This window comes from Ruegeria sp. SAZD013 (genome assembly GCF_059612525.1).
Map to the genome: position 1 here is coordinate 1 of NZ_JBXWQT010000026.1, position 55,881 is coordinate 55,881.

The following is a 55,881-nucleotide window of genomic DNA, read 5'->3' on the forward strand; positions in this document are numbered from 1 at the left end:
GCGGTTTCCTTCTCCCCAAGAACCCGCTCCGCAAAGTCCATAAACGCCCGTATGATCTTGACGTCACGACGCTGGGACGATGTGCTCTCAGTAGTCAATCTTTCTTTTGCAATGAAACAGGTGGAGCATCGGAGGGTTCCTTCACACCGGCTTGCCCGAAATATCACGTGACCTGATCTGCCCTGATGAGACAGAGCGCCTAGTCCGACCCTGCGATAACTACTTCGATATCATTTTTATCGAGCATGTCCTGGATATTGGCAGGAGGACGGCGGTCGGTAAAAAACACATCAATTCCGGCCATGTTGTGAAGAGATATCGGAGCCCGCTTGTTGAATTTTCCGCTGTCGGCAACGACGATGCGCACTTGCGCATTTTCAGCCGCAGCACGTGCGATATTGGCTTCTTCGAGATCATGCAGCATAAAGCCCAAATCTCCATTCACGGCTCCAACCGAAAACACTGCCAACTGTACGTTGAAACGCTTCACAAGATCCAATGCCTCTGCACCGAAAGCACCCCCATCATGGGCGCGCAATTCTCCACCGGCCAGAAACACCCGGTTGTTGTTGTGCTTTGACAACGTGTAAGCGACGAAAACCGAATTGGTAACCACAAACAGGTCTTTATGTTTCCGCAACGCAAGCGCGACGTAGGCGGTTGTCGAACCGATATCCAGAAATAAGGAGTCCCCGTCGCTAATTGTATTTGCGACTGCCCGGGCTATTGCTTCTTTCGCATGCGCTTGCGTTCCCAAGCGGTTTTCAAAAGGTGGTTCTATTGCGTCTTCGCTAAGATGTACGCCGCCATGAACCTTCCGCACGATCTTGCGCTCTTCCAGTGCCTTGACGTTACGCCGGATCGTTTCATTGGAAACATTCAGTTTTTGAGCCAAGAGTCTGACCCTGCACGACCCGCCCGCATGTTGCAGCTCTCGAAGGATTTCTTCTTCGCGCTGATTTGTGGTTTTTCGTGGCTTTAACATGCGACCTCCTGAAAGGGGGATACGGCAGTCATCCCAATAAAACAATATTGCGCCCAATACGGTGCCATTCGGGGCTTTGTGTGCGAATTATAACGAATTATCGTGGAGAAATGTGGTTTTTATTGACGTAGTTGTCAGATTGGCGCAGCATGGAAGTGTAATAAACGAAAAACACTCAAAAAGCCACATTCAGGGAGCACAACATGATCAGGAAATTCAATACACTACACGCAATAGCATTAGTCGCTGGCGTAACTGCTTCGGCTTCTTGGGCCGTCGAATCGACGGACCCTATCAAACTGACGCTGCATGATTGGTCAGGACAGCTGATCAACACCAAGATAATGGGAGCAATCCTTCAAGAGGCAGGGTACAACGTTGAATATGTTCAGGCGGACTATATCGCTCAGTTTGCGGGCCTGAAGACAGGTGATCTACATCTGGCAATGGAAATCTGGGAAACCACCGGGCGTGAAGCGCTGGACGAAGCCACCGCCTCTGGCAACGTGGTGAACGTTGGTGAAACCGGTCTGATGGCGATCGAAGAATGGTGGTACCCAGCTTACATGAAAGACCGCTGCCCAGGCCTGCCAAACTGGGAAGCTTTGAAAGACTGCGCAGGGGAATTTGCCACCGCTGAAACCTCGCCAAATGGGCGCTATGTCGGTGGACCTGTGACCTGGGGCGGTTTCGACGACGAGCGCGTCGAAGCATTAGAGCTAGAGTTTGAAGTTGTCCACGCAGGCACGGATGCAGCGCTTTTTGCAGAACTGGAATCTGCATATCAGCGTGAAGATCCGATCATGCTTTGGGTCTATGTTCCACACTGGGCCCCGGCCAAATATGACGGCGAATTCGTGGAGTTTCCGCCATATTCGCCCGAGTGCTACAGCGACCCGTCAGTTGGTGTGAACCCGGATTTGGCCTATGACTGCGGAAAACCGCGTGGTCCGATCTGGAAGGCTGCTTGGGCTGGCCTGCAAGAGAAGTGGCCGGGCGCGTATGACATCATCGAAGCCTATAACATCAATAACGACGAGATGAGCGCCATGGTCGGCAAAGCCGATCTGGACGGTGTGGATATTGATGCAGTTGTCGCGGATTGGATGGAGACGAACAAAGACCGTTGGTCTGGCTGGATCTCTAAATAATCTGCTTGGCCGAAGCGGTTACCCCGCTCTCCTCTACCGCTTCGGTCTTCTTCCGTCTTAGTACCGGACACCACAGATGACCCCCACAACAAAACTGTCCTGCCGAAACGTTTGGAAGCTTTATGGTTCAAACGCCGAGACCCTTCTCGCGCAAAATCCGAACCCATCTGCAGATGACATTCGAAATGCGGGTGTTATCGGAGCGGTACGCAATGCCAATATTGAAATCGTTGAAGGTGAAATTTTCATCATCATGGGCCTGTCCGGTTCAGGCAAATCAACCCTGGTTCGTTGTCTGTCCAGGTTGATCGAACCCACGAGCGGAGAGGTTCTGTTCGACGACGCCGACCTGCTGCGCGCCAGCGAAAAAGAAATGATTGAAATTCGCCGGCACAAGATGGGCATGGTGTTTCAGCATTTTGCCCTGCTGCCGCACCTGACCGTGTTGCAGAATGTGATGTTCCCCCTGACCATTCAGGCTACGCCCAAACACGAGGCCGAAGCAAAGGCGAGAGACGTGGTGGAACTGGTCGGACTGAAGGGGCGTGAAGACTACTATCCACGAGAGCTCTCGGGTGGTCAGCAACAGCGTGTGGGCATTGCCCGATCATTGGTGACAGAGCCCGATCTGTGGTTTCTGGACGAACCTTTTTCGGCCCTCGATCCGCTGATCCGTCGCGAAATGCAGGACGAATTTCTGCGACTACAGGAACGGTTGCATAAGACTATTGTCTTTATCACGCACGACTTTGAAGAAGCCGTTCGCTTGGCAGACCGCATCGCCATTATGAAGGACGGTGAAGTCATCCAGATTGCCACCCCAGAGGAACTGGTGATGAATCCAGCGACAGATTATGTGGCTGAATTCACGCGGCATATTCCGCGCTCCAAGGTTTTGACGGTTGGTGGTGTAATGACCGTCGGCGCTGCGGGTAAGGGTGAGCCCATTGTGCAATCAACCCGCGTCTCGGCCGTGGCGGAACGGATCATCACCGCAGATGCACCAATTCCCGTGACAGACAGCAATGGTCTGGTTATTGGCGCCATTGATCGCAAGGCTGTGGCCCATGTGCTATTCGGTGAAGGGGACGCGGTATGAGCCGCCTGTCCCGCAGCCAGCTTGTCATTCTACTGCTTGTCGGACTGACAATCCTGCTGGGGTATTTCGGCAGTAACCTGGGAAAAGCGCTGGATGCGCGCTGGATCACCAAATTCCCGTCGGCTTGGGTCGTCCCGTTCAAAACTTATATTTCATCTGCGATGTCCTGGTTGATCGAGGATGCAGCAATCGGCCCAGTTTCGTTCACCGACGTTACCCGCGCTGCCGCTTGGTTGATCGAACAGCCCTATGACCTTGTCTTGTCCCTGCTGGCCGAAGGTTTTGTCACCGGGCAAGGCAATGATGCGCAAGTCATTCTACCTGCGATCAGCTGGATTGTAGTGATCACCGCCGTAGTAGCTTTGGGACAGTATTGCCGGGACTGGGGGCTCGCGGCATTGGTCGGCGGCTGCTTTACCTATCTGGCCGTCTTTGGCCAGTGGGACAGCGCGATGGTTACGCTTGCCTCGGTCCTGATTGCGGTGCCCATTGGCGCGGGCGGTGGGCTGTTGTTGGGGATATTGGCCTATCGCCACCTGACTTTCGACCGCATCATCTCGCCCATTCTGGACTTGATGCAGACAATCCCGATCTTCGCCTATCTGGTACCAATTCTGTTCATGTTCGGCTTTGGACCGATTTCGGCGCTGGTCGCCACGATCATCTATGCGACACCGCCTATGGTGCGAATCACCACGCTTGCCTTGAGAGCCGTCGACCCCGAGATTTTGGACTTCGGGCGCATGGCAGGCACGACGCAAAAGCAGTTGATGTGGCGCGTTTTGGTTCCTTCCGCCAGCCACAGTCTGATGGTGGGTGTCAATCAGGTGATCATGCTGACGCTGAACATGGTCATCATTGCCTCGATGATCGGGGCCGGAGGATTGGGGTTTGACGTCCTTGCCGCGCTGCGCCGCCTCGATATCGGCGCTGGGTTCGAGGCCGGTATTGCCATTGTGGTTCTGGCCATTGCGGTCGATCGCCTAAGTCAGGCTTTCGCCGAGCGTATGGGGCAGGTACATCACGAGCTCCCCGGCTCGTGGATCACCCGCCATCGCCGGACAGTTCTGGTAATGATCCTGCTGATTTTGACCTGGGTTCTAGGGCAGTTCTCACCCCTGCTGCTGGAATATCCTGAAAGCCAGACGATCACCACTGGCGGGTTCTGGGATGACACGGTCAAATACCTGAACATCAATTATTTTGACACGTTCGAGGCGATCAAGATCTTCTTCCTGACGTGGTTCATGATCCCGATAAAAACGGTTTTGCTGGGAATCCCATGGCCTTGGGCGATTGCCATGCTGACCTTGCTGGGTTGGCACGCGGGGGGCTGGCGGCTGGCACTGCTGTGCGGAGGACTGGCGTCGCTGATCCTCGTATCAGGACTGTGGGCCAAGGCAATGGTGACAGTTTATCTCTGCGGAGCCTCTGTGTTTCTTGCTACTCTGATCGGAGTTCCGCTGGGTGTTGTGGCCGCACTGAACAAACGCGCCGGGACAGTGATCAACCTGTTGATTGATACGTTGCAGACTTTGCCCAGCTTTGTCTATCTGATCCCGGTAGTGATGCTGTTCCGGGTCGGCGATTTCACTGCCCTGATTGCCATAGTCCTTTACGCACTGGCCCCGGCCGTGCGTTATGCGGCCCACGGCGTGCGATCGGTCAGTGAGGAATTGATCGGGGCCGGATTGGTTTCTGGCTGCACACGCACGCAACTCCTGCGCCATATTCGCTTGCCCATGGCCCTGCCCGAAATCCTTCTGGGCATTAACCAGACCATCATGCTGGCGCTGTCCATGCTGGTTATCACGGCCCTCGTTGGCACCCGCGATCTGGGGCAGGAGGTCTACATTGCCCTGACAAAGGCTGACACTGGCCGGGGTCTGGTCGCAGGGCTGTCCATCGCATTCATTGCCATCATCGCTGATAGGCTGATCAACGCTAGCGCTCGTCAGGCACGCATCCGCTTTGGAATGGAGAGTTGATATGTCCAAATCCGACCTGATGACCCGCATTCGAAAGCTACCGATCTGGCAGGGCGAGATCAAAGCCACCCCGTTGACGGGTGGGATTACAAATGTGAACTACAAGGTCACTGACAGCAGTGGATGCTATGTGGTGCGTGTCGGTGACGACATCCCTTTGCACCAGGTGATGCGCTTCAACGAACTGGCTGCCAGTAAGGCCGCACATGCAGCGGGTCTGTCACCCGCTGTAGTGTTTTCGTCCAACGAATTGACAGTGCTGGAATTCGTCGAAAGCCGCACTTTGACCGAAGAGGACATACGCGACCCCAGTATGCTGCCGCGGGTGCTGGAGCTCGTGAAAGCCTGCCACCTTGAAGTGCCCAAGCACCTGCGCGGACCGTCGCTGGTGTTCTGGGTCTTTCACGTCATCCGCGACTATGCTGCCACTCTCACCGAGCGTGGAAGTTCGCATAAGGGCCTGATCCCGGAACTTGTGCAAATTGGAAATGACCTGGAAGCCGAAGCCGGGCCGTACGACATCGTGTTTGGCCATAACGACCTGCTTTGCGGCAACTTTCTGGACGATGGCACCCGCCTGTGGCTGATCGATTTCGACTACGCGGGATTCAACTCGCCACTATTTGATCTGGGGGGGCTGGCCTCGAACAACTCCCTTTCCAATGAACAAGAAGACTGGGTTCTGGAAACCTATTTCCAGGCACCCGTCACCAACCAATTACGTCATCGCTATTCGGCGATGAAATGCGCCTCGCTGCTTCGTGAAACCATGTGGAGCATGGTGTCCGAGATCACCTCGGAAATCGACTTCGATTACGCAGCCTACACGAGCGAATATCTCGCACGGTTTCGCACGGCCCTGACCGATTACAAAAACACCTGAGGACAAATATGACCGACCTTCCAAATACAGCCAAAGCCGTCATCATCGGCGGCGGCATCATCGGCTGCTCGACCGCCTATCACCTTGCCAAGCTTGGTTGGACCGACACGGTGCTGCTGGAACGCAAAAAGCTGACTTCGGGCACCACATTCCATGCGGCGGGCCTGGTGGGGCAGCTGCGTTCGAACGCCAATATAACTCAGCTGTTGGGATATTCAGTCGATCTGTACAACAAGATTGAAGAAGAAACCGGTCTGGGAACGGGCTGGAAAATGAATGGTGGTTTGCGTCTCGCCTGCAACGAGGAACGCTGGACCGAGGTCAAACGGCAGGCCACCACAGCCCATTCCTTTGGTCTGGACATGCAGCTGCTGACCCCGAAGGAAGCGCAGGATCTTTGGCCGCTGATGGATATCGGTGACGTCATAGGCGCGGCGTTCCTGCCCACCGATGGGCAAGCAAACCCCTCGGACATTACCCAGGCGCTGGCCAAGGGCGCGCGCATGGCAGGCGCGAAGATATTCGAAGATACAAAGGTCACCGATCTTGAAATCGAGAACGGCAAGATCCTCGCCGTAATCACTGAACATGGCCGTATCGAATGCGAAAAAGTGATCGTGTGTGCAGGTCAATGGACGCGCGACTTTGCCGCCAAGTTCGGCGTGAATGTGCCGCTGGTACCAATGGAACACCAGTACATGGTCACAGAACCATTTGGTGTGCCCGGCGATCTGCCTACCCTGCGGGACCCTGATCGGCTGACCTATTACAAGGAAGAGGTCGGTGGGCTCGTCATGGGCGGCTATGAGCCGAACCCGATCCCGTGGGCGGTGAATGGCATACCGAAAGGTTTCCACTACACCTTGCTCGACAGTAATTTCGACCATTTCGAACAGATCATGGAGCTGTCGCTGGGCCGGGTGCCAGCGTTGGAAACTGCGGGGATCAAGACACTGACGAACGGCCCCGAAAGCTTTACTCCGGATGGAAACTTCATCGTGGGTGAAGCACCAGAGCTGAAGAATTTCTTTGTTGGCGCTGGTTTCAACGCCTTTGGCATCGCCTCGGGCGGTGGCGCCGGAATGGTGCTGGCAGAATGGGCCGCCAAGGGCGAGCCGCCTTTTGACCTGTGGTCCGCCGACATTCGCCGTTTTGGCCGCCCGCATTTCGACACCGATTGGGTCCGCACCCGCACAGTCGAAGCATATGGCAAACACTACACCATGGCATGGCCACACGAAGAACACGAATCCGGCCGCCCCTGCCGCAAGTCACCGCTTTACGATTCGCTTAAGGATCAGGGTGCGTGCTTTGGCGAAAAACTGGGTTGGGAGCGCCCGAACTGGTTTGCCGACGCATCGCTGGGCGAGGCGCCAAGGGACGAATACAGCTTTGGCCGCCAGAACTGGTTTGCCGCCGTTGGTCGCGAACACAAAGCGGCCCGGGAGGCGGCCGTGCTGTTCGATCAAACATCGTTCGCCAAATTCGCGCTGAAAGGCCCCGACGCCCTGGCTGCGATGAACTGGATATGTGCCAATGATGTGGACAAACCGGTGGGCGCTCTGGTCTATACCCAGATGCTGAATGACAAGGGAGGAATTGAATGCGACCTGACCGTGGGCCGTGTTGCGCATGATGAGTTCTACATTGTCACCGGCACAGGCTTTGCCACCCACGATTTCGACTGGATCAGCCGCAGTATTCCGGACGGGCTAAACTGCCAGCTGTTCGATATCACCTCCTCAAACGCAGTATTGTCGCTGATGGGGCCGAAATCACGAGACATTCTGGCGGCGGTTACCCGCGACGATGTGTCGAATGACGGGTTCAAGTTTGGTACGATCCGGACAATCGGTATCGCCGGTTGCCCTGTCAGGGCACTGCGGGTGACATATGTGGGCGAGCTTGGCTGGGAACTGCACTTGCCTGTTGAATATGCACAAACAGTCTACACAGCGCTGATGGAAGCAGGGCAGCCGCAAGGGCTGGTTAATGCAGGCTACCGCGCAATTGAATCTCTTCGGTTAGAAAAGGGTTACCGCGCCTGGGGATCTGACATCGGGCCCGATCACACGCCGTTTGAAAGCGGGTTGGGCTGGGCTGTGAAACTGCGCAAAAACATAAACTTCAAGGGTCGCGCGACAAGCGAAAAGCAAAAGGCCGAGGGCGTCAAAAAGATGCTGGCCTGCTTTACCGTCGACCCTGATGTGGTGCTGTTGGGCCGCGAAACGATATACCGGGATGGAGAACGTGTGGGTTGGCTAACGTCGGGTGGCTATGGTTACACGACCGGCAAATCCATCGGTTACGGCTATGTCCGAAACCAGGGTGGTGTCGATGCGGAATTTGTTACGTCCGGCACATATGAGTTGGAGGTTGCGACCCAACGTGTCCCCTGCGACGTTACACTTCAACCGCTTTACGATCCCAAAATGGACCGTATCAAATCGTAACACAAACCCCTGTAGCTTGGATGAGGTTGGGGCAAATGTGTCCCAACCTCATTACCTCGGGAAAGGTGTTCATTTTCCAGTTAAACCAAGAGGTGTCCCGGCAGGATTTACTGTCCAGATCACCAGGTTGCCGGCAGATTTGGAATGCACAAGCACTTTGTTTCCTGTTCTCGCCGCGCAACGTCAAATACCCCGCCGCACTACCTGCGCTGGTGGGGCACAAGTCAGATGTTCAACTGCATGGATGACTTTGTTCGGTCCATTGCAACGAATGTCCTGAACTTTCGGATGTTCTTGTTCGAGAAGAATAACCGTTGGGTAAGCTTTTCATATTCCGACATATCTCGAACGATAACGATCAGAACAAAATCCACTTCACCAGTAACATAGTAACATTGCTGAACCTCAGGGGCATCATAGAAGCTGTTCTTGATTTCATCAATTTTTCCGCCTGTCTCGGTTTTTAGTTCGACTTCGACGAAAATGGTCAGCGGCAATCCCACGGCTGCCGGATCAATATGCGCTGATTGCGCGGCAATGATCCCTTCCGCCTCCATGCGTTTGATCCTTCGCTGTACGCTGGGCGCAGACAGATTCACGCTTTCACCGATTTGACGGTGCGGCACCGTATTGTCCTGCTGCAACACCCTAAGAATCGCGAGATCGAAGCTATCCAGACTTCCTGATGAAAATTTTTGCTTCACGGCAACCTTATGCAAGTTGGTTTCAATTTTACCTGCAACTTAGAGCAAAAACATCACCGCCATTGATTTATTTTTGCACCAACAATGGAAGGATCACAAAATGCTCGCAAACTTTGAGACTGTCGGAATTGAAAGCCATGCAGCCAAGCCACGCTTTGGCCATGCCGCCGCAACCACTTTACCCCGCGAGGGTTTTGACCTCGCGCAGCGGGAAATTCAAAGCTGGAATGGATATGAAAGAGCCCCAATGCTATCCCTTCAAGGTCTAGCCGATGCGCTGAATCTGGGCACAGTCTGTTACAAGCATGAAGGGTTAAGATTTGGCTTGGGCAGTTTCAAAGCACTTGGCGGCGCTTATGCGGTTCTGCGGGTATTACAGCGTGAATTGACCGAAAAGGCAGGCCGGGAAGTCACCGCCGATGAGATTCGAAACGGCACCCATGCTGCCGGAATTGCAGACATAACCGTCATCTCCGCAACAGATGGCAATCACGGGCGTTCAGTGGCTTGGGGTGCCCAGCGCTTCGGCGCGCCTTGCCGAATTTACATTCACAAAGAAGTAAGCGAATTTCGCGCCGACGCAATGCGCCAGCTGGGGGCCGAAGTGATCCGAGTTGATGGAGATTACGACGCTTCCGTAGCACAGACCCGCATTGATGCAGCAGAACACGGCTGGTTGATCGTTTCGGATACTTCCTGGCCCGGTTACACTCAGGCACCGCTTGATGTCATGGCTGGCTATGGGGTCATGGCGCGTGAGATCGTGCAGGACTTAGCTTTGCCACCCACCCATGTCTTCCTGCAAGGCGGCGTTGGAGGCTTGGCGGCTGCCGTCACCGCGGTATTCCTCCAGGATTGGGGGCAGAATGCTCCGCGCGTCATCGTGGTCGAGCCTGAATTGGCCCCCTGCCTTTTTGCAAGCGCCCAGGCAAATCGGCCTACAGCCGTCGAAGTAGGCGAAGAAACCATAATGGCTGGGTTATCCTGCGGCGCGCCGTCCGAATTGGCATGGAACGTTTTGGGAGAGGCCGCCAGCGGTTTCATGACGATCCCTGATCAGCTTGTGGCACCGGCCGTCCGCCTATTGGCAAACGGCGCTTTCGGAGATGAGCCAATCGAGGCTGGCGAAAGCGCCGTAGCCGGTCTGATTGGCTTGATCTGCGCGTCATTGCGCACCGACCTGCGACAACAATTTCAAATTACACCAAAATCCCGAGTGATGTTAATCGGGTCAGAGGGCGTCACAGATCCGCATGTTTTCAACCGGATCATGAATGATAGCAACTGACATGCGGAAATGACCCGCTTGGTATTCCCCCTTGGTGGAAGCCGCGCCCGGCTTCCACCTTCCGGCCAGGCCGCCGGAGTTTACCTCTGTCCCACCTGCAAGATACGCCTTTGTCCTTAGCCAATCATGCAGGTTCACTTCCTTTCGACAGAGAACCGCGTTCCCCAAGGGTCCGTCAGCTCTTGCGGTTGCAATACAGTCCCATCCGTCAACAGCACGATCTCGTCCAAGCCGCTGCTGTCAGTTGGACGAGCTTTTGCACCATTGCTGTTCCAGATATTGCCTGCAAAGTGATGGTGGTACCCGCCCGAACTGTAGAACCCTGCTGAACCTTCGTGCAGCATGCAGTCCTGCGCTAGATGTCGCGTCATAAATTCGTCGACCGAATTGATATCCCCGACCTGAAGGTGGACATGTCCGACCACCATATTTTCCGGAGCCCCGGACCAGTCTGTCCGGGCTGCACCTGCAATGGCCCCCAGATCCAGATGATGCGAGCCCATGCGGGTATACTTTCCATCCATCTGCCATGTATCAACAGGCCGGTCGGCGTAGATTTCGATCCCATTGTCTTCTGGATCGTTGAGATACAACGCCTCGCTGACGTCGTGATCCGCCGCCCCGGTCAACGGGATGCGGTTTTGTGCAGCATAGATCAGCCAGCGTCCCAGGTAATCGCGGTCCGGCATTAGAAAAGCTGTATGGAAAAGGCCCGCCGCATGCGGATAGCGACGCGCGGTACGGTCTTGGCGCAACTCGAGCAGAACGTTGTTTCCAGCGCCCAGTTTCAGGGTTTCGCCATCCCGCGCCAATTCCTCAAGGCCGAGCACTTGTTGGTAAAAGGTCCCAACAGCGTCCAGATCGTTCACAATCAGTGCCACACGGCCGATTGACACGGGGGCTTCACTGCTTTTCATGCCAAAGACTCCTTTTCTGAGATTCGAAACCCCCTTCCCATCAACCGCGCTGGCGTATGCCCGCGTTCCCAGCATATTCGCGATCATCGTTGTACTGGCGGCGGCAGTCAAACCTCCAGCCATCCTGTTTAGAAATCCTCGCCTGTGCACATTGCCGGGATTGCAGCATAGAGACCCTCGGCAAGCACGCGGTACAGATCGACCTGCACATCACGATCGGCGGCCAGTTCACCGGCAACAGCCTCGATCAACTCAACCGGCCCCTCGCCACACGCGGTGGCGTGCTGAACATAGGTATCGCCAATATACCACGCGAAGTTGTTGAGGTTCCGGTAAACCAAAACATCCCGACAAAACCCTTCGGACAGTTTGATCGAGGCCTGGGTTTGTGCGTCTTTGCTTAGCTTATCGGCAGCGAGCGGGGTACCTGCCCAAGTCGCCCGCCCATCATACCGACGTCACCCAGTGGACCCCTCGGACGACGTATTCGGCATGCTCCCCAATCTTGCACGCGTATCTTCTTTTACATCGCCCATGGCCATGCGCGCGAAGGCTTGCCGCCAGCCTGGGGCGAGGTCTGTCAGATTTGCGAGGGCTTCGGCATCTTCACGGGAAACTCGTCGTGTTAGACGGGCGCGGGTCACGTACAACACGCTCCAGTCCGGATTGCGCCTTTCAATCAACGTTATTCGATCTCCTGCTTCGACCTCACCGGTTTCCAGAACACGGTAGTACCACCCTGTGCGACCCGTTTTCTGAAACAGGTAGGGCATCCTTTCATTTCCAGTGTGCAGTCCAAGTTTCCAGCAGGGCTGACGGCCCTGGCTGATTTGAACGATTGCCGTGCCCAGCCTCAGGATGTCGCCAATGCACAGATTTTCCTCGGTCAAACCGGTTGTTGAGATGTTTTCACCAAAAGCAGCGGGCACTGCGCCGGGGGGCAGCTGCCCTTCTCTCTGCCAATCCGCATAGTGATCCTGCGCATAATGGTGAATGGCTTTCTCTGCACCGCCATGCACGGTCAGGTCCGCCTGTGCATCATCTGAAAATCCAGTAAGTGAAATGACCTGACGGCCAGACACCCGGTCCTTTTGAATGGCAGAGGGCGGCCTTGCTTCCCAGCGGTTCGTGACACGACCCAGGAAAATGCCACCGATTTCTGAGGATAGTTCAGGAAGGAACATTCAGGCTTCTTTGTGTTCGATGCATATCTTTTCTTCTTCGCCGCGCTCGAGGCTAAGGTTCAGCAAAGTGCAAAAGTCATTTCCCATACCTGTCTCATGATAGGCGCAGGTCATGCATTTCCCGAACGAGTGGCCACCGTTCGCTGCCAATGCCAACCTCAAGCTCTGAAGAAGGCCCTCCTTGAGGGACACCTGAACGCTGGCGGGCAGATTGCCAATGGCGTCTGCAATCGGATTGGCCTCTGCCAAAACGGCGCGGCCAGCCTCGGTCAACTCATACGAGATCGACCGCTGGTCAGATTTTTGCCGGTGTTCGGCGGCGTATCCCTTGCGCACAAGCGCCTTCAGGGTCTGGGACATCGTTCCGCGTGTTGTCCCAAGGTATTCTGCGACATGTGACGGTGAACGGGAAAACTGATTTGCCTCGGACAGGTACTCCAGCGCGGCTCTTTGCGTCGGATTCAGGTCGCCCGCCCAGCCCGCAGCGGAATCTATCCTGGCAAGGCGGTTGATAAGGATACGAATATTGTGATCGTTTCTCATGCTACAACAAGTAGCGAGTCGAAATTAAAGTTGCAATGTGTTTTTTCTTATTGTAGCGAGTCGCTATTACTTGACCGGAGATGAGAAATGACACTTACTTGGAAATCACTTGCTGCCATTGTGATCGGAGCTTCACCTTGCATCGTAGACGGCACTCACGCCCTTCATCAGGAGGGGGCTGTTATCTCTCCCGCTGATGCCAGCATGACGGCTGACTTCGACATCCTTGCAGCGCATGCGCATCGCAACGGCAATATTGTTACGTTTCACATGACCACCAACGGCACTGCCGGGGCTTCGGTTCCAGCGGCAACCGGGGCAGTGGGCGGGTCAGACGTCTGGTCCTATGTGTGGCCTACATCTCTGGATCCGTCCGCAGTGGGTTTCGAAGGCGGCACCGGCATACTGGCAATGGCTGCAACCAGCCACCCGGATTTTGACGACACGCCTCTTTTTGATGAAAACGGCGATGGCAATCCAGCCAATGATGGCATCGAGTGGCACAGCCACTGGGTTGTACTCACCCCGACAGAAGCTTGCGGCCCGGGCGCCCTTGCAGTGCGCGATATTCCCGAAGGGTCGACGCCAAAGCTTCCTGCAACCTGGCCCGGGTTCCCAATCTTTCTGGACAGCCCTGGGTTCACACCGCTGTTCGATGGCCCGGAAATTCAGGCTAATGCTGGGTTTTCCAGCGACGTTCAGCTTGAGGGCATCGCTTATGATGGCGTGACCTCTGCCCTGCGGGTAAACGCCAACATTCACGCTCCGCTGTTGTGCGTCACGGATGTTTTCGACATTGCGTCGGGCGACCTGAGCCTGCCGGGCAAGCTTCAGTAACGGTATCAGCCGGTCGCTTCACGCAGGCGTCCGGCCCCTGAACAAGAGAGACCAATATGCAAGCACCTGAACTACAGGTCAGTGAATGGTTCAACACTGACAAGAATTTAAAGCTTTCGGATTTCCAGGGTAAGGTTGTCCTGATTGAGGCTTTCCAGATGCTGTGCCCAGGCTGCGTCCTCCATGGCATTCCTCTGGCACAAGCTGTGCGGGAGCATTTTTCCAGCGAACACGTCGCCGTAATCGGTTTGCACACCGTTTTCGAACATCATGACGCGATGACCCCGGTATCACTGAAAGCCTTTCTTCACGAATACCGTATCAAATTTCCTGTGGCGGTCGACAAACAGGGCACTGGGCCTTTGCCGGAAACCATGGCGGCATACGGAATGCGCGGCACGCCCAGCCTTGTTCTGTTGGATCAGTCAGGACGGATTGCAGCACATCACTTTGGCCAGGTCTCAGAGCTGCAAGTGGGTGCAGAGATTGGCAGCCTGCTTGCCCGTAAGGCTGCTGCTGAGGACGCAAGTCGGCACCCCAGTCAGGCCAGCCGGTGTGATGACACTGGCTGCGCTGTGTAAAACGGAAGTGTAGAGAAGACAAACCAAGGCGCACTTCCCTTTCTCGGTTTGTGCTACTTGGGTTCACCCTTTTCTTAACTGTGCAGGTCTGCCCTGGTTTCACATGATCGTTTCGGCCAGGCACTACGCCCGTTTCAGATTTGAATACCGCGATAGCAATACGGCCGGATCATCTGGAATACGGTTTCACACCGGTCGAGGCAAGTTTCGCAAACTCTGTCGTGTTCGGCTGCCAACCTTGTCGTGTATGAGCGAGTGATGCCAGTGAAATTCTTACTAAATCCGTGCGATCGGCAAGCTTCGTCGATACCTTGTTTCTTGCATTACTCGGGGGAAATGGCGGATGAAGTTCATTCACATCACTGATATACACCTCGTCCGCGACTCCGGTCCGCTAAATGGCGGCTTTCCGTCCCAGCGGTTGGACGCCTGTTTGGACGATATCCTTCGGTGGCATTCCGATGCGGCGTTCTGTGTCATCTCTGGCGACTTGGCTGAATTTGCCGAGGAAGAGGCCTATCGGGCGCTCAAGGCGAGACTGGCCGCATTTCCTCTTCGCTCATTTCTGCTGATTGGAAATCACGACGACCGAGCTGTTTTCCAATCGGTCTTCCCGGATCATCCAAAGGATGCCAACGGGTTTGTCCAGCATCGATTCGAAATAGATGAGGGTGTTTTCTTATTTCTCGATTCAACCAAAGACGGGCGCGATGTGCATGAAGGGCAGCTTTGCCCTGCCCGGCTGGACTGGCTCAGGCAGCAACTGACCGAAGCCGAGGACAAGCCCACCTATGTGTTTTTGCACCACCCACCCTTTGACCTTGGCATTCCCCTTGTGGACGATATCAGGCTGGTTGAGGCGGACGCCTTTGCTGATGCCCTCAAACACGGACGCAATATTCGGCATGTATTTTACGGTCATGTACACCGCATGACCTACGTGAATTGGCTCGGCTTTCCATTTACCAGCCTGCCCAGCCTCAACCACCAGGTCCCGTTGAATGCGGCCAGCGTCGATGGCGAGTTCTGCGACGAACCTCCGGCCTACGGTGTGGTACAGATTGCCGAGGATCAGCTGACGGTGCATTTCAACACTTTCCTGCAACGCAACCCATTGCATCAGACCTGAGGCATGGAATCCTACTGGATCGCATTGGTTCTCGTTTCGGCGGCAACCCACCCATTGCGCGACCTTGCGCTGAAAGGGGTTACGCATCCGGTGTCGTGCTATGTCGGGGTGTCCCTGACCTGGGTGATTCTGGCGGCGGTTCAAACGCTGGCCATGGGACATGATCTGAGCTTGCCTTATGAGGTCTGGCCCTTTGTCGCGATTTCGGCCCTTGGGCTTACCTTCTATTACTACGGCACGTTGTCGGCCCTGAGACGTGGGAACCTTTCGGTCTATTATCCGATCATCCGTTCGTCGCCGATTGCCATTGTCGCTTTCAGCTGGCTAGCCCTTGATCAGCATTATTCGTGGTTCACATTGGTGGGAATCGCGCTGGTCCTTTTAGGCAGCCTGATGATCCAGAAGTCGCCCGGCGGCCTACTGCACGATCACAGAGCATTCGCGCTGGCAAGTATGGCGATGCTGGGGTCGGCTGCCTATTCGTTAAGCGATGCCCAAGCGATGAAGCTGACCAATCCGGCACCTTTCCTGTTTTTCACCTATATTCTTGTGACACCGCTGCTTGCTGGCATCAGGGCCTGGGAAGATCGCCACTTGTCAGCCCCGTTCCTGGGGGTCGTGCGGGGCTGGGTACAGGCATCGGTGCGGATCGCATTTGCCGGGATCGTGTCCTATCTGTCATACCTGTTCATCCTAACCGCTTTTCAGCTTGGGGCTGAGGCCGCCACAGTCAGCGCGGTCCGGCAAGCATCAATCCCGGTTTCGGTGACCCTCGCAGCGATCATCCTCAAGGAATCCCGCTTTCTGCACCGTATCGGCTGGGCCAGCCTGATCGCACTGGGAATTCTCTTGATTACGCTGTCCCGAGGTTAAACATGTATCCACTGTCTTGATGTACCGCAAATTCACCATTCTTCCACTGGCCTTGTTTGGGATCTTTCCGGACAAAATGGCCGGTCCTGTAGTGGCGTGCACGACAAAACCAAAGGATTATACTGATCGACCCGAAACGCTCTATCGCTGGACCCAATGCTAGGATGCCGTAATCGTTCTGACAGTGCAAATACGCCAATTCCTAAGCGAAAAATGAACTTGGCAATCCCTAAGATCGAAATGCCGCTATATTACCCGATCTCCAGATTATTACAGAAACAGCCCACACCAGTCACCGGCCACTGATTCTGCCGAGCCATTCGGATGTCGCTTCTAGCCCTTGCCGCAGGATAGTAAACATATGCTCGATTTCGCCTTGTGTAATGATGAGGGGCGGCGAAAGAACACACATGTTGATCACGGGTCGAACAAGCAGACCGCGTTTCTGGCATTCCATATCGATACGGCTGCCAATCTCATAGTCGCGCCCCAGCTCGCTCTGGGGATCGCCATCGACTGAGCACTGAACACACCCCATCAATCCCATCCCACGCGCATCGGCCACGATGTCAATCTGGCGCAACTGCTGTAACTGATCCTGAAAAACCGGGCCGACTTTTCGAACGTGTTCGAGTATCCTTTCCCGCTCGATAATCTCGATGTTTTTCAACCCGGCAGCCGCGCTGACCGGATGGCCCGAATAGGTATAGCCATTCGAAAAGGTGGCATCTTTTCCCGCAACATCCGCAATCAACCTGTCAGAAATAATCGCGGCCCCCATCGGCGCATACCCGGATGTCATTCCTTTGGCACAGGTGATTATGTCAGGCTGAATGCCAAAGACAGCCTCGGAGGCGAACCAATGACCCAAACGACCGAAAGCCGTCACGACCTCGTCGGAAATATACAAGACATCATACTTCCTGCAGATGTTCAGGCAGCGTGCGTGATACCCAATTGGTGGTACGATGACGCCGCCCGAGGCCAAAACCGGTTCGGCGATAAAAGCGGCAACATTTTCCGGGCCAAGTGCCACAATGGCGTTTTCGAGATCGGCAACTTTCTCGTTCAGAAAGCTTTCATCGCTTTGACCGGGCGCGCGGTAAAGCGGGTTCACGTCCGGCAGGAAATGCGCCAGGTCGTCGGCCTTGTCGAGCCAGAGCCTGTCACGTTCCTTCCCACTGACGCTGGCCGCCAGATATGTGCTTCCGTGATAGGCTTTTTGCCTTGAAATGATTTTCTTTTTCTCTGGCCAACCCATTAGGTTGTTGCGGAAATGGACAAACCGGATGGCAGTATCAACCGCAGTGGAACCGCCGGTTGTAAAGAAGACATTATTCAGGTCACCCGGCGCACGTTTGGCGATTTCGCGGGCAAACTGTGCCGCAGTCGAGTTTGTGTTGTTGAAGGGCGAGAAATAGGCAAGGTTCCGGGCTTGCTCGGCCATTGCTTCGGCCATTTCCGCGCGTCCATACCCAATCTGGGTGCACCACATGCCCCCCGGTCCGTCGATCAGGCGTGCACCTTTTTCGTTTATCAGATGAATGCCGCTGGCACCTTCGATAAAGGTGCGGTCGTTTTCACCCAAAGCCTCCATCCCTTCCCACGGGTGCAGGAAGTGGTCGTTGTCCCATTGCTTTACGTTGGAATTATCCATGGCGCGCCATGCTTTCCGCGCTTAACACAATGGGAAATTCTTCGCGTACCCGAGCGTCCAAGGCGCCAAAATAGTTGGGGAAATGGCTGTCGAGGATGGAATTCGCCTTGTCGCGGGCGCGGTCCAGAAGATCCGTTTTCCCCTCATTCTCCCAAGTGTCCGTACGCTCGCGGTCCATAAGCTGAGGGTAGACGAATTCGCTGTTCATATAGCTCAGCGTGTGCGGATTGCCGAGGAAATGACCCGGATCTATGGCACATTGGTGAATCACATCCACCGCCATGGTTTCATCGGTAACCTCTATCCCGCGCAACGATCGCAGGATCATGCCGCCCGCTTCGTCATCGATGACCATGCTTTCAAAGCTGCATCCCATAAGACTACCGATCATACCACCAAACTCGCACAGGCGATTGGCGCCGGCATGCGCTGCAAGGGTAAAGGTCAGCGCCTTTTCCAACCCGTATTGTGCATCGGGTATTTTTGCATCGGTCATACCTGCACCCACCGAAGTGGGAAGGCCGTAAAAGTTGCCCATCTGGATTGCTGCGGCACCGATCAGCGCCTGTTCGCCGCTGCCGCCAGTGAAAGACCCGCTGCGCAGGTCCGTAATGAAGGGCCAGGCCGCAAAGCAGATAGGGCAACCCGGCGTGATCAGGTTGACGATGGCGACGCAGGCAAGTGTTTCGGCGACGGTTTGAACCAGTGTTCCCGCAAGCGTCGCCGGAGCCGTGGCCCCGGCTTGAGGCGGCACGGCCAGATCAACAGTCAGGCCCAGCTTGGCCGTATCGATCAAGATTTCCATGTTTTCCTTGCCGACCCGCAGAGGGGAAACAATGGGGCAGCCGCCGAATATGACGCTTGGCTTTTTCAGGAAAGCCCCCTCGCCGCCCTGAGCTAAGTCAAACATGCGGATGGCATGTGGAATGTGGCTGCGGTCGCGGAATGTCAGGCAGGCGGGTTTTTGGCTGCCTGCAAGCATGGCGTAAACGGTGTTCATGTCATGGGTGAAATCATCGGTCACATCCGTCGCCAGAACCGTGTCGCCCAGCATGTGAATGTTTTCCAAACGGTCTACCAGGCGGGTGAAATCATAAACATCACGCAGAACCGACGGACGATAGGTTTTGGTTTTGGCATCGAATGTTGTAACGGCGGTTCCAGAGTTGGCGAAGTAAACGCTCTCTGCCGAACAATGCATGTCGTCTTTGCCTTCACGCTCTCCGCGGGCATAGACATAAAACTCCTTGGCAGCACCAGCCAGGATGTCTTCCATCAGGGCGCGTGGAAAGCACAGCCGGTTGAGGTCACTCAACATAGCACCTTTGGGAAGCACCAGCTCAAGCAACTCCGGGAAATGGTCGGTAATACCGGTTTGTTCCAGAACGGTCAGGGCTGCATGATGGATGTTCTCCATATCGGTTTGAGTCAGCGGTCTATAGCGTCCGCCGCTCAGACCCCCGCGTACGGCTTCGTTACCCGTGGTCGTCTGTTGTACCTTCAGACGCGCTGCGCGCCCCCCGCCCCCGCGACGACGTGAACGGGGTGCTTCATTGGTGCTGTTCATGTTGCATCCTCTGCCAATTCAATAATCTCACGGCGAAACCAGTCTTTGTCTGCATCGGCCTTTGGGCGCTCGAAATCACGGGCGGCGCGATGGCCTGCAAAAACCGCGTCTGCGATTAATCCCGGCGACGCGGCATCACCAATGAGGTCAAGGGTTTTCAAACCGGCCCCCTTCAGGCCGTCGAAAAGGGCGGTTTCACGCTGGCGCTCGGTCACCAGAACCGTTGAGGCGCACGGGATTTCAATTTCGCGGCCGGTAAAGACACAGCCGATCCGCACCGCGCCGCCCTGAACCGCCGTAAGCACCTGATTGCAACGGATATCGACGCCCAATTCAATCATACGGGTCTGGATGCGGGACTGTTCCAAAGTATGAACGGCGTAGGCCGAAACCAAACTCTCTGGCGTGGCAAAAATGACCTGATATCCGGCAGTCGCCAATTTCTCGGCAATCACTCCCGCCAGATAGATGTGGTCATCATCATAGATCATCACCGGGCCGCCCGGGGGCAGAACCCCATTCATGATCTCATCAGGCGTCAGCACCTTGGCACCCGGCGTGACCGTGGGCAGGCGGCGCTGCGTGTTGCGACCCACGCCATCTGCGCGCCAATAGCTGCCGGTTGCGACAAAGACATGTTCAATGCCAAGCTCGGCGACTTGTCCGGCTTCGAGCTTGCTGTCCGTGAACAACTGTACATTGGCCCGCTGTTTCAGATCGTTCAGGCGATAGTCAACCACCCGCGACCAGGCGGCGAGGCCGGGAAGTCTGCTTTCCCTGCCAACCCGTCCACCAAATTCGGCCGAGGCCTCGGCCAGTGTCACCTGATACCCGCGCCGTGCCAATTGCATGGTGCATTCCAGCCCCGCAGGTCCGCCACCGATGACCAGCACTTCGGCCTCGCTTTTTTTCGGCGCAATGATCTCGGGGTGCCAGCCGCGGCGCCATTCCTCGCCCATCGTTGGGTTTTGTGTGCAGCGGATCGGAACACCCAGATTGTCCGACGACACGCAGATATTGCAGCCGATGCATTCGCGGATTTCGTCGATCCTGCCTTCCTCAATCTTTTTTGGTATGAATGGGTCCGCAATGGATGGCCGCGCAGCACCGATGAGATCGACAATTCCCTTTTTGACCATCGACAGCATCATGTCCGGGGACGTCAGTCGGCCAACGCCAACAACAGGTTTTCGGGTGATCTGTTTGACGTGAGACAGAAACGCGTTCTGATAACCATCTTCGGGCTGAAAACGGGTCGTTGCGCTGTCATTGGACCAATCCGCCACATTCACGTCCCAAAGGTCGGGAAGATCGGCCAATAGCTCGACAATGGCGCGGCCTTCTTCTTCCGCCTGCATACCGTCGGCGCCCATCATCTCGTCAATGGCAAAGCGGAACGCCACGGCACAGCTGTCGCCTATGGCATCGTGGGTGTCTTCCAGCAGTTCACGGGTCAGCCGCACACGATTTTCAAGCGACCCCCCATATTCATCGCTCCGCTGGTTCATATGGGGCAGCATGAAATGCTGTGCCAATGTCATGTTGTGCCCGGCATAGACATAAACGATGTCAAACCCGGCCTCTTTCGCGCGCAGGGCCGCGTCGCGGTGCCAGCGGCGAAGTTCCCTAATATCAGCCTTGTCCATGGCCTGCGCATGCTTTGGTTGCGTCGTATCCACAGACATTTCGGACGGTGCAAGAACCGGAGCGCGGGTCAGCAGATTCTGCGCATGGTTGCCGTTATGAACCAGTTGGATGGCCGCCAGCGCACCATGTGCATGCACCGCATCCGTCATCAGACGCAGCGCAGGCACATCGCGCGCATCCCACAGTCGCCCTTCTGGGAACGGGGACAAATCCGAGGTCGGATGAATCTCGGTCTCCTGATTGGACACCACGGCCCAGCCACCTTCTGCTTTCATTCCCCGCACGGCAGCGTCCGCCCGCGGCCTGAGATGCCCCATCCCGGTGCAATGCGGCACCTGATAAAAGCGGTTTCTGGCTGTCACCGGCCCGATCTGGATCGGTTCAAAAAGCAGAGCATATGGGTTCGCGTTCGACATAATCACGCGTTTTCCTGTAGTTGGGTTCCGGAGCCCTTAGGCCCCGGATGATGGGTTGTGTTAGAAGCCGGCTTTGATCCGCTCGAATTCGGCCAGCATCTTCGCCTCAAGCTCGGGGTTCACAGCATCAAAAAACAAGCTGCCTTCGAAGAAGCTTTTGGGATCGGAAAAACCATAGGCTTCGATATTGGCCTGATCGGCGATTTCGAAAGCTTTTGCGTTGGAATGCGGGTAGCCCCAGTTGTCGATGATGTACTGACCACTGGCAGGGTCCGTAAGCGCGTTCAAAAGGTCATAGACCTGATCGACCGGTGACGTGGACGATTTCAGATGCACATAGCCACACGCCCAGGTCGCGATGCCCTTGTCCACGTTGCGCATCATGGCCGCGGGCACTTCGTTCCAGATCAGGTTCAGTTCGGACTGGTTCCAGGCCCAACCCATTTCGATCTCGCCACTGGTCATGGCCTGGTCAAACTGACCCGCATCGGACCAGTAAAAGCGCATGTTTGGATGGATCGAGCGCAGGAAATCCGATGCTTCCTTGAATTGCTCATCGCTCAGGTTGGTGTAGTCATCCGCGTTTCCGGTGGCCAGCGCGGCCAGGGCATAAGCAGACGATGCGGCATCCGGGATGGCGATTTTGCCCGCAAAGGCCGGGTCCGCCATCAGTTGCAGCGAGATGTCATCCCCCGAGATCTTGTCGGTGCGATAGATAAGGCCCGTGTTCCCCCATTCAAACGGCAGCATGTAAAGCTGGCCGTCCAGAACGATGGCGTCGACCTCTTTGATCTCGGGCAGCACATCCGCCCAATTGGTCAGCTTGCTTTCGTCCAAAGGCTGAATCAGATCAGCTGCGACCCATTTTCTGACAGCGTCGGAACAAGGATGTGCCAGATCAGCGGTAAAACCGGAACTCAGCTTGGTAAAGGCTTCTTCCTGGCTTCCGAAATAGGAATAGCTTGGTGCTTCGTCCCCGTATTTTTCCATGTAACTGGCAAAGAACCCAGGATCTTCATATCCCGACCAGTCAAAAACCGTCAGATCAGCGCCACCTGCACTGGCACCGCCTGTCGTTAACGCCGTCGCACATGCGAAGGCCGCAATTCCCTGAAGTTTCATTCTATCCTCCCTCTGTTTTATTCCGAATTCGTACCAAGATCGATCACACTGGCCGCCTGAAGCCCCAGCCAAACGGTGTCGCCACGTTTAAAATCGACCGTGTGAAAATAGTTTGGAACCGAGACCGAGATTGGTTTCTCGGCTCCTGCCACCTGAATGTGGTAGTGAATATTTTCACCGTAGAAGGCGACGTTGCTGACAGTGCCTTGAACCGTTGATGGGTAGTCTTCAGGCCGGTCCGCAGCAATCTCCAGCTGTTCCGGCCGAATACCGATATTCATGTTTCTGGCGCTGGTCGCCACATTGGGATTTCTTTCGATTTCCATCCGCCCGAAGGCAGCCGCATCGATTGACAACGTGTCACCGCTTTCGTCCAGCAACCGGGCCGGCAATATGTTCATCTCACCGATGAAGCGGGCCACTTGCTGATCACAGGGACGGGCATAAAGCGTTGTTGGCGTGTCCACCTGTTTGAGTTGTCCATTGAACATTACGCCGATACGGTCGGACATGGTCATCGCTTCGTACTGATCATGCGTGACCATCACAAAGGTAATGCCAAGCGACTGTTGCAGATTGCGCATTTCAAACTGCATCTGTTCACGCAGCTTCTTGTCAAGCGCTGACAAGGGTTCATCCAAAAGCAACACCTTTGGCCGCATGATCAGCGCGCGGGCAAGCGCCACCCTTTGACGTTGCCCGCCCGATAACTCGCTTGCGCCGCGATCCTGAAGACCACCCAGTTCGACCATTTCCAAGGCTTCGGCGACGCGCTGATCGATCTCGGCCTTAGGCGCTTTGCCCCGCAACCCGTAGGCTACGTTATTCCCGACATTGAGGTGCGGAAAGATTGCGTAGCTTTGGAAAACCATGTTCGTCGGGCGTTTGTTGGCGGGCACTCCTTCCATATCCTGACCGTCAATCAGCACCTTCCCTCTGGTGGGTTCCTGAAAGCCCGCGATCATGCGTAAAACCGTGGTCTTGCCACACCCTGAGGGACCGAGGAGCGAAAAGAACTCGCCCTCTCTGAGGTCAAGGTTTATGCCGCTCGCGGCCACAAATGTGCCGTAGCGCTTTTCGACATCCCTGAGCTCTATGATGTTTCTGTTTGTCATCGGACCTCAGATGCGGATGAACGGCGGCGGAAGTATTCAGCCAGAACCAGAAGCAGAACCGAGGTTAGCAACAGGATCGACCCCAGTGCCAAAACATTTGGAAGCTTGGCGGGGAAACGGATTTGGCTCCAGATGTAAACCGGCAGGGTTGGCTGGTTACCGGACAGGAAAAAGGCGAGGACGAATTCATCGAAACTGACGGTGAATGTGACCAAAACACTGGCTGCGATACCGGGGGCAACGACCGGCAGCGTCACGCGACGGAATGTTTCGAACACGCCGACGCCCAGATCGTAAGATGCTTCCTCCAGTGATGCGTCGAAGTCATCAAAGGCGGATTTCAAGATCGAGACAGAGAACGGCAGCGCGAGAAACGTATGGCCCAGAATGACGGTCAGCAATGACGGCTTGAGACCGAGGAACAGAAACAGGACCAGCATTGAAGAGGCGACGATTATGCCCGGGATCACCAAAGGCAGCATCACCAGACCTTCTGCCGCGCGTTGACCCCGAAAACGGTACCGAACAAAGGCACGGGCGGCGAACAATCCCATGGCGGTCGATAGAAGGGCAACAACAGTGCCGACGGCAAGCGAATTCCAAAGCGCCTGAATCAACGTGTCCTGCTCGCCTAGCTTCCGATACCAGTCCAGTGTCCAGCCCTTGATCGGGAACGCAACGATTGTGCCGCTGTTGAACGAGAACAAGGGAAGGAACAGAACCGGCAGGTACAGAAACAGCAGATACAGGAACGCATAGGCTGTCAGGGTTGTAGGACGTCTCATCTGATCCGCCTCCCCAGCCGCGTTGCGGACATGACAAACACGATAGCCACAAAACCCACCGACAGCATTGCGATCAGCGATAGCGTAGCCCCAAGGGGCCAGTTGTTGGCGGCCCCGAACTGCACCTGAATAAGATTGGCGATCATCTTCCCATCTGAACCACCAACCAGAGCCGGGGTCACATAATCACCAACTGTAGGGATGAAGATGATCAGGCAAGCGGCAATGATACCTGGGATCGTCAGCGGCAGCGTCACCCGCATAAAACGTTGAATGGGACTGTTCCCAAGATCTGTTGCAGCCTCAAGTAGACTGGGATCGATTTTCTGCAATGAGACATAGATCGGTAGGATCGCAAATGGCGCCCAGGCATGAGCGAGCGTCAGCACAACTGCGAATTCGTTGTAAAGCAGGAAGTCGAGAGGCTCGCTGATCAGACCCAGCGCCAGAAGCGCAGAGTTCATAACGCCGTTGAAACCCAAAATGAGTTTCCAGGCAAATACGCGCAGCAAATAGCTGGACCAAAATGGAATGGTGATGAGCAGAAGCCAGATGGTCTTTTTCTGGGCCTTCATCGCGATAAAATACGCGACGGGATAGGCCAGTGCGACGGTGACTACGGTCACCGCTCCGGCAATCCAGATCGACCGAAGCATCAGGTGCCGGACCAGCGGATCCGCAAACGCATCGCTGTAATTCTTCAGCGTCGGTGTCTTGTCGAGCGTCACATAGGTTTGGGTCCAGAATGAATAGGCAATCAGGATCAACAATGGCGCCGCGACCAGAAACCCCACGTAAGCCGTGGCTGGCGCGCTGAGGGTATATCCCCGGGACGCTTCGCTGCGAAAGATCACCCAACCTCCCTTCCCGAAATTCACGAGTTACTAATGGACGATCGTCCATTAAATGTTGCGCCAGAAAGGCCTTTCGTGTCAATATTCCTTTGATCTACCTCTATGAGGCATTCACAAACGGTTGGTAACATTGAACAAAGTGCAAAGCACCAAGGAACAAAAACGCGGTTCAAAGCGGGATCCGGAAGCCAATAAACAGCTACTGATCGACGCGACTCTGGACACAATTGCCGATATTGGAGTTACCGATACCTCGGTCAGCCGAATCTGCGAGCGCTCCGGCCTGTCGCGCGGAATGATCCATTTGCATTTCGGGGGTAAGGACAATTTGCTGACCGCAGCCGCCCGGCATTTCAGCACCGAGTATTATGCCGAGATGGACAGAAGGATGGATCTGGGCGCGAGCGCAACGCCCGAAGACCGTGTTATGGCAGTGATTGAGGCCGACCTGTCAGAAGCACTGCTCAATCCGCGCAGTACGAAAATCTGGCATGCGTTTCGGGGTATCGCAAGCTCTCATCCAGGTATCGCCCGTTACAGCAGCACTCAGGATGACAAACTTGTCGAAACCTTGCGGTCCGCGTTCAAAGAGATAGCCCCTAAAAACGGACGTGACCCGAACCTAGTAGATGACGCAACCAGCGGAACGCTCGCCTTGCTGGAGGGGATGTGGGTGAATTACCTAACCGATATGCAGGGATTTTCACGCCGCCGCTCTGTCAACCTTGTTCGAAGGTTTTTATGCGGACTTTTCCCCGGAAAATTCTAGGTTTAAGCCTTGGCGGTGTTCTAGTTCAAGTTGGATAACTCGGAGACAGAAGTTTCTGAGAGAAAATTGTTCCGGGCGCATACAATCAGCTCGTCTGTGCTTTCGTTTTGAAACAACTGCGACTGCCGTGCCATTACTTACATACCCAAACTTGGGACACTGTCAGGTGACGAAGCCCCCTGCCCCACGGGCCTAAGGCGCTTGTCCACTTGTCGACAGATACAGGTTATTCGTACCCAAACCGGACATGGGTGACCTTTCCTGTAGGCTCGGATTTTGGCTTAGCCACCACAACAATGCCTACACGCCACAAAAAAAAGTTTCACTTTGGGGAATTTTTTCCAGGCGCCTTCGTAGTTGTATTGTCTGCCATCCGGCAGACCTGAAAAAGTCGGAGAATCCAATGTCCCTAAAATCCCTCACTTTTACCGGTGTCGCGCTGGTTGCGACTGCAACCGGTTCATTTGCGGATGGTCACACCGGTGCGCCAGCCGTAACTGGCCAGCTCAACGGAGAAACCTTCCTGATGGATGCGCACAAGATGACGCTCTATACCTTTGACAAGGACGAGACAGGCGTTTCGAATTGCTATGATGACTGTGCCGCCAAATGGCCGCCGCTGATGGGTGATTCCAACATGGAACTGAAAAAAGGCTACAGCCTGATTGAACGCAAGGATGGCAGCGTTCAGGTCGCCTACAAAGGAAAGCCGCTTTACCTATGGTTCAAAGACGAAAACCCTGGGGACATGACAGGGGACGGTGTAAAAGGTGTTTGGCATATCGCACGCCCCTGAACCTTGGTGCCGGGGGAAAGTTTCCTCCCCCGGCTTACGTACATGCTTCAGTCATTTGAAAACCAGCTTGAAAACTGCCTTCCCGATCTTTGGCGTTATGCCTGGTCGCTGACCCGTGATCGGGATGCGGCGGATGATCTGGTGCAGGATTGTGTTGAACGCGCCCTTCGGAAACGATTGCTATGGCTTCCGGGACGGCCGTTGAAACCATGGCTCACTAAAATATTGTTGAACCTCTATCGGGACAGGTGGCGTCGAGAGGCTAGATTCAACACTGTCGATCTCGACAACATTTCGACGCTGGCAGCTACAACAAGCACGGCCGAAGAACGGTTGGAACTCAAGGCTGTCTGGAAGGCGCTGGATTCTGTTCCTCAAGATCAGCGAGAAGCCCTTCTTTCTGTTGTGATTGGTGGGTTAAGCTATGACGAAGCGGCCACAACTTTGTCCATTCCAAAGGGTACGCTGATGTCGCGGATCTCGCGCGCGCGTACTAAAATCAAATCTGAAATGGACGCTTCGACCGCCGTGAAGATCAGGAGCGTGAAATGACGCACACCCCATCCATCGAAGACCTGGTTCAGCGTAGCATAGACGGTGAGTTGTCACCGGAAGAGAGCGAACGCCTTGACCGTCACCTTGCCCGTCACCCGGACGATGCAGCGCGCGTTCGTGCAATGCAGCGTCAATCTGATCTGATAAACAAGGCGGTCCCTGTACCTTCTGCGGCACATCTTCGAAGTCTGCGGAAACAGGCCACGCCACCCTCGCCAGTCTCTTTGAGGCTGGTTGCTTCGGTCGCGGTTTTTACAGTCGGATTCGGCTTGGGATCTTATTTGCAACCTTGGAACAGTGGAACAACCGACGATCTGGCATTGTTTTCGCAACACGCAAAGGCGGCGCATTCTCTATTCGCCGTTGAGGTTCTTCACCCTGTAGAAGTCGCCGCTGCGGAAAAAGACCACTTGCAAACCTGGCTCTCCAATCGTCTGGGCTCTGCCATTATCGCGCCGCAACTTGGGGAAACCGGGTTCTCCCTGATTGGAGGACGCCTTTTGCCCGCAGGAGACCGAGCCTCAGCTTTATTTATGTACGAGAATGCAGAGGGTGATCGGTTAAGTTTGATGGCCACGCATGGCGACACAACTCAAACTCAATCATTTCGGTTTCGACAAGAGGACGGGTATCTTGTCGTCTTCTGGCAGGACGGACCCTGGCAGTATACGTTGGTCGGAGACCAGCAGCGCGACCCGATGGAACACATCGCCCGCTTGGCGCATGGTCAAATGATCTAGAGACTGCTTTGAGCGGCTTCATTCGCGCAGAAGCTTTGCGAAACCCGCAAGTTTACAGCAAAAAGCAGTCCGAAGTTACCGGTGTCTGTTGCGGTGAACCGCACCAAGTGGCAAGAACTTTTTTGTTGGTTGAGAATATCTTAACTCCGCGTATGCCGGTCAGTGAACGGTGTTCGGTATTCAAAAGGAGAGCTACATGGCAAACCTATCAGGGGTTCGTGCGGCAGTCATTGGAACGGGTTTTATCGGAACAGTTCACGTGCAGACCTTGCGCCGCTTGGGTGTGCAGATAGCTGGCGTTCTTGGCTCATCTCCAGAAAGAGGCGCAGCCGGCGCCGCAGAACTTTGTGTGGCACAGGCATACTCGTCCTTGGAGGAGTTGCTGGCCGATAATAGCGTGGATGTGGTTCACGTAACTTCCCCAAACCAGGCGCATTATCCGCAGGTCATGGCCATCCTCAGAGCCGGAAAGCACGTGATCTGCGAGAAACCACTGGCAATGACCAGCCAGCAATCGGCTGAAATGGTCGAAATGTCGGCTGCGTCCGGTAAGATTTGCGCGGTGTGCTACAATATCCGGTTTTATCCTCTGAACCAGCACGCACACGAAATGGTCAACCAAGGTGATTTGGGCGATATCCGCCTTGTCACGGGCCACTACCATCAGGATTGGCTTGCGAAACAAACGGACTGGAATTGGCGATTGCAGGCCGAGTCAGGAGGAGTTCTGCGTTCGGTTGGCGATATTGGCACGCACTGGGTCGATTTGACGGGCTTTATTACAGGATTAAAGGCAAAATCCGTTTTCGCGGATTTGACGACATTTCTACCGGAGCGGCAGCGCCCGATGGGGCCAGTTGGAACATTCTCAAACGCAGGTGGCGCAACCGAGACCGTGGCGATTGATACAGACGACAGCGCAGCAATCCTGATACGGTATGAGGGCGGCGCCAAGGGGGTCATGACGACGTCGCAGATCAATTTCGGACGCAAGAACTCCCTAGTCTGGGACATAGCCGGAAGCAAATCCAGTGCGGCATGGGACAGCGAAAAGCCGGATCATCTGTTCATAGGTCATCGCGACGCCGCCAATCAGGTATTGATGCGTGATTTTACCCTGATGAATGCAGCCGGGACCCGTGCCGCGTCTTTACCGCCGGGCCATGTCGAAGGGTTCGCGGACAGTTTTTTTAACTTTTTTAACAGCGTTTATCTGGACATTTGCGCAGGCACGCGCGGGCAAGGCAGCACGTGGGCGACATTTGAAGACGGTCACTATGAAATGCGTTTCTGCGAGGCCGTTCTCAAATCCGCCCGAGAAAGCCGCTGGGTCGATTTGGTTGAGATTTCAGATTGATGCCGCTAAACGCGGCGTCCAGTGTTCTGTTAAAACACTGACTGCCGCCGGGATCTGTCGCAAACTTCACCCCCACCTGTTGTCCGTCGTCAGGGATTTTGGTACAGATGGCTATCTGTTCTAAGAGAGGGTCCGGCGCATCTGACTGGTTTGATTATGCGGCCTATTTGCGACGATCCCAAGCGGCTTGATGTCGTGTTTTTCACGAAGTTTGTCTTTAGGTGCCCCGCGGTTATTGGGTGCTTTCCGCTATTTTCCTGTCGATCATATCGCTCCTAAAAGGTGCCAAGCGACCCTTTCCGCCCCCGATGCAGAAATCAAATGCAGGTGCGCTTGACGGCAAGTGTATCTCGTCTTAGTTAGTTAGTTATTACTCACTAACAAAATGATGTCCAATGCCTGCACGCAAGCCCGCAGATGAACGCAAGACCGAGATCGTACAGGCAATGCTGCGTCTCGCGGACGAGTTGGGCCCAGATCGCCTGACCACGCAGTCGGTTGCTGATACAGTCGGGCTGACGCAGCCCGCAATCTTCCGGCATTTCGCGACCAAACAGGATTTATGGTTGGCGGTGGCAGCAGAGATTTCTGAACGCCTCCGAACCGCATGGGGTGACGCGCTTAGGACATCCGCCGATCCGGCAGATCGGATCAAAGCGCTGATCTTGGCACAATTGCACCAGATCGAGACTATGCCGGCCATCCCGTCCATTCTGTTCTCGCGCGAGCTACAGGTCGAAAACGACGATCTCCGGCAATCTGTTCTTACGCTGATGACTGAATTGGTCGGATTGCTGTCCATCGAGCTGACCAACGGGCAGAAAGCGGGCCTGTTCGACACAGACCTGCCGCCTGAAGACGGAGCGCTACTGTTGGTCTCGCTGGTGCAAGGGTTGGCGATCCGCTGGACTTTGGGGAAACGCGGCTTCGCATTGGAATCCGAAGGACGCCGATTGCTCGATGCTCAGATGCGGCTATTCCGAATAGCAAGTACAGAGGTTTCGCCATGAACCGCCGTATCATCCTGGGTGTCAGCCTTGTTGTCGTCCTCGCCGTCTTTGGCAGGTTTGTCCTTACAGAGTGCCCGATCAGTGTTTCCGCGGCCGCAATTGAAAAGAATGTCCCTGTACGTGTTTATGGGCTGGGTACGGTCGAGGCCCGGATCGTCTCAGATGTCGGATTTGAAGTTGGTGCCACGCTGACAGAACTTTCGGTCGACAGTGGAGATACGATCAAAGCGGAGCAGGTCCTTGCCCGGCTTCATCCGACGGAACAACAAGCAAAAGTCGCGCGCGCCAAAGCGGGGGTTGCCGCCGCAGAGGCCACCTTGGGCAAGGCTGAGGCAAATGTGATCCGCGCGCGTGCCATTCTTGCGCAGCGGCAGTCGACAAATGCGCGCCAGCAGGAACTTGCCGGGCGCAACGCCGTCTCGACTCAGACTGCGGAAGAAGCGCAGCGGGATGTCGATGTTGCAGCCGCTGATCTGGCCGTCGCAGAAAGTGATGTTGAGGTTGCCCAATCCATGCACAATGACGCCAAGGCAGTTCTGCAATACGAGCGTGTACTGCTTGATCATCATGTGTTGCGGGCACCGTTTGACGCGGTCGTTGTTGAGCGTCATGTCGAAGCAGGTACTGTTGTTGTCGCTGGTGAACCTATCTTTACTCTTGTGGACCCGAACACTGTCTGGGCATTGGCCTACATTGATGAGGAGCGGGCCGGGGGCCTGCAACTCGGACAAGTTGCCGAAGTGAGGTTGCGGTCTTTGCCGCACAAGGTCTTCACCGGCAAGATCGCGCGGATCGGTATAGAAAGCGACCGGGTGAACGAAGAACGCCGGGTCTGGATTGCATGCAATCGGTGCCCGGAACAGGTTTTTCTCGGCGAACAGGCCGAAGTTTGGATCACAGTGACAGAGCTGGTCGAAGCGATGTTGGTTCCAGAGATCGCAATAACCGGTTTTGATGGGCATAAAGGTCGTATCTGGGTCGTGCAGGATGGGCGTGCGCATCAGGTGTCGGCATTTTTCGGGCACCGGATTGAGGATGCTCGGGTCGAGCTGGTTAGTGGTATTCCCGATGGCTCGCAGGTCATCTTGGCACCCGTTAAAGGGCTGTCTGAAGGGCGCATGGTTCGGGTCGTCGAGAGGGATGCGCCATGAACCTCGCCTACCGCGATGTGCGTCACAATCTGTTCCGCTTCATTCTGACTTGCCTCGGCCTCAGCCTTCTGATGGCGGTCGTGCTGGCAATGATTGGTATTTACAATGGGCTGGTCGCAGACGCGCTGAATATTGTCAAAGCACCGCGAGCAGATCTTTGGATTGTTGAATCTGGTACACGCGGGCCGTTTGCAGAAGCCTCAAAAATTCCCGACGGCACCCGTGATGCCGTGGGGCGATTGCATGGTGTGGCCGAAGCGGGCAGCATCACATACCAAACCGTCGAGGCGCTCTTTCGCGGCGAAACGTTACGCCTGTACGTGATCGGATACGAGCCAGGTCACCCCGGTGGACCCGAAGCAATCACGGTAGGGCGTGGGATCAACCAGTCGCATTTCGAAATCGTGGCAGACGCCAAATCCGGACTGTCCGTCGGTGATGTGATCCGACTGGGCCGCGATGCTTTCACTGTGGTCGGGTTGGTCGAGGATACGATGAATTCCGCCGGTGATCCGGCTGCGTTCATCACTTTACGCGATGCGCAGGTGCTACAGACGCAACTGGCCCCGTCGGCGCAACGCATTCAGCAGGCACGAGGCGCGGGGTTGCTCGAAAGTCAGGACAGCGTTGCGGCTGTGATCGCGCGGCTTGAACCGCTTGCAGACCCGCAAGAAGTGGCGCAGTCGGTGCGCCAATGGAAACATCTTGGGGCCCTGACACAAGCCGATCAGGAGTCTATCTTGCTAATGTCTGTGGTGGATCGAGCAAAGCGGCAGATAGGTTTGTTTCTGGGCATTCTACTGTCCGTTTCAGCCGTTGTAATCGCGCTGATTATCTACACGATGACCATGGAAAAGCTGAAGCAGATCGCCACACTCAAACTGATCGGCGCCCCCGACCGCACGATCATCGGGCTGATCGTGCAGCAATCCATTGCACTTGGTGCGGTTGGCTGGAGTTTCGGCCTGATCCTTATCCTGCTAGTCAAGGACTACTTCCCCCGCCGGGTTGTGTTGGAGCCGATCAACGCCGTCGCTTTGGCAGGGATCATCCTCGTTGTCTGCATCGTCGCCAGCGGCCTTGGCGTTCGTGCCGCACTCAAGGTCGATCCGGCCACGGCAATCGGAGGGTGACGTCATGCTCAATGATCCGCGCCGCGTGATTGTAGATGTTACCAATGTCTCCAAGCACTTTGGCGAAGGTGATGCTCGCGTCGACGCATTGAAGGGTGTTGATCTGTCAGTCCAGGCAGGTGAAGTAGTGGCACTACTCGGCCCGTCTGGATCGGGTAAAACGACGCTTCTGAATGTCATTGGCTGCATCATTGCTCCGAGTACGGGGAAGGTTACGCTGGACAATGAGGTGGTTTACGACAAGCAATGGCTGCGAAACGATCTGCGCAAGCTACGGCTCGACAAGATCGGGTTTATCTTTCAGTTCCATAATCTTCTGCCATTTCTCGATGCCAAAGATAACGTTGCCCTGGTGCTGAAACTGGCTGGAAAATCGACGATCGAAGCGCAAAGGCGCGCTATCGAACTGCTGGACTATCTGGAGGTCGGTCACCGCAGGGATGCGATGCCCGCGCTTCTGTCCGGAGGTGAGGCGCAGCGTGTGGCCATCGCACGCGCCCTTGCCAACAGCCCGCGCATTATTCTGGCAGATGAACCAACTGCGGCGCTTGACAGCCAGCGGGCCGGGATCGTGATGGACTTGATGCGCAAGCTCGCGGCTGAGCAAGACGCCTGCATCATTGCTGTGACGCATGATGAAAAGATTTATGACCGGTTCGACAAGCTGTTCCACCTGCGCGACGGCCTACTTGATGGAACGGAAGGGGGCGTGACATGAGAAATGCGACCCTTGGCAACCGCGCCCTGAAAGTAGCGGCAAGCGTAGCATTAGTTTTCGGCGCGTTGACCGTTTTCTCAGGCGGGTGGGCCTTGTTTGGTGGCGAGGAAGCACGCACCGCCGTTGGCGATGCGGTGCCCTTCGTGCTGTGGTTCAACTTTCTGGCGGGGTTCGCCTATGTCGTGGCCGGTATTGGGCTGTTTCTTCGGCACCGGTCAGCGGCCTGGATATCAACAGGCATTCTGGTAGCCACCGTTCTGGTTTTCCTGGCCTTCGGCGTTCATGTGTTGCAAGGCAACGCCTACGAGATGCGCACCGTTGGTGCGATGACCCTTCGCGCGGGTGTCTGGTTAGCCATTTCTGTTGTGGCTTGGATACATATCTTGCGAACGGATTGACCCTGGCAGACCCTGATTTCCCGGCCGTAGAATATTTGGTGAAATCCAACGTCGCTTCACACATGGGACAGGGCCTGGACAATGAATACATGACCGCTCTGTTCGGCTCTCGGTCATTGAGATGGTGTACCGCGTTCCTGATCACCGTCCTCTCAGAGTAATGGCCCAACTGAAGCGCTCAACCAAGCTCTTCATGGAAGAAATACCTGCGGCAGTCATCGCGCCACTGATCGAGATCTGCAAAACCAACGGGATCGCGGTCGCCAAAATAATCGCGAAGCGGCTTTTTTTATACCACGAGGTCTGGCTATCGGCTATTTGCCGAGATTGCGGGATAGGTGTGCCCGGTAAGTCGCTGCTTCTGGCCGCTCAAAAAGTTTGACACATCCGTGATGTCGACATGTCCGCACATCAATCTTGATGAAGGTGCAGATCAAAGATCAACTCATTGGTTCCCTGCTGAACTCTCAGATCATCTTGATTGAAAACATCAAACTGAAATTCAATGATCCCGCGTTTTCCCGATGTCGTAATGCGTTTTGAGACGACGATCAGATCAGCCCGGATCGTGTCACCTGCGAAGACGGGTTTCTCGAACCGCCAGTTCCACCCGAGCGACGCCAGGCCATCGGGTTTTGCTTGAGACTGAAACTTGAGCCCATCAACCACTGGCAGCACAAGTGGGGCTGATCACTTGAACCAAGCAGTCTAAGTCATGGCAACCGATTTAAAGGGTCCAGAACCTAGATTGGCCCGTGGAAACACAAGCCACTGAAAAAACAGGTGGCAAAGCACAGGCTATTTCCCGCAAAGCAAAGATAATCAGGCCTACTACCCGTCTGTCGCCCGGGCAAAAAAGGTGCGTGAAATCGTGTTAAGTACCTATTCTCGCCTCGCGTCATCGCTCAACCACTATCATTCGGCGGTCAACAAGGCCGCGGCACTAATGGTGTCGACCCAAATCTGTGATAGGTGGCGGCACGAGCGTCAATCGCTTAACGACTGTAACAGGTCCAAGCCGGAATCTGCATGATCGTCAATCCAGACACAAAAGCTTGCGACATATCCTTGACACATTCGGGCGCGCGTTACGGGCTATACATCTGAACCAAAAACCACTATCGCCAGATCTTTCCCGGCAATTGGTGACCTATGAATGATTTCTCTGCCCTCCCGAAAACCCTGTCCGCAGCTCTGTCCCAAAAAGGCTATAGCAACTTGACGCCTGTACAAGAGGCTGTGTCAGATGAAGCGCTGGCAGGAAAAGATCTGCTTGTCTCTGCGCAAACCGGTTCCGGCAAGACCGTGGGCTTCGGGCTGGCGATGGCGGAAGAACTTCTCGACAAGCACGGCCGTTTTGACCGACCAGCAGCGCCTTTGGCCGTGGTCATCGCACCCACGCGCGAACTGGCTCTGCAAGTGCGGAGAGAATTCGACTGGCTGTTTGCCGAAGCCGGGATCGTTACTGCATCGGCTGTCGGTGGTATGGATGCGCGCACAGAGCGCAGGGCGCTTGAACGCGGCGCACATGTCGTAGTCGCCACACCTGGGCGGCTGCGCGATCATATCACACGTGGGGTGATCGACCTGAGCGATCTGCGGACCGTCGTCCTCGACGAAGCCGATGAAATGCTGGACATGGGGTTCGCCGAAGATCTTGAATACATCCTTGATCAAACGCCCGAAAACCGGCGCACCCTGATGTTCTCTGCCACTGTTCCACGAGGCATTGCCAGGCTTGCCCGGACCTACCAGAAAGAGGGTGCGCAGCGGATCAAGGTCGGAAGCGCAGATGTCCAGCATTCGGATATAACCTATAGTGCCTTGAACGTAGCTCCGTCGGATATTGAAAAAGCGATCATCAATTTGCTGTGTTATCACGACGTTCAAACCACGATTGTGTTCGCCAACACCCGGTCTATGGTGGCGCGCCTGACCGCGAAACTTTCCAATCGGGGGTTTTCTGTCGTCTCACTGTCAGGGGAACTCAGTCAGGCAGAGCGCACCAACGCGATGCAAGCCCTGCGTGACGGGCGCGCGCAGGTTTGCGTTGCGACCGACGTGGCCGCCCGCGGCATTGATCTTCCAGGGTTGGAGTTGGTGATCCATGCGGATCTGCCCTCAAATGCGGAAACTTTGTTGCATCGCTCTGGACGGACAGGCCGTGCCGGACGCAAGGGAACATCCATTCTGATCGTGCCGGCTCGGCAGCGTTCAAAGGCACAACGATTGCTGAAAACCGCCAAGCTGGAGGCCGAATGGGGCGCACCACCCTCAGCCGATGAGGTGTTTAAACGGGAAGAGGAACGCATCATTTCCAATCCCGCCCTGGATGAGCCGCCAAGTGCTGAGGAAACGGCTTTTGCCGAGCGGCTGCTCAGCGGAAGAACTCCCGAGCAGATCGCCGCAGCCTATATGCGCCTCTACCGAGAGCGCCACTCGGCACCCGAGATCCTTGGAACGGCACCAGAGTCTGGAAAACGCGACACTGATCGGCGCGCGGCGTTTGGGCCAAGCACATGGTTCTCACTTTCTTTGGGACGCAAACAGCGTGCGGAGCCGCGTTGGTTGCTGCCAATGCTGTGCCGCAACGCGGGTTTGTCCAAAGACGCTATCGGCGCAATCCGCGTTCAGTATCAAGAGACCTTTGTCGAGATCGCCAATGATGCTGTGCCCGCAATGAAACAAGAACTGGGCGCTGATCTCATCATAGAACAAGGTGCGACGTTGACCGAGCTGGTGGGCACCCCAGATTTCGATGCCTCGCCCAAAGGACCGCCTGCAGCCCCACAATCATCGGTCGAGCCCGCCAAATCCCGAGCGCTTGATTCAGGCAAACCGTGGAAAGCTGTGCCTGGCTCCGAACGTTCTGACCAAGATGTCCGGACTGCATCCGAGCGCCCTAAGAGCAAAGGAAAATCTGCGGCAGGTACGTCGAACAGACAAGCAAGCGAAGACAAGAAAAAACGGGACTCGGCTCCGCAAGCACGACCGACGCGTGAGCGCGGAAAGGCTAAACCACAGCCCGTCGCAATGGATAAGAAGCGACAAAAGCAAGATAAGAACGCTTCTGACACATCCAAATCTCTGAAAGCACAAAAGGCGCGTTTCAAGACCGACACCAAAGACTCGAAAGCGCCGCGTTCAAAAAGCAAAAACGGCAAGGGCGGAGAAGCAAGGCCTTTCCGCAAGCTTTCAAAGAGAAACTGAGCGCTCGGGCAAGAGACATTCATCACGGACACCGGTACAGTGGCGCATCGTCCTAGGCGGTCCTTAATCCTTCCACCCAATCCGCTTGAGGGCGAAGGACACGGACGGCCAAGAGCAGACATGGATCGCGTTCAAATGCGCATCGATGTTTCTTCGCAAGGCGGACTTTCATGTGTGTTATCAGGCTCTCTGGTGAATTTCATGTCGAGTTAGCTAAATGCCACAACAACGCAGTTCTCACTCGCGTCGTCAGGGAACTGGTGACCCGGTCTTCTCTGATCGTGGCGCTGTTTGGAACCAACAAGGACTCATCTTGCCCCGATGATGAGCACGCGTCGATCATCAATGCGATCGCGAGTGGTGACCCGCAATCTGCGGTAGACAGCATCCAACACCACCTTCTTCACGTTAAAAACAGCCTGGATCTGGAAAAAACCCAAAAGGTTGAACCTGATCTGGCTAAGATACTCACCGGACGCATGTAATTGGTTCTGTCGCAAACTCCGTCCGAACAGGATCGTTGAACTAAAAGGGCATTCTGGCCGGGCCTTTCTGAAAACGTGCCGCCGAAGGAATCCGAGCGATCCGTGCAATACGGTCGCTTCCCGGCACGCGACCAGCCCGTCACTAAGGACAATAACCTGTTCGTCATGGCAGGGCACCGCCAACAATCTGGGGCTGCTGAAAACTCGGCAGCCCCATCGTTTCGGAACAAGTTGGAAACGGCGTTACTTCCCGCGATAAACCAGCCAGTCCGGCAGAATTGCGAGCGCGCGGATCACCCAGGAAAACGGCGCCGGGAAATCCGTGCGGAAACGGCGCCTTGTCATGGCCTTCAACACACGGGTCGCGGCATCTTCGGGCGTCATCAACATGGGCATGCGGAATTTGTTTTTCAGGGTCAGGCGGGTCTTGATGAAACCGGGATTGACCAGTCGCACCAAAACTCCACTGTTTCTAAGATCAAATCGCATGGTTTCGGCAAGGCTGACCAATGCAGCCTTGCTGGCGCCATATCCGATCGCGGCGGGAAGACCGCGATACCCCGCCAGCGATCCGATCAGGGTAATGTCGCCCCGATCCTGCGCAACCATCCTCGGCACCACTTCGCCCAGGACACGCATCGCCCCGGTGAAATTGACATCCACCATGGTCAACGCGGTTTCGCTGTCCCACTCTGTTGTGCCCATGGGTTCGTAGGCGCCGACATTATAAATCACACCGTCCACATCACCCGCCGCCTGCGCCGCGCGACGCACGGAGTCGCCATCGGTCACGTCCAGCGCAAGCACGGTTGCACTGGTCAACTCGGCATTCAGGGTATTAAGTCGCTCGCGATTACGCGCCGACAAGATCAGGTGCGCACCTTCTGCGTCCAGTCGCTTCGCCAGGGCTCGCCCCAATCCTTCGCTAGCTCCGATGAGCCAATATGTCTTGTTTAGGAAATCGGTCATTTGCCGACGTCACCTAACGGCTGGCTTTCGCTTATAAGAGCCGCGGGCGCAGGGCGTTTCCGAAGAAACGGCGCGCGTTTCAGATACAGGATCGCCGCCTGCCAATGTATCAGCGCCAAAACCCGCACCGCACCCAAGGGTCGGCGGACGGCGGCCCAAAGGAGCGACCTGTTTGTTGCCGCACGCCGCTCTCCGGATAGCGTAGCCAGAACGCCCTGGTCTTCATTTTCAAAGGAAATGCGAATGTCGATCCGTGTGTCACTGAAGCCGAAATTGAACCGGTAGTGACCTGCAATTCTCTGAAACGGAGACACGTGCATGAGTTTCTCGGCAACCAGAGTGTCACTACGTGCGATCGGGCGAAATCCTTCGTGTGCGCAAAAATAGCAATGTCGCTGGCCGAAGGTGCTATTAACCTCGGCAACAAAGGCCCTCGGGGTGCCATCAACCAGCGCAATCCAAAAGCTGACCGGGTTGAAATGAAACCAAAGGAAGCTTGGCTGGGTCAGAAGCAAAAGTTGTGCGTCCTTGGTTCGAAACCCACGCTCTTGCAGAACCTGCTTGAACCACGCCAACCCGCGCCCGTCACCCCGTGTTCCGCCATGCTGACGATCCCACAGCGACCATAGATTGAACCGGTTTCGCGACAACAGCCAAGGCGCCTTAACACCAAGATCGGTCAACACAAAATCGACACCGTAGCTGAAGGTGTTCTTCAGCTTTCCGCGTCGGGCATGCAGGGTTTGGGCCTGAATATGTTCCAGCATCATGTGTCCTATACGCGGCTGCGCGGCTCATGGATCAGAACGCGTTGAAAACTATTCTCGTGCTTTTCTGATCCAATTTGACCGGCGCCGCGTAACAGCCTCATAACGTTGTAAAGATGAGGACGGCATGTTCGATCAGATTCACGGCCCAAGAAAGAAAATCGCAATTGTCGGCGGTGGTATATCGGGCCTCTCGTCCGCGTATTATCTGGCGCCCTACCATGACGTCACCCTGTTTGAAGCATCCCCGCGTCTAGGCGGGCATGCCCGAACCGTGATGGCGGGCAAGAACGGCGACCAACCGGTCGACACCGGTTTCATCGTGTTCAACTACGTAACCTATCCCTACCTGACGCGGCTGTTCCGTGATCTCGACGTTCCGGTGATCAAGAGCGTGATGAGTTTCGGCGCCAGCATCAATGATGGCTGGCTGGAATACGGTCTGAACAACGTGGGATCGATCACTGCGCAAAAACGTAACCTGCTGCGACCGCAGTTTTACAAGATGATTGCGGACATCATTCGCTTTGGAAAGCGTGCCGAGGCTGCCGCTACGGATGACAACAAGACCATTGGTGAACTGGTCGAGGAGCTGGGCCTCGGCGATTGGTTCCGCAACAACTACCTGATGCCGATGTGCGGAGCGATCTGGTCAACCCCGGTTGAAGATATAGACCAATTCCCGGCGAAATCGCTGGTACAATTCTTCCGCAACCACGCACTTTTAGCCGGCTCTGGCGAACATCAGTGGTGGACGGTGAAAGGTGGCAGCATCGAATATGTCCGCCGGTTGGAATCCGCGCTTCTGGCTCGCGGCTGTGTCATTCGCACCGATGCACCGGTTCGGCATGTCCAGCGCGACACGCATGAAGTGCGCATCTTTGCTGACAAGGGCCTATCGGCTTCTTTTGACGAGATCATCATGGCTTGCCATTCGGACCAGGCCCTCCAGATCTTGGGGCAAGACGCGACACACGCCGAAGCCGCCGCTCTTGGTAACATCCGCTATCAACCCAATACGGCTGTTCTGCATTGTGATGAAAATCAGATGCCCCGGCGGCGCGCCTGCTGGTCGAGCTGGGCGTACCGGTCGCAGGATGGCGACATCGGCCTCACTTATTGGATGAACAGGCTGCAGAATATCCCTGAATCCGATCCCCTGTTCGTCACCCTGAACCCGTCGACCGAGATCCCTCAGGACAAAGTTTATGACGTAGCGAACTTCGCCCACCCGATGTTTGACAAGGCAGCGCTCAAGGCACAGCGCGACATTCGGGAAATGCAGGGACGCAACCGGACATGGTTTGCCGGAGCATGGAACCGGCACGGGTTTCACGAGGACGGTATCGCCAGTGCAATGCGCGTCGTGCGCGCCCTGAATGAACGTCACCTAATCACAGGAATGGAAAATGCGCTTAATCAACAAGGCTCTGAAATCGAATTTTCTATCGACCTGCGAGCGACTGCATGACGGGCAGCTGATCCTGCGCACCCCCGAGGGCGAGCGCTACTGGCCCAGCTACTTTGCCATGCTCAAGCGCAGCTTGGCCGAGGGTGGGCGCGTGTTGATGCAAGCGATCACCGTCAAAGACAGCTTTTTTGACACATACAAGTCCTCGTCCGATTACATCCGCCAATACGTTTTCCCTGGCGGCATGCTGCTGTCGGACCGTGTTATCGAGGCCCAAGCCAGTAACGCTGGATTCGCAGCTTGCGACAGCTTTGCTTTCGGGCAGGATTATGCCCGAACCTGTCGGAACTGGGCCAATAACCTTACCGCGCAAAAGCGTCGCGTTTCGGAATTTGGATATGGCGAGAGCTTCTTCTGCAACTGGCAGTACTATCTCGAGATCTGTGCCGCGTCCTTTGCCGTGGGGCATACCAATGTCGTTCAAGTGGAGATGGCCCATGCGTAGTTTTGTCTTTGCTTTTGCCTTGCTCGCGTCGCCCACGGGTACGCAGGCGTCCGCAATCAAATCTGTGCTGCCCGATGCCGAAACGCGCGGCACGGCAACTTTTCGTTATATAGGCCTCCCGCTCTACGAAGCTCAGCTCTTCACCAAGTCCGGAGCACCTCTGGACTGGAGCAAGGATTTCGGGCTCGAGCTGAAATACCTCCGCAACCTGACAGAACTTGATCTGGTCGAAGCCACCATGCGCGAACTGAGCCGTACCGGGGCCACCCTGCCGGCGCGCGGCCAGTTGGAAATGTGTTTCAACGATGTACGCAAGGGTGACCGCTATGTCGCCATCTCCAAGGGGCCAAACCAAATCGGGTTCTGGCACAATGGAAAACGGGTTTGCACGCTAAGCCATCCTAGGATCAAGAACAGGTTCATGTCGATCTTTCTTGGCGAAAACACACGTTCGGAATCCTTCACCCGGAAACTGAAGGGCGAGTGATGCTTTACCCGCGTGTCAGCCTCTATGCGCTGATGCTGGCCGCGGCTGGCATTCCGCTTTACATCCACTTGCCGCGGTTTGCTTCGGTCGAGCTTGGCATCGGGCTGGGGGCAATTGGCACGATCCTGTTGGTCATCCGGCTGGTCGATCTTGTTCAGGACCCACTGATTGGCTGGGCAATCGACCGCTGGCCACGGGCACAAATCCTGTTTGCCAGCGCCGCGGCGCTTGGGCTGGCGATCGGCTTTCCATTGCTATTCACCGCTCAACCGGGGCCAAACGCGATGCCACGTCTGGTGGCAATCCTTGTTCTGCTCTTCTCGGCCTACAGTCTTGGCATGATCCTGCTCTATGGACGCAGCGCCACTCTGGCAGCCACACCGACGCCACGCTCTCTGATGACGCTGGCGGCGTTTCGTGAGGGTGGCATGCTGGCTGGCGTGGTGATTGCCGCCATTGCACCGGCTTTCCTTGTCACCCTTGGGGCCACCGGTCAGGGATACGAAGCGTTTGGCCTGTTTCTTGGAGCGCTGGCCCTTGTCGTTGCCGTGATCACCCTGCCGATCTGGCGTCGCGAACCCATCGAAGGCGACCGTATGTCCCTTGGTGCGCTACGCCAAACTGGCGCTCTGAGACTTCTCGTGTTGGCACTGGTCAACAGCCTACCTGTTGCCATTACCTCGACATTGTTTCTTTTTTTCGTGGAAGACCGCTTACAACTGCCGGGCAAAGCCGGCCCCTTGTTGATCCTGTTCTTTCTCAGCGCAGGTTTCAGCGTGCCGCTATGGGCCCGTCTGAGCCAAAGAATGGGCTCGAAGGCCACGCTGTTGGTCGCCATGCCCTTGGCAATCCTCGGCTTTGTCGGGGCCGCGTTCCTAACACCCGGCAGTCAGGTTGGCTTTGCGGTGATCTGCCTGGCATCCGGCGCCGCCCTGGGGGCCGATATGGTTATCCTTCCGGCTATGTTTTCGGTGGCGCTGACCCGGGCGGGTCTAAAGGCATCGTTAGCTTTTGGCATCTGGTCCTTTGCGGGCAAACTTGGCCTTGCTGTGGCCGCTTTCGCTGTTCTGCCCGTGCTGGAAAGCAGTGGCTTTAGACCCGGCGCGACAAACAGCACTGAGGCCCTGAATACATTGAACATCTCTTATGCCGTCCTTCCCTGCATCCTGAAACTCGGCGCCTTGGCGCTTGTCCTGGCGCTTCCTACGGAGAACCCAACCCAATGAAACTCCTTACTGCCCTGCTCATTCTTGCCGCTCTGGTCATGGCGGCAAAGTCCATGTTTCTCAGTTTTCGCGCACAAACCTCGTCAGACTATGCCGATACAAGCCCTGCCTTTTCGCTCAAAACCCACCTGAGCGGTGAAATCCTCTCCGAAGGTCTGATTTATGGCCCAACCGGAAAGATGACGAACAGCTTCGTTGCCAGAATGGTCGGTGAATGGGACGGCGACACTGGTACGCTGAGCGAAGAGTTCACCTATTCAAACGGCAAAAAGCAAAGTCGCAAATGGTTCCTGAAGCTCAGCGACGGCAACACGTTCACCGCCACCGCCGACGACATTGTCGGCGAGGCACGAGGAGTCGTTTCTGGGTCAACAATCAAGATGGAGTACCAGATCATTCTGCCGGAAGACGCGGGCGGTCACACGCTGACAGCAACCGACTGGCTTTACCTAACTGAAAACGGAGTCATCATGAACAAGTCCGAGATGCGCAAATTCGGCATCAAGGTGGCCGAGTTGATCGCGACCATGCGCCCGGACCACGAAGCACGACGCTGAACCGGGATGGGACCCGAACAGAAGGACCTGTCCTGATGAACAAAATCTACCCATTCTTGCGATGACAGTTGCACTGGCGTCTGTTGTGTTTGCGCCGTCGCCATTGATGACAAATGAATTCTCAGGCTACCGGCCCGAACAGTTTCCTGTCACCATGGACTTCTGGCCGGATCAACCCTCGGGGTGGGGCTTTGGCATCTGGGGTGTGATCTATATTGTCTGACGTCAGCGCGAATGGGACAGTTTAGGTTGATTTGATAAGAGAGGGTTTCTGGCACATCGTAACCACCAAGGAGTGGAGATGAGACAGACACCCGGACTCAAGCAGAGCCATGGCGAGATGGTCGTCAAGTCGCCGCCTATGCGCCAACAGGACAGCTTTGCGCTCAGGGACCTTGCCGTCGCCAGATGCGTAGAGCTCTGCAAAACATCGCATTTTCGTCAAAGGAACTCCTGTCGAGCGAAGTGACGCCAATAACTCCAACCAATCGACATCTGTCTTCTTGAACCTGCGTTTGCCATCCGAGCCGCGTTGGATGAAGGGCATAGCCCCGATTTCTCATGGAAGCGAATTGTCGAGATGCTGAGCCCGGTGAGTCCGGCAACTTCTGAAATCATCATACTATCAGACCCTTTCGCCCAGGCTCCTACAGTCCTGAAGCTACTTCAGGTCAAGCGTCTTTTATAGAGCTTCTCAGCAATCGGCTTTCGACGACAGTGCAGCATAGGATAAATAGGACTCTCAACTTCAATTAGATTGGTCGCCGCATGCCCTACTGCCAGATGGTAGCGCTCAGGCAAAAAGGCCAGTTGCAAACAAATCAGGCGTTCGCCCACTGCCCGCAATGGGTTTCTTTCAACGTGCCCTGTCCGGCGTGTCTTCCGGTTCACGTGCAATCAGGGCTTCGATCTGCTGCGTGACAGGTTCCGGCAACGCACCGTGCGAGAGAGCTTCCACAAGTCCTTCGATCTGTTCGACGGTGCGAGCGCCTGGAAGCCAGATCGTTTTCATCGGCACGAAGGGCGAATTGGACGGCGAATGGCTGTCCATCACGGCAGTTGGAGCATCATGGCTACCCTTGCCGCGTTTGGTGTGGCGCTGTTCAGCGCGCGCGATTTGCTGGCGGCCGCACGCAGCACGCGGTTGAATGCCGTCAACGCGGCCTCTCTGGTCACGCAACTCGCGCCCCGACAACATCTGCTGATCACGGGTGGCACCGGTTTCATCAGGCAACGTCTGGTCGAGGCCCTGGTTGCTGGTGGCCACCACGTCACCGTCCTGACCCGCAACCTGCAAAAGGCCGACGCATTGCCCCATCCGGTACGCCTGATCACCTCACTCGAGCAAATTGACAACACAGAGCGCTTTGACGCCATCGTCAATCTGGCAGGTGAGCTGGTGGCAAACGCGCATTGGACGCGTCGGAAACGCGCGCATCCTGCAGTCTCGGGTCGTGATGACGAAAGATTTCGTCGCACTGATCCGCAGGCTGGATCAAAAACCATCTTGCCTAATCACCGGTTCCGCCGTGGGCTGGTATGGGCCGCGGCAAGACGAGATCCTCACCGAAGACGACACCTACCACCCCGTCTTCATCCATGAGGTGTGCGACACATGGGAGCGCGCCGCTGCGCCAATCGTGGGTATGGGCATCCGGGTTGTGCAACTGCGTAGCGGTCTGGTGCTAGGGGTAGAAGGCGACATGCTGGCCCGAATGCTGACACCTTTCGAATTTGGTGCCGGTTGTCAGCTGGGGGATGGACAACAGTGGATGCCCCGAGGAACGCCGCGCCCGCCGCACAACGCCGGAACCCAGACGAATCCCAGTGTTGCGCGAGGCAAGGGTAGGACGTGTTACGGCTTGGCTTGCTTGTTGGTGCACAGACCCAGAAGCGCATAAATCGGGCAGAATTTCATGAAGGCCGTCAGCACAAACACAGCTCCAAGCCAACCCCAGGGGCCGATGGTGCCGGTCAGTGCCAGAAGGATCAGCACGCCACCGAGGATCAGGCGCAGAACCCGGTCGACAGAACCAACATTAGACGTGAATTGCATGGTCGAATCTCCTTGATTATCTGGTCCAAGATTCGCTGTTTTCCAAACCGTGTTATGTGACGAGGTCACACAACTCCCGCTCTGGCATGGTGGTGCAGGGCTGGGCGATCCTGCAGATAAATCACACCTCGCTCAAGCCTGACCCATCCCCGATGTTCAAAATCCTTGAGGATACGGGACATGACTTCGCGTGCGCTGCCCAGTTCGGCCGCAATGCGCTGGTGCGTGGTGCGGATATCGCCCGAATGTGCGCCTTGATCCAAAAGCCACTGCGCCAATTTCAGGTCCATCCGGTTAAGTAGAAGATCATCGATAACCTCGGACAGTTCAACAATGCGTTGTGAAAACGCCATGAAGACCGCACCTCGAAATTCTGCATCTGTGGCCAGCAACGTGTTGAACTTGTCCCGCCCGATGGCCAGCGCCGTCACCGGCCCCTCGGCATAACCGAACCCTGAATAGGGGATGTCCGACAACATGCACGAGGTCGTCATAACGCAACTGTCGTACGGGCCAACCCGATAAAGAACAACGGTCCGCCCTGACGGGCTGGTTTGTTCCACTCGGACGATGCCCGAACGAATGATCAAAAACACCTCACCGTAAGCGCCCGGTGCAAACAGTTGGTATCCGTCTGGTATGGCCAGACGACTTCCTTCGGACTTGAGCCGGTCGAGAATTGCCTGGCTCCAGTTCTGTTGGGTCACTGCTTTACCTCCGTATCACGCTCTCTTCCGGGTTTTTTGCCTTGGGACCCTCGCGGGCAAACCCAATAAATCTGTGACGAACCCATCTGCACAGGATCAATGTTGAAGATTCTGTCAATTCAAGCCTTGAATACCAACACCTCATGGGTCCGAAACGAGCTCCATTATCTTTTGGAAGGCTTCCCCATTCCTACGGGTTCCCCGGAACGACTGTCCCCGTTGCGTTTGAGTGCCGGAACGTCAAAGTCATCGCTGTCAGATGGGCGGAAGTCGAGATGACTCCTGAGAGCCGATTACCGGCCTAACAACTGGCGGGAAAATCGCCTCTCCAGCTCCGTCTGTGCAGTTCTCAAAGAAATCTGCGACAGAACCTTATTGTTTCAAGGATGAATAGCATTCTCAGGGCATCTTGAGATCATAGAAGTGTGCGGCGGTTTCTCTGAACACAGCCGATTGGGCCTCAGCCGGAACCAGATCACGGTAAGCCTGTACCAGCGATGTGTAATTGCCATAGAGTTTGTCGACCGGGAAATTCGAGCCAAACATGACCCTCTTTGGTCCGAATTGTTCAAGGCAAATCTCCACGATCGGGCGAATACTCTCAGGCGCCCAGTTGTGATCGAACATGCCCAGACCTGAGAGCTTGCATGAGACGTGCGGCAGATCGGACAGAGCGCGCAATCTTTGAGCCCAGCTTTTCAGGCCCGCCGGAGTGCGGTCATATGGTGATCCGGCATGGCATAGAGCGACTCGTGTATTCGAGGCTTGCGCGAGAACTCGGGTGGTTTTTCCGATCAAATCAGGAATGAGCTGCAGATCAAAGCTGACGTCACGCCGTCCAGCCTCATTCAGTCCGTCCAGAAACCGCGGATCGTCCAACAGGAAATTGGTTCCCGTCTGCGCGTCCTCTCCGGGTGCGCGCCCGACGATCTGGCGCACACCGCGTACAGTTGGAAGGGCCTGAAACGTATCAAGCTGGGCGTGTAGGTCAGCCGAGGTCAGGTCACAGAACACAACCTGCGCCATTGGCCAGTCTGGATTGGTTTCGGCGACAGCTTGAACCCACCGGGCTTCGTCCAGACCGTTTTTGGCCCCCACCTGGATATGGATCGAGGCACCGACTCCGCAGGGCGCGGCTTCGGACCGGAACTCGCGCAGTAGATAATTCCGTTGAATCGGCGTCGGGTCGCCAAAGAACCTTTCCACCCCGCGCGCCATCAGCCAGGGGTAGTTTACAGCTTCAAGGTCCCAAAGGTGGTGATGGGCATCGATCCAGCCGGTCATGTTCGCGGTACTTTCGACATGCGCCCCAAAATATCGACACCCTGTTGTTTCCAGAAGTGCAGCAGGTCAATGAAAACCCAGTTCTCGGCCAGCTTGTCACCCGCGCGACGATAGATGTCGATCACACGGAATTCACCGGCCTTGCCTGTGGCGGGCATACCCATGAACCCGCCGGTGGGCCGCGCCGTGAAATTCGGCCAGCCGAAAAAGCCGCCATAGTGACCCTCAGCCAAGCGGCAAATGTGCTTGGTCTTCGAGCGGTCCGTTAAGGATGCGCGGAACGGGCCTGAGTGCTGCTTTGCATAACGCTCAATCGTATAGGTCGCACCGATCCCTGCGGGCCCCCACCAAATCATGTCTTCGCTCCATGTCTGGCGCAATTCTTCCTCAAGGCTCAGGCCGCTGTTCCATTGGCCGAGATCGGAAATCATGGCATTGATCGTGTCGAGAGTTTTCTCGCCTTCTTCGGCAGGCTGCGGGCTGAACATCAACCCGTCATGCGTCATCGGTCCGGGTTGAACCAGATGGGCTGCAGTTTGAGGCGGGAAGGGCTGCAACCCGACCTGCATCATGAAATGCGGGATGTCGAAATACATCGCCGTTTCGGCGATCTTGCCATTCTCGATCTTGTTGAACTCACAATAGCGCAAAAACGCCATCTTGCCCGTGGGGGCGATGCCCAGCCACGCATTGTCGAACAGGCCCATCAGATGCCCCATTGAAACAACCCAGACCAAGGTGAATCCGTCCATCTCGTTTTTTCCGGCCATGAACACGTCCATCCGGCGCTGCATTTTCCTTAGACTTTGCTTCAGGGGACGCCAGAATGCCTGTGCTACGTCATGGGTGCCCCGAAGCTCATCAAACGGGTGGAAACCGCGCCACAGGTAGTCTTCTGTGCAGAACTCAGACAACGTGTTGGCGATATCCGATTCTTTTACGCTGCTGAGCGCCGTGTAGTAATCCAAGATGATCGATTTTTGGATTTCATAGGACATTATTATTTTCTTTCAGTTCTTTAGTCGCTGCCAAGGGGCGAATTGCGAGGAAGATGAAGTCGGCTTTTGCACACGCATGCAAAAAAAGCTTGCCAGATGTTTCTTTTGTTGTCTATGGTTTTGCAAGCGTATGCACTACGAGTGCAGCAGGGAGGACAGAATGGCCGAAATTCAACTTCGCAATGTTGGAAAGCGTTGGGGATCGTTTGTCGGAGTTGACAATTTTGACCTGACAATAGCCGACAAGGAATTTCTGGTACTTCTTGGGCCGTCAGGTTGCGGAAAGACCACGACAATGCGCATGATTGCTGGCCTCGAGGACGCATCTGAGGGTGACATCCTGATAGACGGCGCCCGAGTAAATGACATGGAGCCCAAAGACCGAGACGTTGCAATGGTGTTCCAGTCATACGCCCTGTACCCCAACATGAACGTTTACGAGAATATTCGCTTCCCGCTTAAAGTTCGCGGTATTGACCCTGCTACCCATGACGAAAAAGTGCGGCGCGCTTCGGCCATGGTTGAGTTGGATGACTTCCTGCACCGCAAGCCAGCGGAATTGTCTGGTGGTCAGCGTCAGAGGGTTGCCTTGGCTCGTGCCATAGTGCGCGAGCCGAACGTGTTCCTTATGGACGAGCCACTATCCAACCTTGACGCAAAACTGCGCGTTTCCACCCGCGCACAGATCAAGAACCTCAGCCACGAATTGGCGGTCACCACGATCTATGTCACCCACGACCAGATCGAGGCTATGACACTGGCTGATCGGGTGGTGATCATGAAACAGGGTGTCGTGCAACAGGTCGGTACTCCGGTCGATATATATGACACCCCCGCCAACACCTTTGTCGCCAGCTTTATCGGCAACCCGGCAATGAACCTTGTCGATGGCGAGGTTCAGGGTGGCGTGTTTCGCGCCAAAAGCACTGAGGTACACGGGTTGAACGCGCCCGACGGTCCTATCACGCTGGGGTTTCGCGCCGAGGACGCCAATGTTGTGGAAAGCGGCGGCGAGATCAATGCACCGATCTATACACAAGAGCTGTTGGGCGACAGCACCATGGTCTCGGTTCGGATCGGTGGTGCGCTGGTCTCGGTCAAGGCCGACAAAACCTATCGGGCCGAAATCGACGATCAGGTCTCGATTCATATCCATACCGACCACTGCCATCTGTTTGATGCGCAAACTGGGGCTCGCCTGGAAGGCTGAGAACCGCAAACGACACCCGTTGGGACGGGGTAACCAGGGTGCAGACTTCGAAGATGCACCCATCCATCTAGGGAGGAATATTGATGTTTCTGAAGAATATTGCATTGGCCGGCTCGGTAGCCGCCTTTGCCGCAAGCGCAGGATATGCCTGCGAAATCGGCGCACGTGTCAACATAGTCGGTAATGAATTTGCGGCCATCCAGGCCGTCGCAGCCGGAGCAAAGGAATGCACCGGAGCGCCGGTAGAATCCAACCTGACATCCGAGCACCAGACCATCAACGTGGCTGGCCTGTCAGGCAATCCGTCGGAATACACAACCGCAATCATCGCCAATAGTTCGGTTGTGGCACTGATGAACGAAGACGTTATTCGTCCGCTCAATGATCTGGTGGAAAAATATGGCCAGGACCTGCAGCCTGGGCAGCTGATCAAGATTGGCGACAACATCATGGCCGTCGCCTTTATGGCGAACGCGCAGCATCTGATGTATCGCAAGGATGTTCTGGAACAGGCTGGCGTCGAAGTGCCGACCACCTATGAGGAAATGCTCGAGGTGGCCGAGGCCATTCGTGCGCAGGGCATCATGCAAAACCCGGTTGGTGGAGCCTATGCATCGGGTTGGAACCTGGCGCAGGAATTCAACAATATGTTCCTTGGCTATGGCGGCAGCCATTTTAAACCCGGTACGGCGGAACCCAACGTGAATTCTGAGGCCGGTGTCAACACCCTGAACATGATGAAGGCTTTGTCGGAATACATGAATCCCGACTTCCTGACGCATGACTCTAATGCCACCAATGCCGAATACCGCGCTGGCAACGTTGCGATCATGAATATGTGGGGCTCGCGCGCATCGCAGCAAACCACTACCGAAGGTGTGCTACAGGAGGTGATCGATGGCCATGCGATTGGCGCTCCGCTGACGGTTGGCGGCGGCACCACACCAGCGACGACCCTGTGGTGGGACGGTTGGACTGTCGGAAAAAACATTCCGGATGAAGAAGCTGAGGCCACGTTCATTGCTATGAAGCACGGCATCCGCCCGGACATGCTGAATGATGAAACCACGCCTCTGGCAGTCTGGCTTATCGAAGGTTACCAGCCTGGTAAAGATGCCCAAGGTGTGTTTGCGGCAGCCAAGATGGGTACACTGCCCTATCCGATGTTGCCTTACATGGGCTTGATGCACACGGCGCTCGGCAACGAACTTGCGGACTTCATGCAAGGTAAGGAATCAGCCGAGCAGGCATTGGCCGATGTCGAGGCTGCTTATCGGGCTGCCGCCATCGAGCAAGGTTACCTTCAATAAGATGTGCCTTGTGCGGGCGTTCTTGAACGGCGTCCGCACAAACACACCGATGAGAGGATTGCAACGTGCGCCATAAGACATTCCTTTGGTTCTTCTTGCCCACAGGTCTTGCGATGTTGTTGTTCATCGCCATGCCTATTGTCTCGGTGGTGACCCAATCGATTTTCGCCCCGCACCCGGCCGTTCTGTTGGAGGTTGAGAACTGCACCCCGCTTATCGGATGCACAACCGAGACCACTGTTGATCAAGCGGCCACTGCGGCCCTTCGCGCCGAGCAACCTCTGGGCCGGTTTGTGGGATTGGACATTTACTTTAATCGAGGCCATCTGGCGACACAGGAGTTTGGTCAAGTCTGGGCCTCGAGTGACAATTGGGGCGAGTTTTTCTCGGAGCTCGGGAATTTGCCCTTTTATCGGGCAATGGCGTTTACGCTGACCTTCGTAGCTGTCGTGACACCGCTCACAATTGTATTGGGGCTGTTGATTGCGTTGGCGGTCAACTCCTTGCACCGGCAACTCAAGGGTCTGATGATCTTTTTCTCTCTTCTGCCCATGATTGTGACCCCGCTGATCGGTTCGCTCATCCTGTTTTGGATGATTGACAGTCGCGGGGTGATCGGAAACGCCCTCGTATATCTGGCCGGAGATCCGAATTTCAGCCTAAAAGCCTCAACAGGGCTGATGTGGGTAGCACTGATGGTCTATGGTGTTTGGCACGCCGCTCCTTTTGCCTTTGTCGTGTTCTATGCTGGTCTGCAAACCTTGCCCCAAGACCAGATCGAGGCTGCCCAGATCGACGGGGCTACGCGCTGGCAACAGGTCAAATTTGTGGTTGTTCCCCACCTCATGCCTCTGGTCACATTTGTTGCGCTGATCCAGTTGATGGATAACTTCAAGGTGTTTGAACCTATCATCGGCTTCAGCGCACAAGCGCATGCGCAATCACTCAGCACCTTCATCTTTTACGATCTCGGTGGCGAGACTCGGCAACTGTCTTCCGCTGCCGCTACCTCTGTGATGACGATAATCGGGGTCGCCATTCTTCTGTCGCCCGTGCTTGTCCGCACCTGGCGCGATTTCAAAGGAGCGAGATAATATGGCCAGCCGCGCACAAAGAATGCCTACAAGCCTTCGGATCGCCTCGTCCCTGTTTGTGCTCCTTTGGTTTATCCTGGCCGCCTTTCCGTTCCTTTGGACGGTTTGGGGATCGTTCAAGGTCGAGCTGGATTTCTTCTCGATCGCTGACTGGACCAACGCCCTGACCGGCGCCCGAACCGAAGCGGTTTATGGCTCGCCGTTCACCACCACCGGATATGAGGGCGCATGGATTCAGGAAGAGTTCTGGCGCAATGTTCTGAACACCGGGATCGTGTGTTTCTTTGTAGTTACCATCTCGCTGACCATCGGAACGTTAGGGGGTTACGCCCTTTCGCGGTCAACCTATAGCTACACATTTTGGCTTTTGATCACGGCGTTGATTTTCCGTGCAATGCCGCCAATCACTCTGGTCTCAGGATATCTTCTGCCCTTCTTTGAATGGAATGTTTGGGGGATTCTTCCGACCACCATTATCGTGCTGGTGGCAATCAACCAGCCGTTCACCCTGTGGATGCTGCATTCCTTCTTCAAGAACATCCCGAGCGAGTTGGATGAAAGTGCCAAGGTCGACGGATGCAACCAGTTTCAGGCTTTCCGACGCGTGATCATTCCGGTGATGTGGCCGGGTGTCATTACCACCGGGCTGTTCTCCTTCCTGTTGGCCTATAACGATTTTGCTGTGGGCGCGATGCTGCTGTCCGAAAGCAACCGCACCATGGTGCCTGCCATCGCCGCCTTCCTCGGTACAACACAGACTGAGGGCAACGTGATGTTTGCTGTTGCGGCGGTGGTTTCAGCCACAGTTCCACTGTTCCTCCTGGTGATGTTCTTCCAGCGTCAGATCGTGGGCGGCCTGACCGCCGGGGCTGTGAAAGGCTGACACAAATGGGGCGCACTCATCCTCAGTCCGTATCTGCCCACGCGCACGCAGCCAGCCTGAACTTGGCTGCGCGCCGGGCCCGTCGGCCGGGACGAATTCCATTTGCTTTGATGCGCGCAGGTCCTCGTGCCAGCACACCGTCACAGCGAATAGGAACACGTTCTAAAAAGGAAAGCGCCATGAACAAGCGCGCAAATCGCCCAGCGATGGGTATTGCTACCGGAACCACGTTTGAAAACAAACAGCTTTATCGTCAGTTTCTCGAAAGCTTTGATAAGGGCCTCGGCGAGACCATGGAGACGGCCGCCAGCGAGATTTTCGCCGCAACGGCCACTACCGAAGCGAGCCATCCGATCAATGCAGCCCCCGATGGCAACGGCTACGTCAGCTCTGTCATCTTTGCGATATCAGAGGCGTTCGAGGGGCTCACCCGTCAGAACTATGTGGTCACGGGTGGCGAATACCTGGGAAGCGAGTGGGTCACCTCAACCGGGTATTTCCATGGTCATTTCACGCGACCGCTTTGTGGTATTCCACCCAGTGGCAAACTGGCATTTCTGCGGTTTGGTGAGTTCCACCGAATGGAAGATGGCAAGATCGTCGAATCCTATGTCTTCCTCGGCTTTGCAGAACTGATCATCGCACTCGGCCTCTGGCCTTTGAACCTACAGGGCTATGAAGGTGTCGTGCCGGGTCCGGCAACTCATGACGGCATCGTCATTGGGCCATCAGACCCAGCGCAGTCACGCGCCACAGCAGATCTGGTCGAGGACATGCTAATACAGCTGACGACCGAAGACCAAAGCTGGCGACCTTATTGGGATGACCGAATGGTGTGGTACGGTCCCGGCGGGCTAGGCTCTTATGCGACTGTGGATGCGTTTGCCGGCTTCCAGTCCCCTTTCGAAAACACGTTCGAGGGCTGGGGCGACGGCACGGATGCAGGCGTCACCGGCGTTGGTTCGAATTGCAAGGCCGGGGATGGCGACTATGCGTTCCTGTGCGGCTGGCCGCAGATCACCGGCGTCCACGTCAAACCCTTCCTGGACCTGGAGCCAACGGGAAAACGCGTTTTTATGCGTGACTGCGACTGGTGGCGCTGCGCAGACGGCAAGATCATCGAGAACTGGTGCATGCTCGATATTCCACATCTGCTGTTGCAACTGGGTTACGACCTTTTTGCCGAAATTTCTGAACAGACCCAATGAGCTGTTCTGCCAGACATAACGCCATTGCGCGCCACCCGGCGCTCAACCGGATGCCAAGGGATTTTCTGACAGCAGGCTGACCTTCCCAGTCGACACAGAAAACCCCTTGGTAACCATAAAAGGAAAAAACACATGAAGGGCTCCCGCCCCGAACAGGCCGTGCTGACCAAAGACACGGACATGAGCAAGACAACCGAAACCCGCGCCGTGATCGAGGGCATGGTCGATGGTTTGAATGATCACCGCATCGACGATATCGGCGAATTCTTCGCCGAAGGGTTCCGCTGGATCGGCAACCAGGGCTGCGGCACCAAAACTGGGCTCAAGGAGTTTCAGAACAACTGGCAGCGCCCGTTCCAGGCAGCATTTTCTGATAAGACCTGCATCGACGAGGCCCGACTTTACATGGGCGAGTGGGCTGCCGCTTTTGGCCGACAGGAGGCGACTCATTCGGGCGAGTTCTTGGGCATCGCTCCGACGGGAAAGCGGGTCGAGATCCGTTACATGGATTTCTGGAAAGTCGTCGATGGCAAGATCATCGACAATTGGGTGAATGTCGACTTCGCCCATGTCGCCACGCAGCTTGGCGTTGATCTGTTCAATGGCGAAGGCTGGGAAGCATTTGACCGGGGAGAAAAAACTCCACCCCGGCCTGAAAACTGAGGATAGAGACAATGGCTATTGAATACCTGAAACGCGGCAAACCAGAAGCTGACCGAGCAGAAGACGATGCCAAAACCCGAGCTGTTGTCGAGGCAACGCTGGCGGATATCGAAACCCGCGGCGATACCGCTGTGCGTGAGCTGTCAGAGAAGTTCGACAATTACTCGCCGGAATGCTTCCGTCTAAGCCAGGATCAGATCGACGAATTGATCAACTCGCTGACTGAACGCGAACTGGCCGATATCAAATTCGCGCAGAAGCAGGTGACGAACTTTGCGCAGGCACAACGCGACTCGATGCTGGATATCGAGGTTGAAACTCTGCCAGGAGTGATTTTGGGTCACAAGAACATCCCTGTGCAGTCGGTTGGCTGCTACGTGCCGGGCGGCAAGTTCCCGATGGTGGCATCGGCGCATATGTCGGTCGCAACAGCAAAGGTTGCGGGT

General features: G+C 55.6%; 57 protein-coding genes and 1 pseudogene (1 of these 58 only partly in view). 36 read left to right on the plus strand and 22 right to left on the minus strand.

Annotated elements, in window-relative coordinates:
* Positions 1–199: 199 nt before the first annotated feature.
* Complete coding sequence (locus AC2FLU_RS13840) at positions 200–985, minus strand: DeoR/GlpR family DNA-binding transcription regulator (RefSeq protein ID WP_480555812.1); 786 nt, start codon at positions 983–985, stop codon at positions 200–202.
* 203 nt (positions 986–1,188) lie between these two features.
* Between AC2FLU_RS13840 and AC2FLU_RS13845 the strand changes: the two genes are divergently transcribed.
* The 5 genes from AC2FLU_RS13845 to AC2FLU_RS13865 all read left to right on the plus strand — a co-directional run bounded on the left by AC2FLU_RS13845 (position 1,189) and on the right by AC2FLU_RS13865 (position 8,559).
* Positions 1,189–2,136 (plus strand): ABC transporter substrate-binding protein, encoded by a 948-nt coding sequence (locus AC2FLU_RS13845; protein ID WP_480477729.1) that lies wholly within the window; start codon positions 1,189–1,191, stop codon positions 2,134–2,136.
* Between the two features lie 76 nt (positions 2,137–2,212).
* Positions 2,213–3,235, plus strand: a complete 1,023-nt coding sequence (locus tag AC2FLU_RS13850) for a quaternary amine ABC transporter ATP-binding protein (protein ID WP_480555808.1) — start codon at positions 2,213–2,215, stop codon at positions 3,233–3,235.
* Positions 3,232–5,223, plus strand: coding sequence for an ABC transporter permease (locus tag AC2FLU_RS13855; RefSeq protein WP_496808251.1), 1,992 nt, complete (start codon positions 3,232–3,234; stop codon positions 5,221–5,223). Before AC2FLU_RS13850 ends, AC2FLU_RS13855 begins: the two co-directional genes overlap by 4 nt.
* A 1-nt stretch (position 5,224) precedes the next feature.
* On the plus strand, positions 5,225–6,106 hold the full coding sequence (locus AC2FLU_RS13860) for a phosphotransferase (protein WP_480555805.1): 882 nt from the start codon (positions 5,225–5,227) through the stop codon (positions 6,104–6,106).
* An 8-nt stretch (positions 6,107–6,114) separates the two neighbouring features.
* Positions 6,115–8,559: a GcvT family protein gene (locus AC2FLU_RS13865; RefSeq protein ID WP_480555803.1), complete on the plus strand. Its 2,445-nt coding sequence runs from the start codon at positions 6,115–6,117 to the stop codon at positions 8,557–8,559.
* A 224-nt stretch (positions 8,560–8,783) separates the two neighbouring features.
* Here the strand turns inward: AC2FLU_RS13865 and AC2FLU_RS13870 are convergent, their stop codons facing one another.
* On the minus strand, positions 8,784–9,278 hold the full coding sequence (locus AC2FLU_RS13870; RefSeq protein ID WP_480555801.1) for an Lrp/AsnC family transcriptional regulator: 495 nt from the start codon (positions 9,276–9,278) through the stop codon (positions 8,784–8,786).
* Between the two features lie 85 nt (positions 9,279–9,363).
* On the opposite strand from AC2FLU_RS13870, the gene AC2FLU_RS13875 reads away from it, so the two are divergent.
* A complete protein-coding gene (locus tag AC2FLU_RS13875; RefSeq protein WP_496808250.1) occupies positions 9,364–10,551 on the plus strand; it encodes a diaminopropionate ammonia-lyase in 1,188 nt (395 codons plus the stop codon).
* A gap of 134 nt (positions 10,552–10,685) precedes the next feature.
* On the opposite strand, the gene AC2FLU_RS13880 is transcribed toward AC2FLU_RS13875, so the two are convergent.
* The 4 genes from AC2FLU_RS13880 to AC2FLU_RS13895 form a co-directional block, all read right to left on the minus strand.
* Entirely contained in the window at positions 10,686–11,468 is a 783-nt protein-coding gene (locus tag AC2FLU_RS13880; protein ID WP_480555797.1) for a VOC family protein, read from the minus strand.
* A gap of 128 nt (positions 11,469–11,596) precedes the next feature.
* Positions 11,597–11,809 carry a hypothetical protein gene (locus AC2FLU_RS13885; RefSeq protein ID WP_480477745.1) on the minus strand — a complete coding sequence of 71 codons (213 nt, stop codon included), beginning with the start codon at positions 11,807–11,809 and terminating at the stop codon, positions 11,597–11,599.
* A 117-nt stretch (positions 11,810–11,926) separates the two neighbouring features.
* Positions 11,927–12,652: an MOSC domain-containing protein gene (locus AC2FLU_RS13890; protein ID WP_496808249.1), complete on the minus strand. Its 726-nt coding sequence runs from the start codon at positions 12,650–12,652 to the stop codon at positions 11,927–11,929.
* Positions 12,653–13,195, minus strand: coding sequence for a MarR family winged helix-turn-helix transcriptional regulator (locus AC2FLU_RS13895; RefSeq protein WP_496808248.1), 543 nt, complete (start codon positions 13,193–13,195; stop codon positions 12,653–12,655).
* A gap of 87 nt (positions 13,196–13,282) precedes the next feature.
* Here AC2FLU_RS13895 and AC2FLU_RS13900 point away from each other — a divergent pair, with 87 nt between their 5' ends.
* The 4 genes from AC2FLU_RS13900 (at position 13,283) to AC2FLU_RS13915 (ending at position 16,615) form a co-directional block, all read left to right on the plus strand.
* A complete protein-coding gene (locus AC2FLU_RS13900) occupies positions 13,283–14,032 on the plus strand; it encodes a hypothetical protein (protein ID WP_496812012.1) in 750 nt (249 codons plus the stop codon).
* Between the two features lie 56 nt (positions 14,033–14,088).
* Positions 14,089–14,613: a redoxin domain-containing protein gene (locus AC2FLU_RS13905; protein ID WP_480520712.1), complete on the plus strand. Its 525-nt coding sequence runs from the start codon at positions 14,089–14,091 to the stop codon at positions 14,611–14,613.
* A 343-nt stretch (positions 14,614–14,956) separates the two neighbouring features.
* A complete protein-coding gene (locus tag AC2FLU_RS13910; protein ID WP_496715982.1) occupies positions 14,957–15,742 on the plus strand; it encodes a phosphodiesterase in 786 nt (261 codons plus the stop codon).
* A gap of 3 nt (positions 15,743–15,745) precedes the next feature.
* Positions 15,746–16,615, plus strand: coding sequence for an EamA family transporter (locus AC2FLU_RS13915; RefSeq protein ID WP_496808246.1), 870 nt, complete (start codon positions 15,746–15,748; stop codon positions 16,613–16,615).
* A gap of 292 nt (positions 16,616–16,907) precedes the next feature.
* On the opposite strand, the gene AC2FLU_RS13920 is transcribed toward AC2FLU_RS13915, so the two are convergent.
* The 7 genes from AC2FLU_RS13920 to AC2FLU_RS13950 are packed head-to-tail and all read right to left on the minus strand — an operon-like array spanning position 16,908 to position 25,778.
* Entirely contained in the window at positions 16,908–18,272 is a 1,365-nt protein-coding gene (locus AC2FLU_RS13920) for an aminotransferase (RefSeq protein WP_480555787.1), read from the minus strand.
* Positions 18,265–19,839, minus strand: a complete 1,575-nt coding sequence (locus AC2FLU_RS13925) for a trimethylamine methyltransferase family protein (RefSeq protein WP_496812013.1) — start codon at positions 19,837–19,839, stop codon at positions 18,265–18,267. The genes AC2FLU_RS13920 and AC2FLU_RS13925 overlap by 8 nt, the downstream gene beginning before the upstream one ends.
* A complete protein-coding gene (locus AC2FLU_RS13930; protein ID WP_496812014.1) occupies positions 19,836–21,902 on the minus strand; it encodes an FAD-dependent oxidoreductase in 2,067 nt (688 codons plus the stop codon). The genes AC2FLU_RS13925 and AC2FLU_RS13930 overlap by 4 nt, the downstream gene beginning before the upstream one ends.
* A gap of 60 nt (positions 21,903–21,962) precedes the next feature.
* Positions 21,963–23,024, minus strand: a complete 1,062-nt coding sequence (locus AC2FLU_RS13935; RefSeq protein ID WP_496808244.1) for an ABC transporter substrate-binding protein — start codon at positions 23,022–23,024, stop codon at positions 21,963–21,965.
* 17 nt (positions 23,025–23,041) lie between these two features.
* Positions 23,042–24,139: an ABC transporter ATP-binding protein gene (locus AC2FLU_RS13940; protein ID WP_496808243.1), complete on the minus strand. Its 1,098-nt coding sequence runs from the start codon at positions 24,137–24,139 to the stop codon at positions 23,042–23,044.
* Positions 24,136–24,924 carry an ABC transporter permease gene (locus tag AC2FLU_RS13945; RefSeq protein ID WP_480555777.1) on the minus strand — a complete coding sequence of 263 codons (789 nt, stop codon included), beginning with the start codon at positions 24,922–24,924 and terminating at the stop codon, positions 24,136–24,138. The genes AC2FLU_RS13940 and AC2FLU_RS13945 overlap by 4 nt, the downstream gene beginning before the upstream one ends.
* On the minus strand, positions 24,921–25,778 hold the full coding sequence (locus AC2FLU_RS13950; RefSeq protein ID WP_496716292.1) for an ABC transporter permease: 858 nt from the start codon (positions 25,776–25,778) through the stop codon (positions 24,921–24,923). The genes AC2FLU_RS13945 and AC2FLU_RS13950 overlap by 4 nt, the downstream gene beginning before the upstream one ends.
* 139 nt (positions 25,779–25,917) lie before the next feature.
* On the opposite strand from AC2FLU_RS13950, the gene AC2FLU_RS13955 reads away from it, so the two are divergent.
* From AC2FLU_RS13955 to AC2FLU_RS14005, 11 genes are all read left to right on the plus strand, one after another.
* Positions 25,918–26,547: a TetR family transcriptional regulator C-terminal domain-containing protein gene (locus tag AC2FLU_RS13955; protein WP_480520802.1), complete on the plus strand. Its 630-nt coding sequence runs from the start codon at positions 25,918–25,920 to the stop codon at positions 26,545–26,547.
* Between the two features lie 403 nt (positions 26,548–26,950).
* Complete coding sequence (locus AC2FLU_RS13960; protein WP_480555775.1) at positions 26,951–27,343, plus strand: COG4315 family predicted lipoprotein; 393 nt, start codon at positions 26,951–26,953, stop codon at positions 27,341–27,343.
* A 6-nt stretch (positions 27,344–27,349) separates the two neighbouring features.
* Positions 27,350–27,895: an RNA polymerase sigma factor gene (locus AC2FLU_RS13965; protein ID WP_480625522.1), complete on the plus strand. Its 546-nt coding sequence runs from the start codon at positions 27,350–27,352 to the stop codon at positions 27,893–27,895.
* On the plus strand, positions 27,892–28,638 hold the full coding sequence (locus AC2FLU_RS13970; RefSeq protein WP_480477780.1) for an anti-sigma factor family protein: 747 nt from the start codon (positions 27,892–27,894) through the stop codon (positions 28,636–28,638). Before AC2FLU_RS13965 ends, AC2FLU_RS13970 begins: the two co-directional genes overlap by 4 nt.
* 196 nt (positions 28,639–28,834) lie before the next feature.
* Positions 28,835–29,995 carry a Gfo/Idh/MocA family protein gene (locus AC2FLU_RS13975; RefSeq protein ID WP_496808242.1) on the plus strand — a complete coding sequence of 387 codons (1,161 nt, stop codon included), beginning with the start codon at positions 28,835–28,837 and terminating at the stop codon, positions 29,993–29,995.
* 395 nt (positions 29,996–30,390) lie between these two features.
* On the plus strand, positions 30,391–31,005 hold the full coding sequence (locus AC2FLU_RS13980) for a TetR/AcrR family transcriptional regulator (protein WP_496808241.1): 615 nt from the start codon (positions 30,391–30,393) through the stop codon (positions 31,003–31,005).
* Entirely contained in the window at positions 31,002–32,156 is a 1,155-nt protein-coding gene (locus AC2FLU_RS13985) for an efflux RND transporter periplasmic adaptor subunit (protein ID WP_496808240.1), read from the plus strand. The genes AC2FLU_RS13980 and AC2FLU_RS13985 overlap by 4 nt, the downstream gene beginning before the upstream one ends.
* Positions 32,153–33,289 carry an ABC transporter permease gene (locus tag AC2FLU_RS13990; RefSeq protein WP_496808239.1) on the plus strand — a complete coding sequence of 379 codons (1,137 nt, stop codon included), beginning with the start codon at positions 32,153–32,155 and terminating at the stop codon, positions 33,287–33,289. The genes AC2FLU_RS13985 and AC2FLU_RS13990 overlap by 4 nt, the downstream gene beginning before the upstream one ends.
* A 4-nt stretch (positions 33,290–33,293) precedes the next feature.
* A complete protein-coding gene (locus AC2FLU_RS13995) occupies positions 33,294–34,007 on the plus strand; it encodes an ABC transporter ATP-binding protein (RefSeq protein ID WP_480477790.1) in 714 nt (237 codons plus the stop codon).
* On the plus strand, positions 34,004–34,405 hold the full coding sequence (locus tag AC2FLU_RS14000; protein WP_480520745.1) for a hypothetical protein: 402 nt from the start codon (positions 34,004–34,006) through the stop codon (positions 34,403–34,405). The genes AC2FLU_RS13995 and AC2FLU_RS14000 overlap by 4 nt, the downstream gene beginning before the upstream one ends.
* Before the next feature lie 160 nt (positions 34,406–34,565).
* A complete protein-coding gene (locus AC2FLU_RS14005; protein WP_480520747.1) occupies positions 34,566–34,787 on the plus strand; it encodes a hypothetical protein in 222 nt (73 codons plus the stop codon).
* 29 nt (positions 34,788–34,816) lie between these two features.
* Here the strand turns inward: AC2FLU_RS14005 and AC2FLU_RS14010 are convergent, their stop codons facing one another.
* Positions 34,817–35,083 (minus strand): MaoC family dehydratase, encoded by a 267-nt coding sequence (locus AC2FLU_RS14010; protein ID WP_480555763.1) that lies wholly within the window; start codon positions 35,081–35,083, stop codon positions 34,817–34,819.
* Positions 35,084–35,623: 540 nt separating this feature from the next.
* Between AC2FLU_RS14010 and AC2FLU_RS14015 the strand changes: the two genes are divergently transcribed.
* Complete coding sequence (locus AC2FLU_RS14015) at positions 35,624–37,615, plus strand: DEAD/DEAH box helicase (protein WP_496812015.1); 1,992 nt, start codon at positions 35,624–35,626, stop codon at positions 37,613–37,615.
* A gap of 170 nt (positions 37,616–37,785) precedes the next feature.
* On the plus strand, positions 37,786–38,100 hold the full coding sequence (locus tag AC2FLU_RS14020; RefSeq protein WP_480520751.1) for an FCD domain-containing protein: 315 nt from the start codon (positions 37,786–37,788) through the stop codon (positions 38,098–38,100).
* A 243-nt stretch (positions 38,101–38,343) separates the two neighbouring features.
* Here the strand turns inward: AC2FLU_RS14020 and AC2FLU_RS14025 are convergent, their stop codons facing one another.
* Entirely contained in the window at positions 38,344–39,069 is a 726-nt protein-coding gene (locus tag AC2FLU_RS14025) for an SDR family NAD(P)-dependent oxidoreductase (RefSeq protein ID WP_480623371.1), read from the minus strand.
* Positions 39,066–39,836 (minus strand): DUF1365 domain-containing protein, encoded by a 771-nt coding sequence (locus tag AC2FLU_RS14030; RefSeq protein ID WP_480520755.1) that lies wholly within the window; start codon positions 39,834–39,836, stop codon positions 39,066–39,068. Before AC2FLU_RS14030 ends, AC2FLU_RS14025 begins: the two co-directional genes overlap by 4 nt.
* 127 nt (positions 39,837–39,963) lie before the next feature.
* Here AC2FLU_RS14030 and AC2FLU_RS14035 point away from each other — a divergent pair, with 127 nt between their 5' ends.
* The 5 genes and pseudogenes from AC2FLU_RS14035 to AC2FLU_RS14055 all read left to right on the plus strand — a co-directional run bounded on the left by AC2FLU_RS14035 (position 39,964) and on the right by AC2FLU_RS14055 (position 44,022).
* Complete coding sequence (locus AC2FLU_RS14035) at positions 39,964–41,307, plus strand: NAD(P)/FAD-dependent oxidoreductase (RefSeq protein ID WP_480555757.1); 1,344 nt, start codon at positions 39,964–39,966, stop codon at positions 41,305–41,307.
* A gap of 28 nt (positions 41,308–41,335) precedes the next feature.
* A pseudogene (locus AC2FLU_RS14040) lies at positions 41,336–41,752 on the plus strand (class I SAM-dependent methyltransferase); the annotation flags it as partial.
* Positions 41,745–42,239: a hypothetical protein gene (locus AC2FLU_RS14045; RefSeq protein ID WP_480520759.1), complete on the plus strand. Its 495-nt coding sequence runs from the start codon at positions 41,745–41,747 to the stop codon at positions 42,237–42,239. The pseudogene AC2FLU_RS14040 and the gene AC2FLU_RS14045, both read left to right, overlap by 8 nt.
* Complete coding sequence (locus AC2FLU_RS14050) at positions 42,239–43,465, plus strand: MFS transporter (protein WP_480520761.1); 1,227 nt, start codon at positions 42,239–42,241, stop codon at positions 43,463–43,465. Before AC2FLU_RS14045 ends, AC2FLU_RS14050 begins: the two co-directional genes overlap by 1 nt.
* Positions 43,462–44,022 (plus strand): DUF3833 domain-containing protein, encoded by a 561-nt coding sequence (locus AC2FLU_RS14055; protein WP_480520763.1) that lies wholly within the window; start codon positions 43,462–43,464, stop codon positions 44,020–44,022. Before AC2FLU_RS14050 ends, AC2FLU_RS14055 begins: the two co-directional genes overlap by 4 nt.
* Positions 44,023–44,463: 441 nt before the next feature.
* Here AC2FLU_RS14055 and AC2FLU_RS14060 read toward each other — a convergent pair whose 3' ends face one another.
* Both AC2FLU_RS14060 and AC2FLU_RS14065 read right to left on the minus strand, forming a co-directional pair.
* On the minus strand, positions 44,464–44,643 hold the full coding sequence (locus AC2FLU_RS14060; RefSeq protein WP_496812016.1) for a MerR family transcriptional regulator: 180 nt from the start codon (positions 44,641–44,643) through the stop codon (positions 44,464–44,466).
* Between the two features lie 235 nt (positions 44,644–44,878).
* Positions 44,879–45,340, minus strand: a complete 462-nt coding sequence (locus AC2FLU_RS14065) for a hypothetical protein (RefSeq protein WP_480607624.1) — start codon at positions 45,338–45,340, stop codon at positions 44,879–44,881.
* Here AC2FLU_RS14065 and AC2FLU_RS14070 point away from each other — a divergent pair.
* Positions 45,272–45,625 carry a hypothetical protein gene (locus tag AC2FLU_RS14070; RefSeq protein ID WP_480612350.1) on the plus strand — a complete coding sequence of 118 codons (354 nt, stop codon included), beginning with the start codon at positions 45,272–45,274 and terminating at the stop codon, positions 45,623–45,625. The genes AC2FLU_RS14065 and AC2FLU_RS14070 overlap by 69 nt on opposite strands.
* 252 nt (positions 45,626–45,877) lie before the next feature.
* Here AC2FLU_RS14070 and AC2FLU_RS14075 read toward each other — a convergent pair whose 3' ends face one another.
* The 4 genes from AC2FLU_RS14075 to AC2FLU_RS14090 all read right to left on the minus strand — a co-directional run bounded on the left by AC2FLU_RS14075 (position 45,878) and on the right by AC2FLU_RS14090 (position 49,067).
* On the minus strand, positions 45,878–46,078 hold the full coding sequence (locus AC2FLU_RS14075; protein WP_480520765.1) for a YgaP family membrane protein: 201 nt from the start codon (positions 46,076–46,078) through the stop codon (positions 45,878–45,880).
* Positions 46,079–46,143: 65 nt separating this feature from the next.
* Positions 46,144–46,785, minus strand: coding sequence for a Crp/Fnr family transcriptional regulator (locus tag AC2FLU_RS14080; RefSeq protein ID WP_496716468.1), 642 nt, complete (start codon positions 46,783–46,785; stop codon positions 46,144–46,146).
* 399 nt (positions 46,786–47,184) lie between these two features.
* Complete coding sequence (locus AC2FLU_RS14085) at positions 47,185–48,069, minus strand: amidohydrolase family protein (RefSeq protein ID WP_496812017.1); 885 nt, start codon at positions 48,067–48,069, stop codon at positions 47,185–47,187.
* A complete protein-coding gene (locus tag AC2FLU_RS14090) occupies positions 48,066–49,067 on the minus strand; it encodes a nuclear transport factor 2 family protein (RefSeq protein ID WP_496808236.1) in 1,002 nt (333 codons plus the stop codon). The genes AC2FLU_RS14085 and AC2FLU_RS14090 overlap by 4 nt, the downstream gene beginning before the upstream one ends.
* A gap of 160 nt (positions 49,068–49,227) precedes the next feature.
* On the opposite strand from AC2FLU_RS14090, the gene AC2FLU_RS14095 reads away from it, so the two are divergent.
* The 7 genes from AC2FLU_RS14095 to hisD all read left to right on the plus strand — a co-directional run.
* Complete coding sequence (locus tag AC2FLU_RS14095; protein ID WP_480484721.1) at positions 49,228–50,277, plus strand: ABC transporter ATP-binding protein; 1,050 nt, start codon at positions 49,228–49,230, stop codon at positions 50,275–50,277.
* Between the two features lie 83 nt (positions 50,278–50,360).
* The gene (locus tag AC2FLU_RS14100) at positions 50,361–51,587 is read left to right on the plus strand and encodes an ABC transporter substrate-binding protein (RefSeq protein WP_496808235.1); all 1,227 of its coding nucleotides are present in this window, start codon (positions 50,361–50,363) and stop codon (positions 51,585–51,587) included.
* A 65-nt stretch (positions 51,588–51,652) separates the two neighbouring features.
* Entirely contained in the window at positions 51,653–52,681 is a 1,029-nt protein-coding gene (locus tag AC2FLU_RS14105) for a carbohydrate ABC transporter permease (protein ID WP_496808234.1), read from the plus strand.
* Position 52,682: 1 nt separating this feature from the next.
* Complete coding sequence (locus AC2FLU_RS14110; RefSeq protein WP_496808233.1) at positions 52,683–53,564, plus strand: carbohydrate ABC transporter permease; 882 nt, start codon at positions 52,683–52,685, stop codon at positions 53,562–53,564.
* 179 nt (positions 53,565–53,743) lie between these two features.
* Positions 53,744–54,772 carry an ester cyclase gene (locus tag AC2FLU_RS14115; protein ID WP_496808232.1) on the plus strand — a complete coding sequence of 343 codons (1,029 nt, stop codon included), beginning with the start codon at positions 53,744–53,746 and terminating at the stop codon, positions 54,770–54,772.
* A gap of 132 nt (positions 54,773–54,904) precedes the next feature.
* Positions 54,905–55,435, plus strand: coding sequence for an ester cyclase (locus tag AC2FLU_RS14120; RefSeq protein WP_496808231.1), 531 nt, complete (start codon positions 54,905–54,907; stop codon positions 55,433–55,435).
* 11 nt (positions 55,436–55,446) lie between these two features.
* Positions 55,447–55,881, plus strand: the 5' end (the start) of a protein-coding gene (gene hisD / locus AC2FLU_RS14125) for a histidinol dehydrogenase (protein ID WP_496808230.1). 906 nt of this gene lie beyond the right edge of the window; the window shows 435 of its 1,341 coding nt (coding positions 1–435); its start codon is at positions 55,447–55,449; the stop codon falls past the right edge of the window.

What these genes read in the sequence shown, in the direction of transcription:
- AC2FLU_RS13840 (WP_480555812.1), bottom strand. Translation starts at nt 985, where the DNA reads ATGTTAAAGCCACGAAAAACCACAAATCAGCGCGAAGAAGAAATCCTT.
- AC2FLU_RS13845 (WP_480477729.1), top strand. Translation starts at nt 1,189, where the DNA reads ATGATCAGGAAATTCAATACACTACACGCAATAGCATTAGTCGCTGGC.
- AC2FLU_RS13850 (WP_480555808.1), top strand. Translation starts at nt 2,213, where the DNA reads ATGACCCCCACAACAAAACTGTCCTGCCGAAACGTTTGGAAGCTTTAT.
- AC2FLU_RS13855 (WP_496808251.1), top strand. Translation starts at nt 3,232, where the DNA reads ATGAGCCGCCTGTCCCGCAGCCAGCTTGTCATTCTACTGCTTGTCGGA.
- AC2FLU_RS13860 (WP_480555805.1), top strand. Translation starts at nt 5,225, where the DNA reads ATGTCCAAATCCGACCTGATGACCCGCATTCGAAAGCTACCGATCTGG.
- AC2FLU_RS13865 (WP_480555803.1), top strand. Translation starts at nt 6,115, where the DNA reads ATGACCGACCTTCCAAATACAGCCAAAGCCGTCATCATCGGCGGCGGC.
- AC2FLU_RS13875 (WP_496808250.1), top strand. Translation starts at nt 9,364, where the DNA reads ATGCTCGCAAACTTTGAGACTGTCGGAATTGAAAGCCATGCAGCCAAG.
- AC2FLU_RS13880 (WP_480555797.1), bottom strand. Translation starts at nt 11,468, where the DNA reads ATGAAAAGCAGTGAAGCCCCCGTGTCAATCGGCCGTGTGGCACTGATT.
- AC2FLU_RS13890 (WP_496808249.1), bottom strand. Translation starts at nt 12,652, where the DNA reads ATGTTCCTTCCTGAACTATCCTCAGAAATCGGTGGCATTTTCCTGGGT.
- AC2FLU_RS13895 (WP_496808248.1), bottom strand. Translation starts at nt 13,195, where the DNA reads ATGAGAAACGATCACAATATTCGTATCCTTATCAACCGCCTTGCCAGG.
- AC2FLU_RS13900 (WP_496812012.1), top strand. Translation starts at nt 13,283, where the DNA reads ATGACACTTACTTGGAAATCACTTGCTGCCATTGTGATCGGAGCTTCA.
- AC2FLU_RS13905 (WP_480520712.1), top strand. Translation starts at nt 14,089, where the DNA reads ATGCAAGCACCTGAACTACAGGTCAGTGAATGGTTCAACACTGACAAG.
- AC2FLU_RS13910 (WP_496715982.1), top strand. Translation starts at nt 14,957, where the DNA reads ATGAAGTTCATTCACATCACTGATATACACCTCGTCCGCGACTCCGGT.
- AC2FLU_RS13915 (WP_496808246.1), top strand. Translation starts at nt 15,746, where the DNA reads ATGGAATCCTACTGGATCGCATTGGTTCTCGTTTCGGCGGCAACCCAC.
- AC2FLU_RS13920 (WP_480555787.1), bottom strand. Translation starts at nt 18,272, where the DNA reads ATGGATAATTCCAACGTAAAGCAATGGGACAACGACCACTTCCTGCAC.
- AC2FLU_RS13925 (WP_496812013.1), bottom strand. Translation starts at nt 19,839, where the DNA reads ATGAACAGCACCAATGAAGCACCCCGTTCACGTCGTCGCGGGGGCGGG.
- AC2FLU_RS13930 (WP_496812014.1), bottom strand. Translation starts at nt 21,902, where the DNA reads ATGTCGAACGCGAACCCATATGCTCTGCTTTTTGAACCGATCCAGATC.
- AC2FLU_RS13935 (WP_496808244.1), bottom strand. Translation starts at nt 23,024, where the DNA reads ATGAAACTTCAGGGAATTGCGGCCTTCGCATGTGCGACGGCGTTAACG.
- AC2FLU_RS13940 (WP_496808243.1), bottom strand. Translation starts at nt 24,139, where the DNA reads ATGACAAACAGAAACATCATAGAGCTCAGGGATGTCGAAAAGCGCTAC.
- AC2FLU_RS13945 (WP_480555777.1), bottom strand. Translation starts at nt 24,924, where the DNA reads ATGAGACGTCCTACAACCCTGACAGCCTATGCGTTCCTGTATCTGCTG.
- AC2FLU_RS13960 (WP_480555775.1), top strand. Translation starts at nt 26,951, where the DNA reads ATGTCCCTAAAATCCCTCACTTTTACCGGTGTCGCGCTGGTTGCGACT.
- AC2FLU_RS13970 (WP_480477780.1), top strand. Translation starts at nt 27,892, where the DNA reads ATGACGCACACCCCATCCATCGAAGACCTGGTTCAGCGTAGCATAGAC.
- AC2FLU_RS13975 (WP_496808242.1), top strand. Translation starts at nt 28,835, where the DNA reads ATGGCAAACCTATCAGGGGTTCGTGCGGCAGTCATTGGAACGGGTTTT.
- AC2FLU_RS13980 (WP_496808241.1), top strand. Translation starts at nt 30,391, where the DNA reads ATGCCTGCACGCAAGCCCGCAGATGAACGCAAGACCGAGATCGTACAG.
- AC2FLU_RS13985 (WP_496808240.1), top strand. Translation starts at nt 31,002, where the DNA reads ATGAACCGCCGTATCATCCTGGGTGTCAGCCTTGTTGTCGTCCTCGCC.
- AC2FLU_RS13990 (WP_496808239.1), top strand. Translation starts at nt 32,153, where the DNA reads ATGAACCTCGCCTACCGCGATGTGCGTCACAATCTGTTCCGCTTCATT.
- AC2FLU_RS13995 (WP_480477790.1), top strand. Translation starts at nt 33,294, where the DNA reads ATGCTCAATGATCCGCGCCGCGTGATTGTAGATGTTACCAATGTCTCC.
- AC2FLU_RS14000 (WP_480520745.1), top strand. Translation starts at nt 34,004, where the DNA reads ATGAGAAATGCGACCCTTGGCAACCGCGCCCTGAAAGTAGCGGCAAGC.
- AC2FLU_RS14005 (WP_480520747.1), top strand. Translation starts at nt 34,566, where the DNA reads ATGGCCCAACTGAAGCGCTCAACCAAGCTCTTCATGGAAGAAATACCT.
- AC2FLU_RS14020 (WP_480520751.1), top strand. Translation starts at nt 37,786, where the DNA reads ATGTGTGTTATCAGGCTCTCTGGTGAATTTCATGTCGAGTTAGCTAAA.
- AC2FLU_RS14025 (WP_480623371.1), bottom strand. Translation starts at nt 39,069, where the DNA reads ATGACCGATTTCCTAAACAAGACATATTGGCTCATCGGAGCTAGCGAA.
- AC2FLU_RS14030 (WP_480520755.1), bottom strand. Translation starts at nt 39,836, where the DNA reads ATGCTGGAACATATTCAGGCCCAAACCCTGCATGCCCGACGCGGAAAG.
- AC2FLU_RS14035 (WP_480555757.1), top strand. Translation starts at nt 39,964, where the DNA reads ATGTTCGATCAGATTCACGGCCCAAGAAAGAAAATCGCAATTGTCGGC.
- AC2FLU_RS14045 (WP_480520759.1), top strand. Translation starts at nt 41,745, where the DNA reads ATGCGTAGTTTTGTCTTTGCTTTTGCCTTGCTCGCGTCGCCCACGGGT.
- AC2FLU_RS14050 (WP_480520761.1), top strand. Translation starts at nt 42,239, where the DNA reads ATGCTTTACCCGCGTGTCAGCCTCTATGCGCTGATGCTGGCCGCGGCT.
- AC2FLU_RS14055 (WP_480520763.1), top strand. Translation starts at nt 43,462, where the DNA reads ATGAAACTCCTTACTGCCCTGCTCATTCTTGCCGCTCTGGTCATGGCG.
- AC2FLU_RS14060 (WP_496812016.1), bottom strand. Translation starts at nt 44,643, where the DNA reads ATGATGATTTCAGAAGTTGCCGGACTCACCGGGCTCAGCATCTCGACA.
- AC2FLU_RS14065 (WP_480607624.1), bottom strand. Translation starts at nt 45,340, where the DNA reads ATGGGGCAATGCGTCGGCCTTTTGCAGGTTGCGGGTCAGGACGGTGAC.
- AC2FLU_RS14075 (WP_480520765.1), bottom strand. Translation starts at nt 46,078, where the DNA reads ATGCAATTCACGTCTAATGTTGGTTCTGTCGACCGGGTTCTGCGCCTG.
- AC2FLU_RS14085 (WP_496812017.1), bottom strand. Translation starts at nt 48,069, where the DNA reads ATGACCGGCTGGATCGATGCCCATCACCACCTTTGGGACCTTGAAGCT.
- AC2FLU_RS14090 (WP_496808236.1), bottom strand. Translation starts at nt 49,067, where the DNA reads ATGTCCTATGAAATCCAAAAATCGATCATCTTGGATTACTACACGGCG.
- AC2FLU_RS14095 (WP_480484721.1), top strand. Translation starts at nt 49,228, where the DNA reads ATGGCCGAAATTCAACTTCGCAATGTTGGAAAGCGTTGGGGATCGTTT.
- AC2FLU_RS14100 (WP_496808235.1), top strand. Translation starts at nt 50,361, where the DNA reads ATGTTTCTGAAGAATATTGCATTGGCCGGCTCGGTAGCCGCCTTTGCC.
- AC2FLU_RS14110 (WP_496808233.1), top strand. Translation starts at nt 52,683, where the DNA reads ATGGCCAGCCGCGCACAAAGAATGCCTACAAGCCTTCGGATCGCCTCG.
- AC2FLU_RS14115 (WP_496808232.1), top strand. Translation starts at nt 53,744, where the DNA reads ATGAACAAGCGCGCAAATCGCCCAGCGATGGGTATTGCTACCGGAACC.
- AC2FLU_RS14120 (WP_496808231.1), top strand. Translation starts at nt 54,905, where the DNA reads ATGAAGGGCTCCCGCCCCGAACAGGCCGTGCTGACCAAAGACACGGAC.